We start from the raw sequence: 57671 nt of genomic DNA, 5'->3' as shown, positions 1-57671 counted from the left end.
AAATTGTTGGTTTTGGCATTTAAAATGTCATCGTTAAGGGCCACGCCAGGTGTGACCAATTCGGTAACCCCACGTTTTACAATGCTCTTGGTAAGTTTAGGGTCTTCCAGTTGGTCGCATATGGCCACCCGTTGACCGGCCTTTACCAATTTTGGAAGGTAGGTGTTCAAAGAATGGTGCGGAAAACCGGCAAGTTCGGTGCGGTCCCCTCCATTATTACGATGGGTGAGGATAATTCCCAAAATCTTTGAGGCCTTTACGGCATCTTCACCAAAGGTTTCATAAAAGTCACCCACGCGAAAGAGAAGTAAAGCATCAGGATATTTGGTCTTGATGGTGTTGTACTGCTGCATTAAAGGGGTGACCTTCTTTGTTTTCTTCTTGTCTGCCAAAAGTGGATTTATTAGTTATTTTTGTACCCGAACTATCAAAAGCGAAATGTACGGTTTTTGATAGGGTTTAAAAATGATTGTTGATATTTTCGGAAAAGTTTACAGGCCTTTTGCGTTTGTAATGAATAAGATCAAAGAACTATGCGCAAGTTAAGGAATGAGGAATTGAACCGATTGGATGTTGAGGCTTTTAAGGAAGCGAAGAAAACCCCTCTGGTTATCATATTGGATAATATACGCAGTTTGAACAATATCGGCTCGGTGTTCAGGACCGCAGATGCCTTTTTGGTCGAGAAAATTTACCTCTGTGGCATCACCGCTACCCCTCCCCATAAAGATATTCGTAAAACCGCCTTGGGTGCCACCGAAAGTGTTTCTTGGGAGTACTGTGAAAGCACTTTGGAATTAGTATCCCGATTAAAGGATGGGGGATATCAGGTGCTTTCGGTTGAACAAGCTGAAAATGCCAAACTACTGAATGGATTTTCTGTGGATGAAAAGGCCAAATATGCACTTGTCTTTGGAAATGAGGTAAAGGGGGTTGATCAGGAAGTGGTTGATATGAGTGATGACGTTCTGGAGATTCCGCAATATGGCACCAAGCATTCCTTGAATATATCGGTCAGTGCGGGAATCGTAATTTGGGATTTTTGGTCAAAAATCAATAAATAAAAAACCCTGATGGTTACATCAGGGTTTTTCGGATATATAGTTTGAGTTAGTCAGCTGCTCGTTAAGCAGATGCTAATTAATGAAAACCTATGGTTTTACACAAGTAATATGTGAAATATTTCTTAAAATTTTAGGTCCAAGGCAAAATCTTGAATCTTGCTGATTATGGTTTCATAATCCTCCGAACGGGCCACGAAATCCAAATCCCCAACATCTATAATAAGGGTGTTCTGTTCCGGGTAGCTTTTGAAAAAATCAAAATAACCTTTGTTTATCTTATTTAGATAAGTAGCTTCAATGCTTTGTTCATAGGCTCTTCCGCGCTTCTTGATGTTTTCGAGGAGCCTTTCGGTAGATTGGTATAAGTAAACGTAGATTTTCGGTTTTTGTACTTCTTTGTACATAAGGTTGAAGAGTTTTCGGTAAAGTTCAAACTCATCATTCTGTAAAGTGACCTGTGCGAAAATCAGCGATTTATAAATATCATAATCGCTGACCATAAAACTTTTGAATAGGTCGAACTGCGAGGTATCATCGGTAAATTGCTGATAGCGATCCGCCAAAAATGACATTTCCAACGGAAAGGCATAACGCCCTTGGTCTTCATAGAATTTAGGTAAAAAAGGGTTGTCCGCGAAGCGTTCCAAAACCAACTTGCCATTGAAGTCTTCCGCGATCTTATGGGACAGTGTGGTTTTACCTGCACCTATATTACCTTCGATGGCCATAAAACTGAGGTTCGAGAATAACTCCTCTCTGGTTTTATAAAGCCTTTGTGTTGTTTTGTGAACACGACCTTTGTCTTTGCATTCCTGTATCAGGTTCCGTGTGTCCTTCCCAAGGATCGGATGGTAAAATTGGGGGGCGATATCGGCAAGGGGCAAAAGAACGAACTTTCGCTCTTGCAGCTTGGGGTGGGGAATGGTCAAAGTATCGGTCCTTACCCTTTCATTTCCATAGTATATAATGTCGATATCGATGGTCCTGGATGCATATCCTTTTACAGAATTACGCTTTCTGCCTAATTTTTTTTCAATGGAAAGTATTTTTTCCAGCAGTTCTTCAGGGGGTAAATGGGTCTCAACGGTGATACATGCATTTAGGAAATCATCTGCATCGAATCCCCATGATTCACTTTCGAAGACTTTGGAAATAGCAGGTACAGGGCCAATTTCGTTATGTATCTGAAATATGGCGTTTTGCAGGTTTTGAAGGCGGTTGCCAAGGTTACTGCCAATAGAAATGTAGGCCTTTTTACGTTCGTTCATAATATTAGGGCAAAGTAAACAAAACAATTTCACTTTGGTTATCTTTGGCTCCTAATAATAATATGTTTGAAATGAATTTTTTGAGAAATCTTTTAGCGGCCATTCTCGGGTGTCTGATCGCTTTCGGGATTATGTTCGTCATGTTTATCATGTTCGTGAGTCTTATTGGTAGTGCGGATGAAGGTGTTGTGGTCAAATCGAACTCTATTTTGGAGTTGCAATTGCAACAACCGGTAAATGACTATGTGGGGGAAAATGAGGCGGATCCGTTCGCTAGCTTTTTTGGGCAAGCACAGGGCTTGGACGAGGTTCTGCATGCAATTGAAGTTGCCAAGACAGATAATGATATTAAAGGAATAAGTATCAATAATAATTTTCTGATGACCGGCCTGGCTCAGACACAGGAATTGCGCAAAGCCTTGAAAGATTTTAAGGAAAGTGGAAAGTTCATTTACAGTTTTGCGGATTATTATTTGCAGAAGGATTACTATTTGGCTACTGTGGCCGATTCCGTGTTTTTAAATCCGGTTGGAGGGATGGATTTTAAAGGACTTTCTTCCGAAGTACTTTTTTACAAAGATCTTCAAGAAAAAACAGGGGTTAAGATGGAGGTGATTCGTCACGGTAAATATAAAAGTGCCGTAGAACCGTTTTTGGCAAATGAAATGAGTGATGCCAATAGGACCCAGATCAAGGAGCTACTGAGTTCTTTATGGAATACCATGGTCGCCGATATTTCGGAAGGAAGGAATATTAGTGAAGCCGATGTGAACGTCATTGCCGACACCTTAGGGGGAAGATCACCGAAATATGCAAAAGCTTCCGGATTGATAGATGATGTGCTTTTCTATGATCAGTACGTGGCAAAACTTCAATCCGCATTATCCCTAAGTAAGGATGATGAGGTGAATATGGTCTCGGTAGTCGACTATGCCAAACGTGCCAACAAAAAATCAATATATAAGGGGGATGATAAGGTTGCCGTGATTTTTGCCCAAGGGGATATCTTATATGGTGAAGGAGGCCCGGATGTGATTGGACAGGGAATTATTACCGAAGCGTTGAAAAAAGCGGTTGATGACGATAAGGTGAAGGCTATAGTGTTGCGTGTTGATTCGCCCGGTGGGAGTGCTTTGACATCGGATATTATCTGGCGCGAAATCGAGTTGGCCAAAGAAAGTAAGCCCGTAGTGGTATCAATGGGTAATGTTGCCGCTTCTGGCGGATATTACATTGCAGCCGGAGCCAATAAGATATTTGCCGAACCAACAACAATAACAGGTTCTATCGGGGTTTTCGGAACCATTCCGAATATCAACGAATTGGCTGCTGATATAGGAATCAATGCGGAACAAGTGGGAACGAACAAAAATTCGGTCGATTACTCCGTTTTTGAACCTATGACCGATAACTTTAGGAATGTGGTACAACATGGTATCGAAGAGATTTATGAAACCTTCTTGGATCGTGTGGCAAAAGGTCGTAATATAACCGTTGCCCAAGCCGATAGTTTGGCACAAGGGCGTGTATGGAGCGGGACAGATGCCAAGAGATTGGGATTGGTAGATGAATTGGGGAATTTGGATGATGCCATTGCAGCTGCAGCGGAACTTGCTGAGGTCAAGACGTACGGAATTAAGAAATTCCCAAAATATAAATCCGGTTTTGAACGGTTCATGGAAGATATGGGTTCGGCCAAATCCAAAATAGGAGAAAGTATAATAAAAGAGGAAATCGGGGAAGAAACTTATGGTATCCTTAAACAAATGAAATCTGCTATGGAGCAAAAGGGAATACAGACGAGAATGCCCTTTGTTCTGGATATAAAATAATATATGGTCCCAAAGGATAAGAAACTTGCTTTTACCGTTTATCTCTATTTGGGCGCCATGTTCATCACCTCTTTGGTTGTTTCCAATTTGATTTTCCAAAAGTTTTTTTATTGGAAACCGTTTGGGGATGTCAGTGTTTTTGGCGCCAACCTTTTTGAGATTTCAGTCGGTATCTTGCCCTATCCCATAACTTTTCTGATTACCGATCTTATTTCAGAGGTTTATGGGAAGAAAAAGGCGAATCAGATTGTAACAGCTGGTATTTTCGCTTCTTTTTTTTCAATGGGAATCATTCTTTTGGCCAACTATGTGCCAGCCGTAACATATTCTCCTGTAAACAATGAGGTTTTCAGCAGGGTGTTTGCGCTTTCGCCCATTGCTGTTTTAGCATCTATGCTGGCCTATCTGTTTGCCCAATATGTTGATATCGCCATATACCATTTTTGGAAAAGGTTGACCAAGGGTAAACATTTGTGGCTGCGTAATAATTTCTCGACCTTTTTGTCGCAGTTCATTGATACGTTTACGGTGGTTGGTCTTTTATGCCTGTTTAAAGTTTTGCCATGGGACATGTTCTATGGGTTGGTGATCAGCGGTTTTCTGTTCAAAGTGTTAATTGCATTTCTCGACACCCCTTTTCTGTATTTTTTCGTATATCTCTTACGAAAACGCTTTGGGTTGAAAATTGGGGAGGAAATTAATTTAGAAGCATAAAATAATCCCAGTACCCTTGAGTTATATTCCTAAACGAAAAGCTATTGTAATATGAAAAAGATAATCCTGAAAATAGTAGGAGTTGTTGTGTTTCTATTTGTGGGCGTACTTATTGCGGCTCCCATTATTCTAGAAGCAAAAATTGGTGACATACTAAAGAACAATGTCAATAATAATGTCAATGCCACACTGGATTTTTCTGAGGCCAAATTAAGTCTGATCAAGAGTTTTCCCAGTGCCGAGGTGTCGTTAAAAGGGGTTTCCTTTATGAATAAAGCCCCGTTTGAGGGTGATACCCTTTTCGCTGCCAAAGAGGTTGGTTTAAAAATGGGAATTGGCCAACTTTTCAAAAACCAAGGGGAAGCGATTGCCATTAAATCCTTAACGGTTGATGGTGCGTTTTTGAATATAAAGGTCAATGAAGCGGGTGAAGCCTCCTATGACGTAGGTAAATCGGAAGAAGGTGATGCTTCTGAGGGCTCTGCAACCGATGGGTTTACGTTAGACTTACAATCTTATGAAATTACCGATACGAGAATAGTTTATGATGATTTGGCAGCAGGGATGACCTTGGTTTTAAGTAATCTGCAGCACAAAGGTTCTGGGGATTTGTCATTGGCGAAATCTGAATTTGATACAACCACGGAAGCATTGGTTTCGTTCTCTATGGATAGTACAAAATACCTCAATGACAACACAATAAAGCTAGACGCCTTGATTGGGGTAGATCTTGAAGAAAACAAATATAGCTTCTTGAAAAATGAGGCGGTGGTAAATCAATTACCTTTGGTATTTGACGGTTTTGTAAAGATAAACGAAGATAATCAGGAGGTCGATATCAATTTCAATGCGCCTTCTTCAGATTTTAAAAATTTCCTTGCCCTTATTCCTGAGGCCTATTCAAAAGATATCGAGAATGTGACCACTACAGGAGAGTGTTCCGTTTCGGGGGAGTTTAAAGGAATTGTTGATAATGACCATATTCCTACTTTTAAAATTGCCATTGCCTCGGATAATGCATCCTTCAAATACCCGGATTTACCCAAAACAGTGAAGAATATTCAATTGAACATAGCTTTGAACAATGCTACCGGTTTAACTAAGGATACCTATGTGGATATTAAAAAAGCCTCATTTACGATTGATGGGGATAAGTTCAATCTTTCTTCGAAAATCACCGATCTTTTGGGGAATACCAAAGTTAATGCCCATTTAGATGGTATTATGGATCTTGCAAATATTTCCCAAGCTTATCCGCTACCTGATGGCATGGACCTATCAGGTAAATTAAATGCGGATGTAACTACGGCCTTTGACATGGCCTCTATTGAGAATGAACAATATGAGAACACAAAGACCTCTGGGAAAATGCAGCTTACAGGTTTTGAATATAGTTCCCCGGAACTTAAAAACCCGGTTAGGCTAAAGACCACGTCCATGACCTTTAATCCGTCCACCGTAACGTTGAATGAGTTAGACGGGACTACGGGGCAGACAGACTTCAAGGCAAAAGGGACCATAGACAACCTTTTGGGCTTTATGTTCAATGATGAAAAAGTAGAAGGTAAATTCGATCTGTCATCCAATACTTTTGCGGTCAACGATTTCATGAGTAGTGAAGATGTGGTGGCGACGGATGAAAATCCGAATCCCGAAGAGCAGTTGAAAATTCCATCTTTTTTGGATTGTACCATAAATGCATCGGCAGCAACAGTGCTTTATGATAACCTGACTTTAAAAGATGTGAAGGGTAATTTAAGGATCGTTGATGAAAAAGCGGTGCTTAGTAATATGACTTCTTCCCTTTTTAATGGGAAAGTGTCTTTTGACGGGGAGGTTTCCACAAAGAACGAAGCACCCACTTTTGCCATGAAATTGGGAATGGATCAATTGGGAATCGGTGAAAGTTTCAAATCTATGGAATTGTTCAAGGTGCTGGCGCCGATTGCAAGCGCCATTCAAGGTAAATTGAATTCAGATATTTCGTTGTCAGGTAATTTGAACAGTGATTTTACACCGGATTTAACGACGATTACGGGTAATATGTTGGCGGAATTGCTATCTCCAGAGGTCAATACAAGTCAGGCCAAAGTACTTTCGGCCTTGGACAGTAAGTTTAATTTCATTGATATGGATAAGCTGGACCTTAAGGGTTTGAAAACCGCGCTTTCTTTTGAGAACGGAATCGTAAAAGTTAAACCGTTCACTATTGCTTATCAAGATATCGCCATTAATATCGATGGTAGCCATACGTTTGATAAAAAGTTGAACTATACCGCTACTTTGGATGTTCCTGCAAAATATTTGGGTAATGAGGTGAATTCACTCATCGCCAAAATCGATGATAAGGAATTGGATAATCTTACAATCCCGGTTACGGCTTCCATTGGGGGAAATTATACTAGTCCGGAGGTCAATACGGATTTAACCTCTGGGGTTAAAAGTTTAAAGACGAAATTGATCGATATACAAAAACAGAAACTGCTCAACCAAGGAAAGGATAAAGCCAATGAGCTTATCGGCAATATATTGGGAGGAAACACCAAGGAAACAGATTCTACCTCCACTTCCCAAGACAACACCAAAGAGGCTGTTAAAGGGGTTTTGGGTAATATTTTGGGAGGCAGTAAAACATCCCAACAGGATTCCGTTGTGCAAGAGAGTGATACTACAACAACTACTCCGGCCAAAACTACCGTAAAGGAGGCAACCAAGAATATCTTGGGCGGCCTATTGAGTGGTAAAAAGAAAAAGGAAACTGAAGCGGAAAAGGATTCGGTTAACTGATTATTGGTAGTAAGTTTTCTGGGAGCAAGAGGTTTCTAATTTTGCATTTTAACGAATACGGCTTAATATTATCATAGATTAAGTAGGAAAATTGTACTTTATATCCAGAAAATAAGGAATAAGAGTGATGAGTTTTCTTGCTAAACTATTTATCAACGGTCGGGCGATCAACGTATTGGATACGAACATACAATTTTACCAACAGATCGACCCCGATAGTTTTAAACCAGCGACCTTACCAAGGGGCGGGGTTTTCAGTCTTACTATAGAGGCAGATGGAACCACGGATCTTTTGGGACTTGCCCTTTCACCCGATACCATGTGTGAGGGGTATATACGGTTTTACAGACGGGATGGTATGTCAAAACTGGTGGATTATGAGTTTTTTGACACCTATATCGTTAACTATCAGCGGGAATTCACGGCCTTTAACGGTGAGCCTGCCATAGATAGTTTTGTTTTATCCCCAGGAATCCTTCGTATTGGAGATATGGTCTTTGAAAAATGGTGGAAGATGACTGATTTGGACAGGGAAAAAGTCGAGGCTACACCCGTACCCTTAGTGCTAAGGCCAAAATTGTCTTCGATAAAATGGAAAAACAACGATGGGGAAACAATCGATGAGACCACTTATGGTCAAAAAGTGGCCTTGGAGATCGCCGTTGCCAATCCTGACGGCGGCAGCGTGGAAATCACCATTGAAAAGGAGGATGGAACGGAATTCGAGAAAGGACAGAAAACACTTTCTTTTACCGAATACCTTACCGAAGAGGGGACAGCACAACTCAATACCCTTAAAATTAAAAACGAATGGGAAGAATTTAGAGTTGCCGATGTCGACGGACTAGTGGCCAAGGTCAGCCATAAAGGTACTGGTAAAACCAGTAGTGCCTTACAGCTTGTTCCACCACCAAAAGTTATAGTGGATTTTAGGCCAAATAAGGGTTATGATGGCGAATATGGTTTTGACTTTATACGAGATAAAAAAGTTAAAAACGATAAGCTTACTTACAAAGATATTTTAGGAACAAATTATGAATATGATAAAACAAAAAAGAAATGGGTAGAAAAATTTAAAAAATATCCAGATGATAAAAAATACGACAGCCTAAAAGATGACCAGTACAAAACGGTAACCTTTCCGTGGTATAAAGACGGTAATGGAAAGGAAATAGAATATATTCAAAGTTGGCTAACCATTTACCCAAATGATTCTCAAAAATTAAGTTTGCAAATAGAAACTGTAGAAAATCCAAAAAAATTAGACTTAACTTTAGATTATGACAAATCATTTTTTAAGCTGAATACTGATAAAGTGCCTGCTCAAAGCAAAGGCAAAAAACATTTAGATGACCATTTAATTATTGAATGCCTTAAGGAGTTTAGTACAGACCAAACCATTAAGGTAATGTACAAAAAGGAACAACTTGGGCAGCTCAATATCCTTAAAAATGATAAAGCGAGCCGTAAAAAAGTGGAAGTCGTGTTTGTAGAAGTTAAAACTCACTTAAATATTAAAAAAAGTACAAAAGAAGGTAAGTCCACTGGAAAAAAACCATTTTTAAAGAAGTACCTAAAACAAGCTTTAATAAAACCTACTATTGTTGTCACTCCTTTAGATTTAACAACCGACAAAAACTTTAATAAAAAATTTGCAGGAAAGGGAAAAGGATATATTGATGAAAGAACAGGGTTACATGATTATTTAAATAAAAAAATGGACAAAAAATACAAAGACTTCTTAAAAGTTTATTTTATCGGTGATAAGTGTCCAACTTTTAATAAAGCAGGAACCGAAGATGGTAGAATAAATGGCCAGGCAAAAGATATCAATTCGGATGCCGTTGTCTTATTCCAAGGTCATAATACTTCAACCACAGCACATGAAGCATTACACGCCTTAGGTTTATATCATACTTTTTCACCAAGCAAAAGTCATCCTTATAGTTATAAAAAAGGAGAAACGTATAACATTATGGATTATTCACATCAGTCAAAATACGGTAGTAAAAAGCGTATTTTAACATGGTTATGGCAATGGAAGAAATTGTGGAATAACCCACTTATTAAACTAGAATAAAATGAAAAAAATTACAGTTATAGCGTTAACAATACTATTTAGTAGCTGTAATGCACAAAAAATTAGGACAATGGGAAAATTTGATATAGCAGCATTTAATAAAAATAAAAACCATTTAAATAGGTATATCGACACACTCGACAATGGAACTATCATTGAACAAAGAGAATCTGCTAATTTTTATGAAGAAATTGTAAAATTGAAAGACTCTTATTTTGAAAAATATAGAAGATATTATAAAAATGGGAATTTACAATTGGAAGGAGAATACTTAAATAATGATTTTCAAAAAGGCATATGGAAAGAATACAACAAAAAAGGAGAGTTATTAGAAGAAACAGATTACGACAAGGGCTTTGAATATACTTGGGAAGATTTATTAGAATATTTGCAAAAACGCAAAGTAGATATAAAAGACACAGACAATACCACAATACGAAATGAGAATGGTAATTGGCGTTTTTCATACATAGAAGGAATTTACATTTATGATATTATCATTGATGGAAAAACAGGTAAAATAATTCAAGATGCGAAAAATGAGTTCGAGGAAGGCTCATAAAAAAACCGTTTAAAGAAAAAAAAGCTGTTTAGAAGACCGGTAGTCGTTGTGGAACCCTATAATTTTAGAAAATATGATTACTAAAGCATCTTTTTAATGATGCTTTTGTTTTCAGAGAAGTTGATGATGATGGGTGAGATTTGAATTGTTTTAATGTTTAATCAACCTCAATCCTATCATTCTGTTTCTCCAAAATGCAATATAGGACAAAGTGAGGATTTACCTGTTTTTTTGAAAATGATAGGAATTGCAGAACTTATTGGTTTTGAAAAACACTTCAAAGCGTTATCTTATAAAATTCATGATGGAGGGATACTTACAAAAATAAATGAAAACTGTAGGTGATTTTTTTAACAGTAACCATGCTATTGAGCATGCTATGGATATAAGTTTTATGGGTAACATCACAAGTTGAAAATGGAATTTTCGCATGCAGCAGGAAGATGTTAATGCTATCAATGATACTGGCGGCCTTCCTTTTCGAAAGAAATATTACAAAAATGCAAGAAAGAAAGATGCTTTCAACATTGTAAGGCACTATAAAGACATTTATGATAATGGTACAGAATCTCAGAAAGAGGAAGCAAAGGCTTATTTTGAGAAATGGAAGGATGATGATGAAGAAGCAAAAAAAATCGTTAATGAAATAAATGCTGAGGCAGAGCCCGATAACGAATAGATTATATATTTGTTTACATTATGAAGAAACTCATTTTAATAACACTAAGCTTTTTGCTGTTCTCTTGTAATGCTCAAAATCCGTCAAAAATGTCGGAAGAGGTGTTGTTAGTTCAAAAAGACTCAATAGCGCACAATAACGGTTTTGTTTATGTAAATGAGCTTTCATCTAAAACTTCGGACAAATCTCCAAGTGGATTATTAAGTGTTATTCAGGAGCTTTCAGAAAACAAGTTTTTGCGTTCTAAACTTCCTGAGCAACGATTATCCCATAAAAAAACGATGTTGAAAGAATGCCTAGAAGAAAATCTTCAGGACTGCGACTACATTGCCGAAGGGTACGAAATTCGCGGAGGTAAAAACGAGTTGTTAAATATTGCATATTCGTATAATCAATTAGGTAGTGCCGATAGTTTTTTTAAATACGGATGTTATGATATAAATTCTGAAAAACGTTTGATTTTTACAGATTTATTTGAGGAACCTCTTCTGGTTTTAAATGAAATTAATGAAAAGTATACCGATCAACTCTCCAATGAGTTAAGTAACTACGAAGAAGAAGACTACGAATATGACATCATCGCCGAATATATGGAGACCAAAGACCCTTTTCAATTATCCGATTTAAATAATTTCGAACTCATTTTGAAGGATGAAAATTTTACGGCAATCCATTTTCATTATAACGGCTTAGGGGGCAATTACAAATCTGTAATACCCAATGGATATATCGAATATTCTCTAGAAGATTTAAAACCTCGGTTAAAAAAATCTTTTATAAATAAACTCAAATAATGCCTATCCCCACATAATACCCCTCACTGCCACGTACATTGAAAACGGTATTGTCCTCGAAAATAAGGTATTGCCCTTTTATGCCCTTTAATATCCCTTTATAGATAGGGGTCTTGGTAAGGTTTAGGCTTTTTACCTTTTCAGGATATTGTAGCACGGGAAACTCCATGTGGGTTTCTTGGTTATTATCGATAAAATAATCTACTGCTTCTTCAGGAATGTATTCCTTAAGTTTATTACGCCATGTGACCAGATCTTCATCGTCGACATTATTCGTAAGCATCTTGCGCCAATTGGTCTTATCACCAATATGGTCTTTAAGGGCAACTTCGGTAATGCCGGCCAAATATCGGTTGGGTACTTCAACGATTTCAATGGCCTCATGGGCACCTTGGTCAATCCATCTTGTGGGTACTTGTGATTTTCTCGTTACCCCGACCTTTATGTTGCTAGAATTGGCCAAATAAACAATATGTGGCTGCAGTTGGACTTTTTTCTCGTATTCAAGGTCGCGATCCTCCTTGCCGAGATGGGCCGTACTCAATTCGGGCCTCATGATCCAATCGCCGGCCGAGGGAGTTTCAAAAAAGCAAGATTTACAAAAACCTTGTCTAAAAATGGGCAAGTCCTTTCCACAATTTAGACATTGGTATTTTATGAATTCTATTTGAACTTCTTTGTTCAGAAGTTGGTTCACATTTAAAAAATCGTCTTCAAAAAGCATATAATATTGAATGGGGCTACCCATTTCGGTCTGCATTTTTCGTAGTACTCCCTCGTATTGCATATTCGTGATTCTTATTCGGTATTCTATTTGAAAATGATAACTATATAGGTTATTTTTAACTTGTTAAAGATACCCAAAAATGCCCATACCTTTATTTAATTCCATAGCAAGCTGGTTGCTAAAGAAACGCTATCACCAGATAGAACTTTTTTTGAAGTATCCGGCCGAAGTGCAGGAAGAGGTGTTACATCAATTGCTCGAAATTGCCGAGGATACGGAAATAGGTAGAACCTATGATTTTGAGTCCATTACAAACTATCAAAGCTTTCGGGAACGTGTGCCTATCATTTCTTATGAGGAGTTAGAGCCAATGATAGAGCGAACAAGAAAGGGGGAACAAAATGTTTTTTGGCCAACCTCTATCAAATGGTTTGCCAAAAGTAGTGGTACCACAAATGCCAAAAGTAAATTTATCCCGGTAAGTTCCGAGGCGTTGGAAGACTGTCATTATAAATCGGGCAAGGATCTTTTGTGCCTGTATTTGAACAATAATGAGAATTCCCAGTTGTTCACAGGTAAGAGTCTTCGTTTGGGCGGCAGTAAGGAGCTTTATAAGGATAACGATTCTTTCTTTGGGGATCTATCTGCTATCTTGATCGATAATATGCCGCTTTGGGCAGAGTTCAGCAGTACACCGAGTAACAAGGTGTCGCTCATGAGTGAATGGGAGAGTAAACTCAAGGCGATCATTCATGAAAGTACCCAAGAGAATGTTACCAGTTTGGCCGGTGTACCCTCTTGGATGTTGGTGCTGTTAAACAATGTACTTCAAGAATCAGGGAAAGATAATTTATTCCAAGTTTGGGAAAATCTAGAGGTTTATTTCCATGGTGGCGTAAGTTTTGTTCCTTATAAAGAACAATACCAGAATTTATTGCCACGTAAAAGTTTTAAGTATTACGAAATCTATAATGCTTCAGAAGGGTTTTTCGCTATTCAGGACAGAAATAATGCGGATGACCTTTTATTGATGCTCGATTATGGTATTTTTTATGAATTCATTCCGATGGATACCTATAAAACGAATGAACAAAAGGCCATTCCACTTTGGGAGGTGAAAGTGAATACGAATTATGCGATTATCATTACCACCAATTCCGGCTTATGGCGATATAAGATAGGGGATACGGTTCGTTTCACTTCTACTAGTCCGTATAGAATTCGTATTACCGGAAGAACCAAGCATTTTATCAATGTATTTGGGGAAGAATTGATCATTGAGAATGCCGAAGAAGCCCTTAAGCAAATCTGTGCCAAAACGGGGGCTGAGATCAAGGATTATACGGTAGCGCCGATTTTTATGGTCGGTAAGGAAAAAGGAGCCCATGAATGGATAATTGAATTCAGGAAAGCACCTGATGACCTTAATTATTTTACCGAGGTTTTGGACAATGCACTGAAATCCCTCAATTCTGATTACGAAGCGAAAAGGTACAATAACATTACCTTGAAAATGCCTAAAGTGCATGCAGCTAGGGAAAATCTGTTCTATGATTGGCTTAAATCAAAAAACAAGTTGGGCGGGCAACATAAGATACCAAGATTGTCGAACAAAAGGGACTATATCGAGGAATTACTTCAGATAAACAAATAAATGTTGGTTTTCGGAATTAAGGGTTGAAATTAGTAATTCTACTAACCTTTAATCAACATCATGGCAGAACGACTTGTTGTAATATCGGATACATGGGGTGCTAAAAAGGGCATATGGGCCAACTCTTATTTAGTTTACCTTCAGCAGTACTTTAACCTTACCTATTTAGATAGTCAACGTTTGGCGAAATTGGATTTGGATACAGATTCCGAAGAGACGATACATACTGCTTTTTTTAAGGGTGGTATTGATACTGCAGTTGGGGAATTGGTAAAATTGCAAAAGGAGCCTTGCCATTATTTGGCCTTTGGTATCGGCGCGACCATAGCGTGGAAGGCTGGTTTAAAAGGTTTGCCGATGAAATCGTTATATGCCATATCCCCTAAAGGGATACATCAGTTCAATAATGCCCCGAAAATACCTACAAGGTTGTTGTTCGGCGATTTAGATGCGGAATTACCTACAAATGATTGGTTTTCCGAAATGCACGGCATAAAGGAAGAAATCATCGAAAGTTATGGTCATAGGCTTTATGTCAATGATGCTGTCATAAAGAAGGTGTCGAAAGACCTTTTGTCACTGGTAACCCACAAAATCGAAAGTAAACCAAAAGTAAATGTAACCCGTATTAAGAAACCGCTTTTAGTTTCTTAATGGTCTCATAGGATAATTTATTTTCGGCATAAGGTTTGGAAACCTTGAATTCGGTTTCCCCGTTGCTGGGCATTTCGAACATGGCATCTGTAAAGATCGCTTCACATAAAGAACGAAGTCCCCTGGCACCCAATTTATATTCAACTGCTTTTTTAACGATGTAATCCAAAGCTTGATCGGTTATTGTGAATGTGATGTCATCCATGGCAAATAACTTCTCATATTGCTTTATGATTGCATTTTTAGGCTCAGTTAATATGGCCCGCAATGCTTTTTCATCTAATGGGTTCATAAAAGTCAATACCGGTAATCTTCCTATGATCTCGGGAATAAGTCCAAACTCTTTTAAATCCTTTGGAATAATATATTGAAGAATATTGTCCTCATCTATGTGCTCATCGGCTTTGGAGGCACTATAGCCTACTGCTTGCATGTTCAAACGTTTGGTTATCGCCCTTTCTATCCCGTCAAAGGCACCACCTGCAATGAAAAGTATATTTTCGGTGTTTACCTCGATGAACTTTTGGTCTGGGTGCTTTCTACCTCCTTTAGGTGGCACATTCACAACTGTTCCTTCCAATAATTTAAGAAGGCCTTGTTGCACACCTTCGCCGGAAACATCCCTGGTTATAGATGGATTATCGCTCTTTCTGGCGATTTTATCTATTTCATCGATAAATACGATTCCACGTTCAGCTTTCTCAAGATTATAATCTGCGGCCTGTAATAAACGGGTTAAGATGCTTTCCACGTCCTCACCTACATAACCTGCCTCGGTAAGTACGGTAGCATCGACAATGGCCAAAGGTACATTGAGCATTTTTGCAATGGTTTTTGCCATAAGGGTCTTTCCTGTACCGGTTTGGCCCACCATGATAATGTTACTCTTTTGTATCTCAATATCGTCTTCTTTGCTACTAGGCTGTAGTAATCTTTTGTAGTGGTTGTACACAGCAACCGACATTACTTTCTTAGTCTGTTCTTGCCCTATGATGAAAGTATCCAAAAAATTCTTGATCTCCATTGGTTTTTTCAATACCAATTCTGAAGATAGGTCATTGTTTTTGGCTTGATTTGACTCCTCGGCAACAATGCCGTGGGCTTGTTCGATACAGCGATCACATATATGTGCATCCAGACCGGCGATCAAAAGATTGGTCTCCGGTTTTTTCCTTCCACAAAAAGAACATTCTAAATTTTCTTTAGCCATAGTATAAGTTTTCTATCTAAAATAACGATAGAATTTTGATTTTGGTTTATCACCTATGGAACAGAGGTGATATTTGTTGAATTTGTCGGTATTACTCCTTGTCCCTTACTAGGATCTCATCGATCATGCCATATTTCATGGCCTCTTCTGCTTTCATCCAGTAATCCCTGTCACTATCTTCTTGTACTTTTTCCAAAGTTTGACCGGAATGCTTCGAGATAATCTCATAAAGTTCATCCTTTAATTTAAGGATTTCCCTTGCAGTTATTTCGATATCACTTGCCTGTCCTTGTGCACCGCCCATAGGTTGGTGGATCATAACACGTGAGTGGGTAAGGCCACTACGTTTTCCCTTTTCGCCGGCGCATAATAAAACCGCGCCCATCGAAGCGGCCATTCCTGTGCAGATCGTAGCTACATCGGGTTTAATGAATTGCATGGTGTCGTAGATGCCTAAACCGGCATAAACACTTCCTCCAGGGGAGTTAATATATATCTGAATGTCTTTGGAGGCATCTGCACTTTCCAAAAACAACAATTGGGCCTGTACGATGTTCGCAACTTGGTCGTTGATGCCCGTTCCTAGGAAAATTATCCTATCCATCATCAATCTTGAGAACACGTCCATGGCAATGGCGTTCAATTGCCTTTCCTCAATAATGTTTGGGGTCATGTTCATAGGGTACATGCTGCTCATGATCTTATCATAATACATGCTACTGATTCCCTGATGGTTTATCGCGTAATTTTTGAACTCTTTTCCGTAATCCATGTGGTTCTTCTTCAATATTTTAGATAAAAAAGGTGCCGAAAACAACGCTTCGGCACCGTAAAGATACTTATTTTAATGAGACATTTAAAGCAAAGGAATTTGCTTTTTGGCCCAAATATTATCCGTAAACTTCTTTAACAAAGTTTTCGTAAGTAACTTCTTTAGTCTTTAAATTTACTTTTTCCTTATAAAGGGTAAGCAATTTTTGGCTCATCAATTGTTCAGAAAGTCTTTTGACCTCGTCTTGGTTACCCAAAACCCGGGCGGCTATATTATCCAATTCCTCTTCTTGAGGGTCCAATTGGCCAAATTGTGCCATTTGCGTTTTTATGAATCCTTTGGCGAACTCCTTAAGTTCGTCAAATTGGATTTGGATATCGTTGTCCTTAATGATTTTCCCTTCGATCAATTGGTAGCGCAATCCTTTTTCTGATTTCTCATATTCCTCACTTGCTTGGTCATCGGAAAGCGGTTGCTCCCCTGTTGTTTTGATCCACTTGGTCAAGAATTCAGATGGAAGGTCGAATTTTATGTTCTCGATGAAATATTCGGTAACATCATTCAATAATTTTTGGTCGGACTGTTGTTCAAACTGTTTTTCGGAATCTTCCTTGATACGGGCTTTCAGTTCTTCTTCCGATTTAATGGCGTCCTTACCGAAAAGTTTGTCAAATAATTCTTGGTCAAGTGCGGCAGCTTCCCTTTCATTGATTTCCTCAATGGTGAAAGCTACTTCAATATCCAAGTCTTTTGCTTTTTCCTGGGAAACACCCAAAACGCTTGAAAGTAGGTAATCTTCCTTGAAAAGTCCTTTAGTGGCAAGAACGACCTCATCACCTATTTTTTTACCGATCAAGGCTTTCAAAGCTGTTTTGCTTTTGACCTTGTCCAACTCTAAAGTGGTCTTGTTTTCGATTTCCTCTTCTTCGTTCTTAAATGTGCCGATTACCTCGTAGTCCTTGGCTATTTCGTTTTGGCTCACCAATTTACCGTATTGTTTTTGAATACGCTCAACTTGTTCGTTGATCATTTTATCGTCAGCGACGATTTTATATTGCGTCAAGGCTTTTTTGGTCTTCAAGGGAACTTCGAAAGATGGGGCAAGGCCTAATTCAAATTCAAAATCCAATTGGTCATTGTCCCAATCAAAATTATCCTGTTGTTTAGGTAGTGGATTTCCCAATACGTCCAATTTTTCCTCGGTAAGGTATTTGTTGAGGTTGTCTTGAAGAAGTTTGTTGACCTCATCGACCAAAACCGCTTTGCCATATTGTTTTTTGATCATGCCCATAGGAACATGGCCTTTTCTGAAACCAGGGATGTTCGCCTGTTTTCTATAATCATTAAGGATGCTTTCTACCTTGTCTTGATAGTCTTCCTTGGTAATGGCAACTTTTACAACTGCGTTTAAATCGTCAATTTGCTCTTTCGTGATGTTCATTTGCGTATCTTAATTTTGCATACATCCTTCTTCATGTTCGCTTGGGCAAACCGGAAGAAAGGGGTTATTTTTTCATGTTCTCCCATATATTGAATAACGAGAGGCCTTCCTTGCATTTCAGTCCATTTTATTTAAATGGCATGCAAAAGTAGTACATTTTGTATACCCGAGCAAGTTTTTAAGTTGCTGTATTCCAAACTATAAATGGTTTTATTCAGTCTTCTTTCAATAATGAAAATAGTATCGATTGTAAAAAAGAAAGTAGAAGGCTGAATAAAAGGGCCCACCAAATACTGTCCACGGAAAACCCGGTAATCAGATTATCAGCCAATAATATAATGATCGCATTGATGATCAATAAGAAAAGTCCTAAGGTCAGGATGGTCACGGGAAGGGTCAATATCACTAGAATCGGTTTAACGATAAAGTTCAATAAACTCAGGACTATGGCAACGATGATGGCAGTTGTGTAGTTGTCTACCCCGACACCTGGCAATATTTTGGAGAGTACGACCACTGCCAAGGCACTAAGAAGAATACGTAAGATAAGTTTCATAGATGAAATGTTTATAAATTGAAAAAGGTATCGGGGTTTCCCGATACCTTTAAAAGTAAAAAAATATTTTCTATTAATTAATATAAAGTCCTTTATAATCCAAAGGATTTACGCCGGGTAAATCGGAACCGTACTTTGTGTTGATCGCATCTATGAATAGAAGTGCCAATAGGGAATAGCCTCTTGGTGACGGGTGTACACCATCAAGGGAGAATCCACCCCCTGTTGCATAGGTAGCGGTTAATGTACTACCGTCCGGTAATTGGATTCCTTCATTTGCAACGGTAGTTAAAAAGGATGCAACATCAACAAAGGCGAGGTCATATTGGTTGGCCAGGTTTTCGATGGTTTGGTTATAAGCTGCATGTGCGGTAGCTACGGGCTCTTGCTCTGCTGGGGTAAGTACCCATTTGTCTTCTAAAGGATACGTGATTCCGTTAACGGCCAACTGTCCTGCATTGGCAGCTGGTAAGCCTAAATTTTGTAGCGTGGCAAAGGCTTCCTCGTTCAATTGAGCGATAACCGCTTGGCTAGGGAACACGATAAGATCATCTTCATTGGCCATACGCGCTTGCCCATAAAGGTAACCGTATATTCCGGCAGTACCGGCGTCAAGGCCACCACCGACCAAAACCTGTGTTATTTGGGCAGATAGATCCATTAAGGAATCATCTTTTATAACTAGTGAGCTAGCGCTTGTCGTTGAGAATTCGATTGCCCTCTCGGGAACACCTAAATATTCAAATACCCCGTTCAATTGTGCGAAGGTTGCGTTTAGCGTAGGAATTTGTGGTCCAAAATCAGGATTCGTAGGGTCTAAAGGGTTGTGTGGAACTGTTGTGAAATAAGGTATGGTGGTAATATCCGGAATGTTAGCAACCACCCCGTCAGCACCATTTGCTGTTAATGCCTGTAAAAGTCCGTCATAGACACTCGCGAAAACGTTAGGGTCGGTTATATCTGAGCTTCCGTAAGTAGATGGATCTAAATTATCTTTTTGGTCAACGCCCACGCCACCGCCCGTAGCGTAACTTAATATGTCATTGTTTCCTATCCATAGGGAAAAGAACGTAGGGTTTTGTGCAACGGCGTCACCGATTACCGTGGCGGTGGCGCTTGATGCGAATCTTGCAAAATACGGATTGGCCAACCCATCGGCCACCCCGGCGACATTACCATAACCAGGAGCGCCTAAATGATAGCTTTTCGCCCCGGGAACCCCCATGTTGTTAAAGGTTCCTGAAAGTGTATTCGTTATTTCCGTTGAACCTGAACCTTCTACAGGTGTAGGGGTCGGTGAGCCTGAAGCAAAGGATAATACCAATCTGTTTCCTAAAATCGGTGCACCACCCAAAGAGGCGCCACCAAGGTTGTCTGACATGAATGGAATGTTGAAATCGCCACCACCTACCAAAGCAAAATTCGATGCTAACATGGCAGGAAGGGAGTTGGTTTGACCGTCTACAAAAAGTGCGGCATCGGAATAGCCGGCAGTAAGTGAATTACCAACGGCAACATAATTTGAAAAATCGGCAGAACCACTGGTGTAAGTTATGGGGGTGCTATCTGTTGGCGTGGTCTCTACTGTAGGGTCATCATCACTACAGGAGACAAATAATAAGGCACAGATCGCCAGTGTTGAAAGGAACTTTTTCATTGCGTTGTTTGAGTTAATTAGTTAAACTGGATAAATCCAAATTTAATTAAAATTATCACATTCGCAATAAATGGAGTAAAAAAATTATGCACGCATAATAAAAGATGGTATTTATTATGATTTTATGAAGTCAATCGTTTTATTGAAAAACTGAACGGGATTTTCTGCATGTAACCAGTGTCCTGCTTTGTCGATGGTCCCAATTCTGGCGTTAGGAAAATGCCTTAGGATAACCTCGTTGTCCGAAGGGCTTATATACTCTGATTTTTCTCCGCGCAAAAAGAGGGTAGGGCCTGTATTTTGGTCTGTGGCACTAAGATTTTCGCCAATTTCCTCCATTTTATTGCTTAAAACCTTCAGGTTGAACCGAAATGCGAGTTTTCCTTTCTCGATCCAATAAAGATTTTTAAGTAAAAATTGGCGTATGCCTATTTCTGGTATGTATTTGCTCAATTCTGAATCGGCCTGTCCCCTTGATTTTATCTGATCGAAATCCAATTGGTTCAGCCCGTCGATGATGAACTGGTGGTGAGGGGGGTAATATTTTGGGGCGATATCGGCCACTATCAATTTACTGAGTAAATTCGGGTAGCTAATTGCAAACTGCATCGCTGTCTTTCCTCCCATGGAATGTCCTAATATAATGACATCCTCCAAATCGTGGGCTTCGATATAGGTTTTTAGGTCTTCGGCAAGAATGTCATAGTTGAATTCTTCTGAATGGAAGCTTCTGCCATGGTTACGCTGGTCTATCAAATGAACTTGAAGTCCCTCTTTAGCGTATTGGGAGCCAAGGGTTTTCCAGTTATCCGACATTCCCAAAAAACCATGCAGGATCAAAAGGGGTTGCCCTGTTCCTAAAATATTGGAATGTAATATCGGATTCATCGTAGTTTGTTCAAATACATGTTCACAACATTTTCCAATCCTAGGTAGAGCGATTCGCAGATCAATGCATGCCCTATGGATACTTCCAACAAATTTGGTATGTTTTCTTTAAAATGTTTTATGTTCTCTAAACTCAGGTCATGGCCGGCATTTATACCCAAATCCGATTTGGTGGCCGCCTCTGCAGCCTTGATAAACGGTAAAATGCCATTTGTTTGCCCTTTGGAAAAAGCTTCCGCGTAGCTTTCCGTGTAAAGTTCAATGCGGTCTGTTCCTGTTTCCGCGGCCCCTTCTACCATTTTGATGTCGGCATCAACAAAAATCGATGTTCGTATCCCGTTTTGTTTAAAGGTCGCGATCACCTCCTTTAAAAAAGTTTTGTGGGTAATGGTATCCCATCCTGCATTGGAGGTAATGGCGTCAATGGAGTCGGGTACCAAAGTTACTTGTGTTGGTTGTACCTCTAGAACAAGATCAATGAATTTTTGTATCGGGTTACCTTCAATATTGAACTCAGTCGTGACCACACTTTTTAAATCCCGTGCATCCTGATAACGAATGTGTCTTTCGTCAGGTCTAGGGTGTATGGTTATTCCTTGGGCACCAAAAGATTCAATATCCTTGGCGACTTTTAGTACATCGGGTACATTGCCTCCCCTGGAATTTCTCAAGGTGGCTATTTTGTTGATATTTACACTAAGCTTCGTCATGGGAAAATATAACATATGTTAAAAGGCAAAAATACAAAATAGGCATGCCTTTTGATATATTTAATTAGTATTTTGCGTTTTATTTAAAGCTATGCAGATTCAAACACACATTATAACATCAATACCTGTTTTTGAGGTCGATGAACCTTTAGAGGGTTTGGTCCAGTTCTTTGTTGAAAACACCTATTCCCATGTTGCCATTGTGCATGAGAAAAGGTTTATAGGGGTGTTCAATGAAAATGATTTGGAAAGTTTTGATGTGGGCCGTAAAATTGAGGATTTCAAATACAGCCTGGAGTCGTTTTTTGTTCGAAAGGATACCAGTTGGTTCGATGTGCTAGAGACCTTTGCCCGAAATGAGGCTAATTTGGTTCCTGTCTTGGGTGCCGAAGATGAGATCCTAGGGTACTATGATATTACGGATATTGTAAGTGTATTCATTGAAATGCCATTTTTTACAGAACCGGGCGGTATATTGGTCGTAAGTAAAGAACTGAAAGATTATTCCTTTAGTGAGATCGTGCAGATCGTTGAAAGTAACAATAGTAAGTTCATAGGTGGTTTTATATCCGAAATGAACAATGAAGAGGTTCAGATTACGATTAAGATAAGCGGTGAATCAATGAACGAGGTTCTACAGACGTTCAGGCGTTATAATTATAGTGTGTTGTTCGGGAATGTAGATGATCAGTTTATAGATGATCTGAAGCAAAGGTCGGACTATTTGAATAAGTATTTGAATGTGTAAAAGACAATCTGTTAATTTGGTTGTTTGTGAAATCGCTAATCCATGAGGGTTTAATGAAAAGAATATATCAGGTAAGATGGATTTCGTTTTTCTCATTAGTAGTATTGGCTATTGAAAATCCATTAAACGAAAATACATGAAAGTTGCCATATACGGACAGGTGTACCAGGACAATGCCCTGGAATATGTAGAAGAACTTTTGGATGAGCTCAAGAAGCAATCGGCAACAGTGGTCATTGAAAAGCAATTTAAACATCATTTGTCCAAAAGATTGAATGTGGAAGCCTACGGGGTTTTTTCTGAAACCGCAGGGTTGGACAGTTCTTTTGACATGTTCGTCAGTTTTGGTGGCGATGGTACCATTCTTAGGGCAACAACCTTTGTGCGTGATTTAGGAATACCTATAGTAGGTGTGAATACGGGAAGGCTGGGATTTCTTTCCACATTCAAAAAGGAAGATGTGCGCAAAGTGGTACAAGCATTTTTGCAAGGGGAATATTCGATTGTTGAAAGAAGTTTGATCGAAGTCAATGAAGGGGTGCAATATGATGAAATCGGTGATCTTAACTTTGCTTTGAACGAGATTGCCGTAAGTAGAAAGGATACCACCTCCATGATAACGATAGAAACCCATCTCAATGGGGAGTATTTAACATCATACTGGGCAGATGGTTTAATTGTTTCCACTCCCACTGGTTCTACGGGCTATTCACTGAGTTGTGGCGGTCCGGTAATCGTTCCTACGGCAAAATCTTTGGTATTGACACCAATAGCACCGCACAATTTAAATGCCAGACCTTTGGTGATTTCAGATGACACCGTGATTCGTTTGAAGGTTTCCGGTAGGGAAGATCAGCATCTGGTTTCTTTGGATTCTCGAATCGCAACAGTGGCCAATGGAACTGATATAGAAATAAGAAAGTCGGACTTCACCATAAACATGATAGAATATACTTCCGAGAGTTTTTTGAAAACACTTCGTAATAAATTATTGTGGGGGGAGGATAAGCGCAATTAGGGCCTTGAAAACAATATTTGTCCTCAAATGTTGTTTATCATGTGAGAACATGGATGTATTAATTAAAAGGTATATATCCATAATTGAAGGTTAATTTGCAAACGTTGTAGAATTTATGAAGAATTATTTTTTTTCGATTCTTTTTTTACTTGGTGCTTCGCTGAGTGCACAGACTTATGAAATTGGGGCTTTTCTCGGTGGGGCCAATAATATTGGTGATGTGGGTAGGACCAACTTCATTTCACCTTCCGACATAGCCGTGGGTGGTTTGTTCAAATGGAATAAAAGTAGGCGATATGCTTGGCGTGCTAGTTTAATTTATGGTAAATTTACGGCCGATGATTCAAAGTCGAACCTGACCGATAGGCAGCAGAGGGGTTATGTGGTAAACAATTCCATTTTTGAGGCTTCGGCAGGTTTGGAGTTCAATTTTGTGGAGTACAACCTTCACAAGTTAGGGCCGGCATTTACGCCATACCTGTATACGGGATTCACCTATTTCAGGTATGACTATGATTACATAGATGCAGGTCAGCAATTGAGCCTTGATCAAAAAGATGGCTCTTTGGCCATTCCTATGATCGTAGGTCTTAAAATGAGGTTGAATCAGTTCTTGGTTATTGGGGCAGAAGTAGGGGCCAGATATACCTTTACGGATAACCTGGATGCCAATAACCCTGAAAAGTCGAATGTGAATCAACAATTGGATGTTGATTTTGGTAATATTTTTAGTGACGATTGGTACGTTTTTTCCGGGGTAACCTTAACATATACCTTTGGTAGAAAGCCATGTTCCGATTGTTTTGAGTAAAACTGACATGAATACAATCGAAGAAATCGACGATCGGAAAAAACCTAGGCATATAGCTATTATAATGGATGGTAATGGTCGTTGGGCCAAAGAAAAAGGCCGGCTTAGGGTTTTTGGTCATGAGAATGGCGTTACTACAGTCAGGAGAACCGTCGAAAGTTGTGTTAAGTTCGGGATCGATTATCTTACCCTTTATACCTTTTCAACCGAAAATTGGAATCGACCTAAATACGAAATTGATACCTTGATGAGGCTTTTGGTTTCTTCCCTTAAAAAGGAGCTTAAGACTTTTAATAAAAACAACGTGCGTTTCAATACCATAGGGGATATTAAGGCATTGCCCAAAAATGCCTACGAAGAACTTTTGGAGGTAATGGAAAAAACCAAGGAAAATACAGGTATGACCCTGACCTTGGCACTAAGTTATGGGGCTCGGGACGAAATGTTGAACGCTGTTAAACAGATTGCTGTCAAAGTTAAAAATAATATAATTTCTCCTGAAAATATTGACGAAACCATTATTAATAACCATCTTTACACGCACAATTTACCTGACGTGGACTTGCTAATCCGAACCAGTGGAGAACACCGGATAAGCAATTTTTTATTATGGCAAATTGCATATGCAGAATTATATTTCATTGATGTCTATTGGCCCGATTTTAAAGAGCAACATTTAATCGAAGCTATTATTGACTACCAGAACAGAGAACGAAGATTTGGAAAAACTAGCGAACAACTCAACTAGCGATATGAAAAGGTTCATGTCCCTTGAACCATTAATTACTTTCTTATTACTTTTTATCGTAACAATTACCTCGGCGCAAGATGTTTCTTACGAAGATGGTAAAAAATATATTTTGGGAGGTCTGGAGGTTACCGGACTCCAAAGTTATAATGAACAGACGGTCAAGACTTATACCGGTTTACGGGTAGGTCAACCCATTACGCTTCCAGGGGAGCAGATCAGTGCTATTATCAACAAACTATGGGGGTTGGAACTTTTTACCGATATCGATTTTTATGTGACCGATGTGCAAGGGGACAATGTTTTCCTTGAACTTAATATCATTGAGCGTCCTACTTTGTCAAAGGTGAAAATGAACGGTGTGAAAGAAAGAAAGGTCGATGAGATCTTAAAGGATACCGATCTTAAGAAAGGAAAGAAGATTACCGAAAGTCTTATTGCCAATAGTAAGAATTATATTCAAAATCAATTCAAGAAGAAGGGGTATTTGAATGCTAAGGTCAATATTATAACCGCGGTAGATACTTCGGCTACCAATGCACGTAGCATGGTCGTCAATGTTGATAAAGGGGATAAGGTAAAAGTAAAGGATATCATTTTTGAGGGCAATGATAAAATCCCTGCCAAAAAATTGCGCAAGGCCTTGAAAAATACCAAGAAAAAGAAACTGGGTCGTTTTTGGAAAAAATCGAAATTCATAAAAGACGATTATGAGACCGATTTAACATTGCTTGTAGATAAATATGCCGAAAACGGTTATAGGGATGCCCGTATCCTTTCCGATACCGTAGAAAACGTTGATGAGAACAACATCAATATAAAAATCAAGGTTGAGGAAGGTAATAAGTACTATTTCGGGGATATCGACTTCGTTGGTAATAGTGTTTATACCGATCAGATGTTAAGCAGGGTTTTGGGTATCAAAAAAGGTTCTACATATAATGGTGTACTTTTAAGGGAACGTATCGCTGATGATACCAAGCCTGATGCCAATGATGTTACCAGTCTGTACCAAAACAATGGGTATCTTTTTTCAAGTATCAATCCAGTAGAGGTTTCAGCGGAGAATGATACCATTAATTTTGAAATTAGGATAGTAGAAGGTAAGGAAACCTTCTTGGATCACGTTACCATAAACGGTAATGATAAAACCAATGACCATGTTATCTTCAGGGAGCTTAGAACGCGTCCAGGTCAAAAATATAACAAGTCCGATATTATAAGGAGTATTCGTGAGTTGGGGCAACTTGGTTTCTTCGATGCCGAGCAGATCAAACCGGATATTATAAATCCTAAACCTAATGAAGGTACCGTGGATTTGGATTATGGTCTTGTTGAATCGGGATCTAGCCAGATAGAACTACAAGGAGGTTATGGTGGCGGTGGTTTCATCGGTACTTTGGGACTTTCGTTCAGTAATTTTTCTTTGCGTAATATTTTCAATGGGGAGGCATATAAGCCGGTACCCATGGGTGATGGCCAGAGTTTTGCCGTGCGTTTGCAGGCAAGTAGAACGTATCGTGTATATAGTTTGAATTTTTCCGAGCCTTGGTTGGGAGGTAAAAAACCGGTTCGTTTCAATTTGTCATTGTCCCAGACGAAACAGTTCAGTTCAAGTTATTCCAGTTCTGGATCCATAGAAGTTGATAAAGATCGGGGCTTCTCGATTACGGGAGTCTCTGCCGGATTGGCCAAAAAGGTGCAATGGCCCGATGATTTCTTCGTAATTTCGCATTCTTTGGGATATCAACGTTATGAATTCAACGATTATAACTTGGGGTTGTTCAACTTCGGTAACGGTAGTTCCAATGCTTTTTCATATACTTTGGGAATTTCCAGAAATGCCACTGCAGGTGGCAGGATCTTTCCGAGAGGAGGTTCCAATTTTGAGATAACCGGGAAGTTCACACCTCCTTATTCCTTATTCAGTAGTAAGGATTTCAGGGAATTAAAAGACGAGAGTGAAGAGCTGACCGATAAAAGATATTCAGAAGGTCTTACTACGGAAGAGTCGGATCGTCTGGAAGAAGTTGACCAAGAACGTTTCAGATGGTTGGAATATTATAAAGTAAAATTCAAAGGGGATTGGTATACTACCCTTGTTGGTGATCTGGTACTTAGGACCAATGCTGAATTAGGTTTCTTGGGCAGCTACAACAGTGCAGTGGGCGATGTGCCTTTTGAGCGTTTCTATGTAGGTGGAGATGGTATGGGTAACTTTACCTTGGATGGTAGGGATGTGGTTCAATTGAGAGGTTATGATAACCAAGCATTGACACCTTTGAATCCTGATACGGGTTCGTCTGATGGGGCTTTATTGTATAATAAGTTCTCTATGGAGCTAAGATATCCACTTACTTTAAAACCTTCGGCCTCTATCTATGGATTGGCATTTTTAGAAGGTGGTAATGGTTTCAACAATTTTCAGGACTTTAATCCGTTTGAAATAAAACGGTCGGCCGGAGTGGGGCTTAGGATTTTTATGCCGGCATTCGGATTATTGGGAATAGACTTTGGGTATGGTTTCGATGAAGATTATCAATCCAGTTCTACAGGGCCCAGTGGATGGCAAACACACTTCATTATCGGTCAACAGTTTTAATTTAAGAATCGTGGCATAGTCTAAACTATTCATTTTAAAAGTTTTAGTATTTTTGGCACGATATTTTCTATGTATTAAAACGGAATCAAAAATGAAACCAAAAACAAAAGTTCTTTTACTAGTCGCCATAGTGCTTTCAGCATACCAGACTTTCGCCCAACGTGGAGTTAGGATAGCCTATGTAGACATGGAATACATCTTGGAGAATGTCGAGGAATATCGCGAGGCCACGGATCAATTGGAAAATAAGGTTGAAAAGTGGAAGGTAGAGATAGAGCAAAAGCAAAGTGTCGTTGAGCAAATGAAAAAGGATTTGATGGCCGAAAAGGTGCTTTTGACCAATGAATTGATCGAAGAGCGAGAGGAAGAAATACTCATACTTGAAAAAGAAATGATCGAGTATCAGCAGGATCGTTTTGGCCCTCAGGGAGACCTTGTGTTACAGAAAAGGAGATTGATCCAGCCCATACAGGATCAGGTCTTTAATGAAGTACAGAAAATAGGGGCCAATAAAAAGTATGATTTTATTTTTGATAAATCTGCGGATGTTGTAATGTTGTATTCCGAAAAAAGACACGACATCAGTGATTTGGTGTTGCGGGGTATAGCAAGGACAAGAAAAATAAGTAAACCTAAAAAATCGGACACCAAAAATCGTTTGTCTGATTTTGAAGGGGACGATGCCCCAGCGGAAGAGGAAATGAGCGATGCTCTTAAAGAGCGGATAGAATTGGCCAAACAAGCCGAGGAAGCTCGAGCAAAGACAGCAGAGGAGAAAAGGGCCGAACAATTAAAGATAAGGGAGGAACGTAAAAAGGCTTACGACGAACGTAGAAAGAAACTCTTGGAAGAGAGAGAGGCCAAGAAGAAAGCGAAAGAAGAGGAGAGAAATAAGGAATCCGATCAAGAAGAGACGGAAGAGACCAAATAAATAGTAAGAATCATTAACTTAAATTAACACTCAAATATTTTAATTAGAAATCATGAAAGAAGTAAAGAAAATAGTAGTTGCCTTGGTTTTGTTCGTAGCAGCGACAAGTTTTGTTCAAGCTCAAAGTAAAGTGGCACATATAGACGTAACCCAGCTTTTATCGCAAATGCCCGAGATGAAATCCGCTGAGGCCGAATTAAAGAAACTACAGGAAACCTACAGGGCCGATATAGAAAGTTCAATGACCGAGTTGAAGAATAAATATACCCAGTATTCCAATGAGTCAGCCTCTAAATCCGAGGAGGAAAACCAAAAAAGGGCCCAGGAGTTACAGGTGTTCGAAAAGAACATTGGTGAGGCACAACAGAATGCCCAACAGGAGCTTCAGAAAAAGCAAGCCGAATTGTTCGCCCCAATCTCTGAAAAAGCCAAAGCCGCTATTGAAAAAGTAGCTGCGGCCCAAGGGTTCGATTATGTGATCGATGCCCAAGCCGGTGGTGGATTGATAGTCGCTAAAGGAAAAGACCTTCTTCCTGAAGTTAAAAAGGAATTAGGCTTCTAGGAATAGAACTTAAAATTTTGAAAAGCCATCCTGACGATAACGTTAGGGTGGTTTTTTTGTTTACCCGATAATCTTTTTCCGGATCCCCTTCCATCTTAAACTACGGATGAATTTTCCTTCTTCCGGTGATACCATTTTTTGATGCTGCGTCTTCTTCGCCTTAAAATAGCCCTTCATATTATGATAAAGGGTTTTCAGGTTTTTCTGTTTCAACGCCATTTTGAAAGAAGCTATTAAAGTTAGCCAAAATCCATAATCCATCGCGTACATGGCTTCACCTTGCATGAGTTTCGCTTTGGCATTGTAGGCTTTTCCTGTTGGGCGAAGATGCTTTACTTTCAATTCATCCAAGGTAGCTATTTCAAAACCATGGTATTGGGTCAATAATTCATCAACGGTATCCCAACCCATTGCGTTTTTGAGTCCGCCGATACTTTTGAAACATGTCTTTGTATAGGCTTTAAATGCCCCTCTGACGTGTTTTTTGTTCATGGGGTGGTTCAGTACCCATTCGTTGTTCGAATCGAGCTCGTAAACGAACCCACCGGCCAAACCGATATTTTTGTTTTCGTTGAAAACCGAGGCAATGGATTCAAAATAATTTTTGGGAAGGATTAAGTCGGCATCGAGTTTTACGATAAAGTCATAATCGTCATCCAAAAGCGCCAACCCTTTTCTGAAAGCATTGATGACCTTACTTCCGGGAAGGTGTTCCTTAGAGGAGCTTGTGTTCAATTTTTGATAAAAACCGTATCCCTCGCAGTAGGTATCGATTATAGCTTCGGTATTGTCGGTAGAATTATCATTGACAATGATTACTTTTTTGGGAAGAAGGGTCTGTTCGGATAATGAGCTTAAGGTTTTTTCTAAAAAAGCCTCTTCATTATGCGCGGGTATAACAATGTAGTACTTCAAGTCAGTGTTTTTTACTTTGCCTATCTTATCCTTTCGGCATAAATGATATAATATCTTGGGGTAAAGCTTCGTAAGAGGGGTCTAAAACCGATTTTTTTAACGGGGTTCGTCCATTTATCCCTGTCCATTATTTTCCATCCGGCCTTTTCCAATAGCCAGTCAAATTGCCAATCCTCAAATTCGTGATAGTGTCTGTCCCAAGGGTCGGTCTTGCTTTGATAGGCAGGTGAAAACCACAAGCGTAACGGAATACTTGCAACGAGTTTGTTCGCCTTTATTTCTCGTAGCACATTGAAAGGGGCGATAAGGTGTTCAAAGATCTCAAAGGCCGTGACAACATCGGTATTGCTGTTGGATATGGTGTCGAAGTTCAAGTCTAAATCCTCTCCTTTGGTGTTACTGACCGTATATCCATGCTCTTTCATGATTTTTGAAAAAGGATTTTCGACCCCTAAATCCAAAATCGTTTCTTGGGTAGTGATATGTCTTTCTAGGAAAGAAAGGGTTTTTTCGAATCGTTTATTGGGAAAAGTTTTTTCGTACATCTAAAATGGACAGTAAGTTGAAATAACCAAAATTAGGTTGTGCAATGTATTGTTGGTACGAAGTTAAAAAAATATGCAGAGGCATAACCAAATACCTCTGCAATTCTTTATTTAAGCCGTTTTTGAACTATTTATACTTCGTATACCATGGCATTGATGTTCATACCGGCACCTACGCTGGCAAATAGGACCACATCACCTTTTTCTATGCTATGGCCTTCTATGTTCCCTTTTCTTACTTTATCGTAAAGGGTGGGTATCGTGGCAACGGAACTGTTTCCCAATCTACCAATGGTCATAGGCATAATACCTGTAGGGGGTTTAAGTTTATATTGTCTATAGAACCGTTTTACAATGGCCTCGTCCATTTTTTCATTGGCCTGGTGAATGAATATTTTTTTGACTTCCGAAATATCCCTTCCTGTTTTATCCAAGCATTCTTTCATGGCCTGTGGCACATGGGAAATGGCGAACTCATAGATTTTTCGACCATACATTTTAATGTAACGTCTATCTTCCTTAATATCCTTGTTATATGATTCACCGAAGAACAAATAAAAGGCTTCGTCGTTGGCATAAGTTGCGGTTTCATGGTTAAGAAATTGTCCCTTACCCTCAGTTTCCTCTATGATTGCCGCACCCGCACCGTCAGAGTATAGCATGGTGTCACGGTCATATTCATCTACGACCCTTGATAGGGTATCGGCGCCTATGACCAAACATCTTTTTGCCATTCCCGCTTTTATGAAAGCGTTGGCCTGTATAACGCCTTCGATCCAACCAGGGCAACCGAAAAGCATGTCATAAGCTATGCATTTAGGGTTTTTGATGTCCAATTTATGTTTTACGCGGGTCGCAAGGCTAGGGAGGGTGTCACCTTGTATTTTGCCAGGTGAAACATCACCGAAATTATGGGCGAATATGATATAATCCAATGTTTCTTTGTCAATCCCAGCATTTTCAATAGCTTTCGCTGCTGCCAAGTGTCCAAGGTCAGAAGTGTTCAGCTCATTTTTTGCGTAGCGTCTTTGTTCGATGCCAGTAATTGATTTGAATTTTTCTATGATGACTTCATTCGGCCCTTCGATGATCGAACCGTCAGTATTCAAGAATGTATTTTTTTCGAAATTTGAGTTTTCAATGATGATGGAAGGTCTAAAGGACCCTGTTCCGGTAATCGCTATGCTCATTATTGATAAAATTTTACGCAAATTACCCAATCCCTAAATTTCGTGGGATTTAAAACGGGGTAACAATACGATGTTCAAGATTATTTGATATAAATAAATTAGTAAACAAATGTATTAAAGATTAACAAAAAGGCACTTGTTTACGGGGGTTTATAATTTTATTCAGATTCAATATAGGCTTCAATGGGTGTGCAACTGCAAATAAGATTACGATCTCCATAGGCATCATCGACCCTCCTTACCGTTGGCCAAAACTTATTGTCGGATACATAGGGCAAAGGAAAAGCCGCTTCTTGTCTGCTATACGGAAACTCCCAATCATCACTCGTTAGCATCGACATGGTATGCGGGGCGTTTTTCAAGGGGTTGTTTTGGGGATTGTCCGCAGCTGATTCGATCTCATTCCGAATGGCGATCAAAGCATCACAAAAACGGTCTAATTCGGCCTTGCTTTCACTTTCTGTGGGTTCGATCATTATCGTTCCGGCAACAGGGAAAGAAACCGTAGGGGCATGAAATCCATAGTCCATAAGACGCTTGGCTATGTCGGTTACTTCGATGCCATTTTGTTTAAACGGTCGGCAATCGATGATCATCTCGTGTGCTGCGCGTCCATTTTCGCCGGTATAGAGTACTTCATACTTTCCGCTTAAGCGTTCTTTTATATAATTGGCGTTCAGTATGGCTATTTTGGTGCTGTTCGTCAATCCTTTTTCCCCTAACATTTTAATATATGCATAAGAGATAAGGCATACAAGTGAACTGCCCCAAGGAGCTCCCGAAATAGCGGTTATGGCATTACTTCCTCCTGTTTTTACCAGAGGATTGCCGGGAAGGAACGGTTTTAACTGTTCGGCAACGCAAATGGGTCCTACACCCGGACCGCCGCCACCATGTGGAATGGCAAACGTTTTATGCAGGTTCAAATGGCAAACATCGGCGCCGATAGTGGCCGGATTGGTGAGTCCCACTTGGGCGTTCATGTTGGCACCATCCATATACACTTGGCCACCATGCTCGTGTATGATTTTGGTAATATATTTTATAGAGGATTCAAATACGCCGTGTGTTGAAGGATATGTAACCATTAACGCGGCAAGGTTTTCGGAATGTAGTTTTGCTTTCTCTTCCAAATCAACAATATCGATATTGCCTTTATCATCGGTTTTGGTAACGACAACCTTCATACCGGCCATCACTGCAGAGGCAGGATTGGTTCCGTGGGCCGAAGCCGGGATTATACAAATGTTTCGATGTTCTTCTTTTCGTGATTTGTGGTAAGCCCTAATGAGCATTAGTCCTGCGTATTCGCCTTGTGCCCCGGAATTTGGTTGTAATGAAGTGCCGGCGAAGCCAGTAATGGTAGTCAGGTCTTTCTCCAGTTCTCGAAGAACTTCTTGGTACCCTTCTGCTTGTTCAATAGGTACGAATGGGTGAATATTGCCCCATTCGGCCCAACTCAGTGGTAGCATCTCACTGGCGGCGTTCAATTTCATGGTACATGACCCTAATGAAATCATGGAGTGGTTCAACGAAAGATCCTTACGTTCCAGTTTTTTGATGTAACGCATTAATTCGGTTTCCGAATGATAGGTATTGAAAACCTCATTTTCAAGAAATGGGGATTTTCGCATTAACAGGGCAGGAATGATCTCACCTGAAACTTCTATTGATGAATTTCCTTGGTTCGGAAGGTTCAATTCGGAAAAACAAGAAAGAATTGATTCTATGTCCTTGTCGTCGGTTGCTTCATTTATGGAAATGGATACTGTTTGCTTATCTATGTAATTAAAATTAATGCCTTTGCTTTCTGCAATGGCTTTAAGTGAAGCCGTATCCGAAACGTTGATTTTCAGGGTGTCGAAAAAAGTCTCGTTCACCTGTTCAAATCCTTGCTGGGCAAGTTCCTGATTCAGCTTTTTAGCTTTACTGTGTACTTGCTCGGCAATATATTGTAATCCTTTTGGGCCATGATAAACCGCATACATTCCGGCCATCACGGCTAAAAGCACTTGTGCGGTACAGATATTGGAAGTTGCCTTATCCCGTTTTATATGTTGTTCCCGGGTCTGTAATGCCATTCGTAAGGCAGGTTGCCCATCGGCATCTTTTGTTATTCCAATGATCCTGCCCGGTATATTTCTTTTGTATGTTTCCTTGGTTGCGAAAAAAGCGGCGTGTGGCCCTCCGTATCCTAACGGAATTCCAAAACGCTGGGTGGTGCCTACAACAACATCCGCACCGAATTCTCCGGGAGGTGTAAGTAATACCAAACTTAAAATATCGGCAGCAACAGCGACTTTTATTTCCCTTTCTTTGGCTTTTTCAACGAACGAGGCGTAATCATAAACCTTTCCGTACTTGCCGGGATATTGTAGCAATGCCCCAAAAAAGTCAGTCCCGAACTCAAATTCTTCGTGATCGCCAATAACCAATTCTATGCCGAGAGGGGTAGATCGTGTTTGTAATAAGGATAAGGTTTGTGGTAAAACTTCCTCAGACACAAAGAATTTAATGACCCCATCTTTCTTTTGGGGGCGGGAGCGGACATCGAACAGCATGGACATGGCTTCTGCTGCGGCCGTACTTTCATCCAATAACGAAGCATTGGCAAGTTCCATTCCGGTAAGATCGGCTATTACCGTTTGAAAATTCAGGAGAGCCTCCAAACGGCCTTGTGCGATTTCGGCTTGGTATGGGGTATAGGCCGTATACCAACCTGGATTCTCTAAAATGTTCCTTTGAATGACCGAGGGAACAATCGATTCGTGATACCCTAAACCTATGTATGACTTAAAAAGTTTGTTTTTGGAGGATAATGCCTTGATGTGCGAAAGAAAATCGTGTTCACTCATCGCCTCGGATAAAGGGAGCGGTTGTGCCAATCGTATGTCCGAAGGAATGGTTTCGGCAATGACTTGGTCCAGACTTTCAGCCCTTACGGTCTCGAGCATTTGCCCAAGGTCTCCTTCGTTGATTCCAATGTGGCGTAAAGCAAACAAATCGGTTCTCATATCTGCGAATTTTTGATGCGCAAAATTAGGGATTTAATCTGTTTTAATTAAGTCGTGCACGTATGTATTGGACTAAAGTTTTTAACGATATAGAGCTGTTATAAACAGTTTGGTTAAATTTACTCGATGAACTACATGGGGCGATTGTTCAATTTTTATTTAGATGCTAGTATACATGTGGCTTTTGCCGTCGTTTCCTTGTGTATGGCTACCTCATTTCTTTTTGAAGTTCAATTGGAATCCCACCTTTTTTATTTTGTCTTTTTTGGAACGATCATCAATTATAATTTCATTAAATATGGTATAGAGGCCAAAAAGTATATTTTGGTGGGTAATAGATACCATAAGAACATTCAGTTTTTTAGTTTTATTTGCTTCATTATGGCATGTTATCACGGTTGGTTTTTAAGTGCCGATACATGGCTGATACTATTTATTTTGGCCATTTTCACAGGTTTATATGCCTTGCCGGTTTTGCCTAGGGCTAGGAACTTGAGGAGTCTTGGTGGGCTTAAGATTTTTATTGTGGCCTTGGTGTGGTCCGGAATTACCGTTGTTTTGCCCTTGGTTGAAATTAAAATGGTTTTGGGTTGGGATGTTTGGGTAGAAGTGGTACAGCGAATATTACTGGTATTGGTGTTGTTGATTCCCTTTGAGATTAGGGATTTGGCTTATGATCAACCGGAATTAAGGACTATCCCCCAACGCATGGGTGTAACACGTACTAAGGTATTCGGCGCTTTTTTGGTGGTTGTGTTTTTTGGTCTTACCTATTTTAAGGATGTGATAACGGAAATTGAATTGATCGCGAAAGGTGTTCTTTTTCTGGTCTTAGGTGGATTGATGTTCGTGACCAAACGTAATCAATCCAAATATTTTTCCTCCTTTTGGGTAGAGGCCGTTCCTCTTATTTGGTGCGGATTTATTTGGATCCTGGTTTACCTCCTTTAGATTTTTCCCTCAATTTCTTTTTTCATTTTAACCTTGTCTTTTTCAGGTAATGCGTGCAAGTGTGCCTTTTTACAAAGTGATGTGAGTTCGGAGTTTTTTTTAGAGAATTTGGAGCAGGTTTTACAGAAAAAAAGGTGTACGATCAATTTGAACTTTTCGGTAAAAGTCGCCTCCTTGTATTGTTCTTTATTGCAGATAATAGCTGCTTCTTCACACGTCATAATTAAAACCAATTTTTGTTCAGGCAATCCATTAAGGCCGTTCTGGCCCTGTGGATCATTACCCAGAGATTAGACGGGTTTATTCCTAGTTCTTTACAAATATCCTCGGTGTCCATTCCTTGAATTGTTTTCATTGAAAATACCAAGGATTGTTTTTGTGGAAGTTTGGAGATGCATTCTTGAATCGCAAGGCCTAATTCTTCATTTTCTATATCGTCGTTTTCAAGTATGCTCAAAGGGTCGGCAACCTGTTCTTCAAGCCAATCGCCATCGGCATCCATTTGGCTGCTATAGCCCATACGTACTTCGGCCTTGCCTTTATTGGAATTTATCTTACGGTAATAATCAATTACCTTTCTTTTCAAAATGGCGATAAGCCATGTGCGTTCGGCTGCCGTGCCTTTATAATTTGCTGCGGATTTTAGTCCTGCGAAGAAGGTTTCCTGTACAAGATCTTTTGCGACTTCGGCATCACTGATCCTGCCCACCGCATAATTAAAAAGATAGTCTGCATATTTGTCGACCCAGGTTTCAGGATGTAATTGATGTTCTGCCATGAATTTGTTGCTGACATCAAAAATAAATTAAATTTAATGATTATACCTATTTTTGAAAAAAAGAGCATATTATATGAGATTAGTTATTTTGATGGGTATGGTGTTGTTTGTGGGTTTGGGTTGTTCACAGATCAAGGAAAAAAACATAACGGAAGTTACCCGGACGGAATTGGATACCATTTTATTGGTAGATGTAAGAACGCCTAAGGAGTATATTGATGGGCATTTGGATAATGCAGTGAATATCGATTGGATGGATGAAAGTTTTGTGAGTGGCTTTGAAAAAATAGATAAGGACAAAACGATTTACCTCTATTGCCGCAGTGGTAGGCGAAGTGCCAGTGCCGCTAAATACTTGGATTCATTGGGATATAGCGAGGTTTATAATCTAAAGGGAGGTTATATGGCCTATGAAAATGCACGGAAATAGTTATTTCAGGACAATTTGAAAATTGAAGAAAGCCATTAATATGAATATTTTCATATTAATGGCTTTCATTACTATGGACTGTTTTTAGTGTGTTTTTCCCTTTAAAAAAAAATAACAAAATCAGGTATTTAATTACAATAACCCTGCTCTTTCCAATAGGGCCTCAACCTTAGGTTCCGCACCCCTGAAACGTTTGTACAAGACCATAGGTTTTTCCGTACCTCCTTTTGAAAGAACGTTCTCTTTGAATTTGGTCGCAATCTCTTTATTGAATATTCCTTTCTCCTTAAAATAAGCAAATGCATCCGCATCCAATACTTCTGCCCATTTGTAGCTATAGTAGCCCGAGGAATAGCCTCCCTGGAAAATATGGGAAAACGCTGTACTCATACAGGTCTCTGGAGTGTCGGGATATAATTGTGTTCCTTTGAAGGCTTCAGTTTCATGGCTCTTTACATCTTTGATGTTCGAAGGGTCGGCACCGTGCCAGGACATATCCAATAATCCAAAACTCAATTGGCGTAAGGTGGTCATGCCTTCATGAAAGGTGGCCGATTCCTTTATTTTGGTAATCAGTTCCATAGGAATGGTTTCCCCGGTTTCGTAATGCTTGGCGAAAAGTTCCAATGCTTCTTTTTCATAACACCAATTCTCCATTACCTGACTGGGCAATTCTACAAAATCCCAATACACCGAAGTGCCCGATAGGCTAGGGTAGGTGGTGTTGGCCAGCATACCATGAAGGCCATGCCCAAATTCATGGAATAATGTGGTGACTTCATTGAAGGTCAGTAAAGAAGGTTTGCTAGGGGTGGAACGGGTGAAATTACAAACATTGGAGATATGTGGACGAACATTTTCGCCGTCTTTTACATATTGGGGCTTAAAGGATGTCATCCAAGCTCCGCCACGTTTTCCAGGTCTCGGGTGAAAATCGGCATAGAACAACGAGATAAAGTTTCCTTTTTCGTCGGTTATGCAGAACGTTTTCACCTCTTCATGGTAGGTGTCGATATCATAGACCTCGGTAAACTTTAGTCCGAACAATTTCTCTGCAACTTTAAAGACCCCGGCAATTACGTTTTCCAGCTTAAAATAGGGTTTCAACTTTTCGTCATCCAAATCAAAAAGTTTCTGTTTTAACTTCTCTGCATAATAAGAACCGTCCCATTTTTGTAAATGGTCTATACCGTCTAATTCTTTTGCGAATTCTTCCAGTTGGTTGAATTCCCTTTCGGCAGCGGGTTTGGCCTTGATCAAAAGCTCGTTCAAGAATTCATATACTTTTTCCGGGGTTTCTGCCATGCGTTCTTCCAATACAAAATGTGCATGGGATGGGTAACCTAACAGAATGGCCCGTTCATGTCGAAGATTGGCGATTTTAAGTACGTTTTCCTGATTATCGTATGCATTGCCGTGAAAACCTTTACTGCCAAAAGCCAGGGATAGCTTTTTACGTAACTCCCTGTTTTTTGCATATTTCATGAATGGAATGTAACTGGGGTAATCTAAGGTTACCAGCCAGCCCTCCTTATCTTTAGCTTTGGCCATTTGGGCCGCAGCCTCTTTTTCCCCCTCGGGCATACCGTCCAGGTCTTTCTCGTTGGTAATATGCAATTCGTATGCATTGGTCTCGGCCAAAACGTTTTCCCCGAATTTTAATTTAAGTTTGGAAAGTTCGGTATCTATCTCTCGGAGCCGTTTCTTTTTATCATCCGGTAAATTGGCGCCATTTCGGCTAAAACTTTTGTATTTCTTGTCGAGTAGTGTGTCTTGCTCAATGTTAAGATCAAGCTCGTTTTTTTGTTCATAAATGGCTTTGATTCTCTTGAAAAGAGCTTCGTTCAGCGTTATGTCATTACTGAATTCAGAAAGCAAAGGAGAAACCTCCTGTGCGATTTTCTGGATTTCCTCATTGGTCTCGGCCGAATTCAGGTTGAAGAAAACACTGGAAACCCTATCCAATTGCTGACCTGAAAATTCCAAGGCCTCAATGGTGTTTTCAAAGGTTGGGGCATCGGTGTTTTTGGTTATTGCATCTATTTCAGTACGTGCATCTTCGATAGCTTGCAAAAAGGCAGGCTTAAAATGTTCGTTTTTTATTTTTGAAAAAGGTGCTGTATCGAAAGATTGAAGAAGTGGGTTGCTCATAAAAATTAATGTGTTGAGGTATTTTCTTTATTTAATCTCCTTTACTTTTTCCGCACCATCGATCACCTTTTGTTTTAAGCCTTCTTTGTAAAGGATTATTTTGTCGAGAACGCATTTATCGGAACTACCGATAATCTGTGCCGCAAGGATCCCCGCATTTTTTGCTCCGTTCAGGGCTACCGTGGCTACAGGTACGCCACCGGGCATTTGAAGAATGGAAAGTACGGAATCCCATCCATCTATCGAATTGCTGCTTTTTACAGGAACCCCGATAACCGGTAATGGGGACATTGAGGCGACCATACCGGGAAGGTGGGCCGCACCTCCAGCTCCAGCTATAATAACCGAAATTCCGTTTTTATGTGCGTTTTTACTAAAGTCGAATAATTTTTCAGGCGTACGGTGGGCCGAAACGATATCAACTTCGATTTCGATATCAAAACCCTTTAGGATGTCAATGGCATCTTGCATTACCGGTAGGTCGCTAGTGCTTCCCATAACTATGGCTACTTTGCTCATAATATTCAAATTTTAAAACCAGGTTACGTTAGTTAATTAGGCTTTGGTATTTGTTCAATGCGCATTTCGCGCTATTACTTTAATCGTTTCTTTTACTTGTTGGGCAATTTTTCGGGCTTCCTTAAGGTCTTCGTTTACAATGGTAACGTGTCCCATTTTTCTAAATGGCCTTGTTTGTCTTTTACCATAAATATGTGGTGTAACACCATCCAGCTTTAATATTTCTTCAATATTTTGGTATACAACATCACCTGTATGTCCTTCGGCACCGACCAAGTTCACCATGATTCCTGCAACCTTACTATCCGTATTGCCCAATGGTAGGTCCAAAATACTGCGAATATGCTGCTCAAATTGGTTGGTGTAACTGGCTTCTATACTATAGTGTCCACTATTGTGGGGCCTTGGAGCCACTTCATTGACCAAGATTTCATCCTCTTTGGTCTGGAACATTTCAACGGCCAAAAGTCCTACATGCTGTATTTTGTGTGATACTTTCAAGGCGATTTCACGGGCTTTTTCGGCCACTTTCCCATCAATACGGGCAGGGCATATGACATACTCCACCTGGTTGGCTTCCGGGTGAAACTCCATCTCAACAACAGGATATGTAATAACATCCCCTTTTACGTTACGGGCTACGATGACCGCAAGTTCGTTTTTGAACGGAATCATTTCCTCGGTTATGCATTCCCCCGGAGGCAACCCTTCCAGATCCTCCATATTTCGTATGATCTTTACCCCTTGGCCGTCATAGCCGAATTGGGCACTTTTCCAAACAAAAGGGAATTCCAGGCTTTCATGTTCCACACTGTCTTTCATCTCACTGGCATATGCGAAACGGGAGAAAGGTGCGGTAGGTATATCATTATCGATATAGAACAACTTTTGTTTGGCCTTGTTCTGTATTATTTTAAGTGCTTTTGTGGGTGGGTATACTTTTATCCCTTCGTGTTCCAATTTCTCAAGGGCGGCAATATTCACATTTTCGATTTCAATGGTAAGTACATCTACCTTTTTGCCAAAGTCATAAACCGCTTCGAAATCGAGGAGGTCGCCGATGACAAACTCATTACAGGCCAATCTGGAAGGAGCGTCTTTGGAAGCATCCATCACTTTGGTATGGATGTCGAATTTACGGGTTTCGTAGAGCATCATTTTGCCCAATTGTCCACCACCTAAAATTCCCAATTTAAAGTCAGAAGAAAAATAATCCATGTGTTGTATCGTGTCTTTGGGTTTATGTTTAGACGGAAAACTGTAACAAAAATACATCGAATTCTTAAAACTCAAGGGTTGTCATTCAAAAAGAGAAATCAAAATGGTATCTTTGCCGTCTTATAAAAAACCAGACCATTGATAAAACTACACGATAAATATTTTAAACCCTTTCTAAGTGAGGAGCAGATTCTTGAGGCCGTAAAATCTATCGCCCAAAAAGTTGCTGATGATTATAAGGATGAAATCCCTGTTTTTGTAGGTGTCCTAAATGGGTCGTTTATGTTCGTGGCCGATTTCTTGAAGGAGTATAAGTACAACTGCGAGGTGTCTTTCATAAAATTAAGTTCTTATCAAGGCTTGACCTCGACGGGAATCGTAGAAACTTTGTTGGACGTACCTGATAATTTAGAGGGTAAGAGTGTGATAATATTGGAAGATATTATAGATTCTGGCCGTACGCTGAAAGAATTGGTACACCTTTTCAACAAGACCAATGTAAAGGAATACAAGATTGCAAGCTTGTTTTACAAGTCTGAAGTATATAATGGGGAATATGCGATTGATTATGTGGGTATAGACATCCCTGATAAATTCATAGTGGGATATGGCCTGGATTATGATGAGTTGGGTCGAAACCTAAGAGAAGTTTACCAATTAAAACAAAAACATATGATCAATCTAGTGCTATTCGGCAAGCCCGGGGCAGGAAAAGGTACCCAAGCCGAATTTCTAAAAGAGCAATACAATTTAAAACATATCTCAACTGGGGATGTTTTTCGTTATAACATCAAAAATAGTACGGAGTTGGGAACTTTGGCCAAGTCATATATGGACAAAGGCGATTTGGTTCCTGATGAGGTAACCATTAAAATGTTGCAAGACGAAGTTGAAAAACATTCGGATGCAAGCGGGTTTATCTTTGATGGTTTTCCACGCACTGTGGCCCAGGCCCAGGCATTGGACGAGTTTTTAGAGAGTAAGGATATGAAAATCGATGCCACTCTTGCACTCGATGCGGACGATGAAATTTTGATTCAACGTTTATTGGAACGTGGTAAGGTAAGTGGTAGAACCGATGATCAGGACGAATCCAAAATAAGGAATCGATTCGAGGAATACAATCAAAAAACAGCTCCTTTACAGGCGTTTTATGAAAAGCAAGGTAAATATCATAGTGTAAACGGTATCGGGGCTATAGAGGATATTACCCGTCGCTTGGGCAAGGTGATAGAAGAATTATAGTAAACCTTTGAAAGTTTCCATTTTTAAGGATAAGGAACTTTTCAAGTTATGGGAACTGTATGTTTTGACATGTAAGAATATCTTCAATACATGTTACAATAAAGACAAATTATAATTAAAAATGACCGAAGGCAATTTTGTTGATTACGTAAAGATCCATGCCAGCTCTGGGAATGGAGGTAAGGGTTCTGTGCATTTGCATCGGGAAAAATATATCACTAAAGGAGGCCCTGATGGAGGTGATGGAGGTCGTGGCGGACATGTGATCGTTCGTGGCAATAAGAACTTATGGACCTTGGTGGGCTTTAAGTTCCAGCGTCATTTTAAGGCAGGTCATGGTGGGCACGGAAGTAAGAATAGGAGTTCCGGAGCCGATGGTGAGGATGTGTATATGGAAGTTCCTTTGGGGACCGTGTTCAGAAATAGCGAAACCAATGAGATCCTATTCGAGATTACGGAAGAAGGAGAGGAAAGAATACTGGTAGAAGGTGGTATGGGTGGTCGAGGTAATTGGCATTTTAAAACCTCTACGAACCAAACACCGCGTTATGCCCAATCTGGGGTAAAAGGCCAAGAGGTCGATATTATCCTGGAATTGAAAGTTTTGGCCGATGTTGGTTTGGTCGGTTTTCCCAATGCCGGAAAATCTACTCTTTTGGCGGCCATAACATCCGCTAAGCCCAAAATAGCGAATTATGAGTTTACGACCTTAAAACCGAACTTGGGTATAGTTCAGCATCGCGATTTCCAAAGCTTTGTCATGGCCGATATTCCTGGAATTATCGAAGGGGCAGCCGAGGGCAAAGGTCTAGGTCATTATTTTCTAAGGCATATAGAACGAAATGCAATGCTGTTGTTCTTGATACCGGCAGATAGTAATGATATTAGTAAGGAATATGAAATTCTGTTGGATGAGCTTCGCAGATACAATCCCGAACTTTTGGATAAGGAAAGATTGGTCGCTATCTCAAAAAGTGATATGCTCGATGCGGAGTTGATGGATGAAATGAGGATTGAGCTCGATAAGGATTTCAAGGATATCCCCTATATGTTCATTTCTTCAGTATCCCAATTTGGGATTCAAGAGCTAAAGGATAGGCTTTGGAAGATGCTCAACAGTTAATCGAAAATTTCATCGGTTAGGGACAAAAAGCTTAATTTTTCTTTACTTTTAGGAAAAGCATAGGCGATGAAAATCTTACACTACCTATTATTGGCCCTCTTGTTTACTTCTTGTCAGGCGGTTCGTGTGCAAACCGATTATCAAAATGAAACCGATTTCACCAATTATGCGACCTACAACTATTATGATGATATGAAGACCGGTTTGGGCGATTTGGAAGAGAAACGATTGATAAAGGTGCTCGATGCTGCCATGCGGAATAAAGGGTTACTTCTTTCCGAAGAGCCCGATTTTTTAATCAACATTCAAAGTAAAATGTACCAAGCGGCCAATGGAAACTCTGTTGGGCTCGGCGTAGGAGGTGGTGGTAGAAATGTTGGTGGTGGACTTTCTGTAGGAATTCCCATTACATCTTCGAAAGTGCAACGTGAAATCATTTTCGATTTTGTAGATAGCCAAAAAGGAGAACTGTTTTGGCAGGCAATAAGTGTCAGTAGTTTCAATGAGAACCTTTCCCCAACAGAACGCGAGGACAAACTTGTGGAAATAGTAGATCGGGTGTTGTCTAAATATCCGCCTAAGACCAAATAATCAATATTCCCTTTAAGTTATTCCTTGTATTTTTCCAAACACAATACTTTTTATTGTTCCTTACCAAAAGCCAAAAGCCAAAAGCCAAAAGCCAACAGTTCATCGACAACTGTTAACTGAATACTTCCCAACCATTCAAATACTGATTTTTACCGTTCGCCATAGACTTAAAAAAAGGGGTGACCATTTGGGCTGTAAAATTTACCGCTGGTCATAAACTCGTTTCAGTTCTTTGGTTTGCGATATACTTTTACCTCAGAAATTAATAATAAATCAATAACAAATTTAAATTTATTAGTATGAGAAAATCAGTAATCGCATTCGGAATCCTTTTTAGTGTAATGATCAACACAGTAAGTGCAAACAACAAACCAACAGACAATTCTATACGGTCATTCAATATGACCACTAAAAATGTTGCGCCAATAAGCATTGCTGTGGTCCAGAACGATTATAAGACCGTTGAAAAATTCTTGGAACTTGGTTCTAACGTTGAGGCCAAGAGTAAAACCATGGGTATGACCCCAATAATGTACGCTGCACGATATAATAATGTTGAAATGTTACAATTATTGGTTGCCAATGGTGCAGACTTCAATGTAAAATCAAAAATGGGCCTTAAGGCTATTCAGTATGCCGAACTTTCCAACGCAACTGAAGCAGTGGCATTTTTAGATTCGCTTTAATCAAAACCATTCCTTTAGAATATGGGAGTCTTTTACAGGCTCCTTTTCACCCATTAAATCTTGAATAACCAGTTATCAAATTTTAAAACAACCATTATGAAATATGCAGAATATAAAATAGGCGAACAAAATGTCGTTTTTTCTAACTCGATTTTGGGAATAGAGTCGGTAATAGTAAATGGCAAGAAAGTATCAGAAGGATTTTCATGGTTCGGAAAGGACCATTGCTTCAAGATCGGTGAAGATCAATATCGATTAAGACCATCTATAAGCTTTGATAATTTTAGTTTGATTTCCATTTCAGTCTATAAAAATGGTGATCCAGTTAAATTTGATAACATGATAACTAAATCTGAAAAAGTAAAGTTAGGGTTTAAATTTGTCGTGAGTATACTACTAGCCGTAGTTGTCGGAATAGGCTTTGGAATGGGATTGACCAAAGTGATGGACGGGATCATAGGTCTGTTTTAAGCAATGAAAGTCTTAAATACCTATGCCGTTTACCATAGGAATTTTGCCGCTGCCCATAATATTATTCCAAACCCTTTCATTGTAAAGTACATTTGAAAATAGTAACTGATTAAACACTAACCATTAAACTTTTATCATGACAAATTCAGTAAAAAACCAAGAAAAACATAGGACTACCACCGAGAATATCCTTGCTACGCTTCTCATTCTTTTTTTAGTCGTTTTTGCAGCCATGACCTTTGTTGCATATTTGCATGGAGACGGAACACCATACGCAACTGGCTATGAGTTAGGGAAAATGATAGGGATTTTAACGGGGAAAATAACTTTCAATAACGGAATCGGAATAGGTAGTGTCATTGCGATGTTGGCTTCATGGGAAAGAAACAAATCAATTCGTTGGGTTATTCTACATGCCGTTTTAGGATGGCTTTATGTGTTCTACTTCATAAGAACAAGAAACGGACAAAACAACACTTTAAAATAAACCAAATGGTAACTTTGGCAAAATTTATAATAGAATGGGTAGTGCTTTTGATTCTTGGGTAATTGGAAGATAAGGGCGAAACAACATATTAAGGCTCGTGAAAAAACGAACGGACTTTACTTAGGTTAAAATAAATCAAAAAATGGAGAATAAAGAATATAGTTATATCGGTTGGGTGCGGGTATTGGCCCTGATAATACCCTATTTGGTAGTAGTAACGATTTTTCAATTGATCGGTTACTGGGTTTCAGGAGTTGATTTGAATAACCTGGAATTAGCGAAGTCTACCGGACAACAAGCTGTGGTGTCATTTTTCGGATTATTGGGAACGCTTCTGATAATTTGGTTTTTTACAAGAATTTGGGACAAGGAAAAGTTTGTTGATTTGGGGTTTCAGACGACCAACCGTTTACAGGAATTTTTGATAGGGTTAGGTCTTGGCCTATTGGTGATGGGATCCGCTTATGCTCTTTTTTTATCACTGGGTCAGATTCGTTTTTTGAACTTGGATTTTGATGTCAAGAACATTATACTTTCGGTTGTTGTTTTTTTATTGGTATCAATAACTGAAGAGGTGCTGGTGAGGGGATATATATTGAAGAATTTAATGGTTTCGTTCAATAAGTACATTGCCCTGTTTATTTCCTCGGTTATATTTTCATTGATGCATGCGATCAACCCCAATGTTGATTGGTTAAGTTTGGTGAATCTTTTCTTGGCGGGTATCCTTTTGGGGCTTTCGTATATACATACACGTAATCTATGGTTTCCCATTGCACTTCATTTAAGTTGGAATTTATTTCAGTCCCTTTTCGGATTCAATGTAAGCGGACAGGATTTCTATTCAATGGTAAATTTTGAAATCGTTGAGAACAGTCCCCTTAATGGTGGTGCATTTGGGTTTGAAGGCTCTGTTTTTTGTGTAATGGCACAATTGGTAATGATTGGGGGCATTATGTTTTATTATGAAAAGGGAAAACTGAAAACAGATGGTCTTGTACGACAAGGAATCGATCAAGAAACCCCGAATTACTAAAGGGCTACAATTGCCATATTGGCCCCAAATAAATTATAGCGTTATAGGTTATCAGCGATATGTAATCGGTTATATTTGGAAACGGATTATTCAATAGAATAGAATCAACAGCAATGAGTACTTCACAAAAAGAAAAAGATTTACGCAACTACCGAAATTTTGGTTTGGCTCTATTGGGGATTATCGGAATAATGGTATTGATTCTTATCATTGGTTCTGTTGCCCATCTAGGTTTTTTAGAAGAAGTCGGGGATAATACAGCTTTGGGTCCTGCATATAAATGGGGTTATTATTTAGGATACTCTATTGGGATGCTACTTGTGTTCTATATTAAAAGCGGACTGTTTTTTGGTACTATCTTTGCCCTAATTGCTTCTTTGGAGAAAAAAAATCCATTTAAATGGGTGCTTGTCCATGGTTTATTGGGTTGGGGCTATGTTATTTATTATGCTTTAACACGAAAAAGAATCATAACGGTTTAAGTTCAAACAGAAAACAAGATTATGGAAGAACAATGGTAAGATTTTTTGTCAAACATATATTTTGGGTCATACAGTTTTTCGCTTGGGGGCTTATAGGGCTGATTGTTTTATCCCAAGGGGATAATCATGACCACCCATTGGATAAATTGTTTATGGTTCTTACCGTGTTTTTATCTGGGCTTTTAGCAACCTCATTACATCGTTGGTTTCTTAGAAAATGGATCGGGTTTGGGTCTTTTGATTTAAAAAAGGTCTTTATTACAATCGGGCTGGTGCTTCTATCTAGTTTAATTTATACCGGTTTGTTTATGGGTTTTGCCGCGCTCTCCGGTTATTTGCTTACCGCTTTTGAGGTACCAAAAGCGATAAGTAAGGAAAAACCCAATGAATTCGCAAAGGCTATTTTCTTTGTTATACCCTTTATAATATTATTGGGTTGGACCGTCTTGTATTTTGGAATCAAAACTTTTGTGAATTACAATAACGCTAGAATACATAGGTTAAAACTTAGGGAAGAGGTGAAAAAAGCACAATTAAACACCTTAAAAGGGCATGTTAATGCCAAATTTATGGCCCGCACATTAAATTGTATCAAAGAGTTGATGTTGGTCGATGTAAAGAAATCTAGACTAATGCTTACCGAATTATCGGAACTGCTCCGTTATTCCTTAACTAAAAATACTGTCGATACAGTAGAATTGAATGAGGAACTTGAGATGGTTCGGATTTTTATCGATTTGACTAATCTGGATAAACCCTTTAATTTATTTGTTGACCCCAACAAGGATGAATCTATACTTCATCTGGGGATACCACCAATGCTATTGTTGAACTTTGTGGAGTTATGCAGCAAAGAACTATGGTTGGGGGATAAACCAAGTGAAATGCATATTACCTTGGAAAACGGAATGCTTTTTTTTGAAGTTGAGGGGGGAAATCAAAATATATCTGAAAAAGAAGGTAATTTAATTCGGAAAAGTATTGAACAACGATTATGGTTGTTGTATGGCCATAATGCACTTTTGAAAAATGGCTTGCGCAATGGGCGGCATGTATGGGCAATGATGATTCCTTCAATAATTCAAAATGAAATAACTACAGTTGTATGATAACGGATAATTCGAAAAAAGAGATTTTGTTTTGGTCCTTACAGTTTGTAGGTTGGTATGCCGTTAGTAGTTTTGTTTTGATTATTTCTGAATTCAGTACGACCCTTAAAGTATACAGTTTGATTGTTGGCGGAATAATAGGGGTCGTTGTTACCTCTATTTATCGTGTCTACTTAAAGCATAATATAGATACGGAAGTTTTTGGTCGTAAAAGTATCATCCGTTTATTGATTGCCTTTCTCGGCTGTAGTTTGTTATTCTATACATTGGACTCGATATCGACTGAAATTTATGATTTATATTGGACAAGGACCGAATCAGAGTTAGAATGGATTGCTGAAAATACAGGGTTCTTTTATAATATTTTCGATATTATGGTTACTATTTTCGGATGGACCATGATTTACTTTGTCGTAAAATTCGTTTTAGAGGCGAATAAGAATAATCTACGAAATTTAGAATTGAACGCTACACTGCGAGAAGCCCAACTAAATACTTTAAAAGGACAGGTAAACCCCCATTTCATGTTCAATAGCCTGAATAATATCAGGGGTTTAATGTTGGAAGATGTTGAGAGATCAAGGGATGTGATCGGTAAGCTTTCAGAGATGTTGGAATTTGCACAGGAAAAGAATACGATAGACGCCATACCCTTGAACGAAGAGTTGGAAATGGTGGAAAACTATATTGCCCTTTCGAAAATACAGATGGAGGATCGATTACAGTATGTTGAGGATATAGATCCGGACACACGTAATCTGCTGATACCACCAATGATTGTGCAGTTGTTGGTAGAAAATGCCGCTAAACATGGTATCGCAAATTTAAAAGGAGGTGGTACAATATCATTAAAGATAAAGAAAGAGGGCCAGGATCTTTTTATAAACGTAGCCAATACGGGCAAATTGAGAATTGCTCAAGATTCCACCCAATTAGGACTTAAAAATATTAAACAGCGCCTTCGCCTTTTACATGGTCATAAAGCTTCTTTTTCCTTAGAGGAGGTTGAAGGTGAGGTCGTAGCCAACATAAAAATTCCATTGTCATGAAACGCATAAAAACCGTAATCGTTGAAGATTCAAGATTAGCACGTAATGAATTAAAAGAACTTATAAAAAACCATCCGGAAATTGATATGGTCGGTGAAGCTGAGAACGTTGATGATGGTGTAGAATTAATCGAGGAAGTAAAACCCGACCTTTTGTTATTGGATATTAATATGCCCGAAAAAGATGGTTTTGAACTCTTGGAAATGCTTGATGAAGTGCCTATTACGGTATTTACTACGGCTTATGACGAGTATGCGATAAAATCTTTTGAATATAATGCACTCGATTACCTTTTGAAACCTATCAATGAAAAGCGTTTTGAATTGGCCATTGATAAAGTGAAGGTTAAATTAGAAGCATCGAATAGCGAGACGGTGGTTAACGAAGAGCGATTGACGGGAAGTAGTCAGATATTCATAAAGGATGGAGAAAAGTGTTGGTTGATAAAAATCGGCGATATTTCCCATTTGGAAATTGTGGGTAATTACACCCGTGTATTCTTTCAAGATCAAAGGCCCATGTTGTACAAATCTTTAAATCAAATAGAGGGAAAACTTCCCGAAAAACACTTCTTTAGAGCAAATCGCCAGCAGATTATAAATACCAATTTTATCCAAGAATTGGTGCCTTGGTTCAACGGTAAATTAAAATTGACCATGCATAACGGTGAAGAAGTGGAAGTATCACGAAGGCAATCTTATCTTTTCAAAGATCGAATGAGTTTATAGGTCCAAATTCAAGTTCTGTTTATAAATTTTTTTAAACGGTTCACTGCCAAAAACCATTACCCAAAAGCTAATGGCCAACAGCCAATAGCTAGCAGCCAATAGCTAATTGTCCACCTCAATACGAATCCCTTCCGAATGGCTACTGAACTCAGGGGCATACATGCTTTGGATGGTCGTAATCCCATTACTGAAGTTACCGGCATTGTTCACCCTAAGATCATATTCGAATACATAAACACCTTTTGGTAAATAGTCGAAAAAGAAATTGGTACTTGCATCTTTCGTGCTTTCATAATAGCCGAGTCCATCTTGCCATTTATATCGGGAAAGTACATTTGTAGGTTCCAGACCGGCTGCTCGCATATCTTTCATATGAACGAATTCCATATTCCGGTCAGAGCGCAGCTCTATACGTACCCGTACAAGATCCCCTACCTTTAAAGCTGTTTTAGGGGTTATTTCTGAAATTTCCTCACCGGTATCGGTATGGTTCCTTAAAAACAATTTCTTTTTTAGTTGTAAAGGGGTTTTGGCCGATGTTATTTTATCCAAGTCCTCAAAATACTGCCAGTAAAGTGCGCCCCAAGCAATACCCTTCCCTTTTTTGGTAAGTTGTACGCTTCCTAAATCTGAGGTGATTTCATTGTTGGCCCAGGATGTTTTGTAATAACCTGTACCGGCTTCAACACGTACATTTTCCATTTTTGAAGGTTCTATTTTTTTACCACCGACCAAAACATCCACGGCATCTGTGACCGGGAGCCAATCACTACCTTGGAGTAATAGGGAGTAAACTGCATCGGTCGTTGCTTTGGTGGTTTTCCATTGATTGGTCTGTTTGTTCTTCAATAACCATATTTTAAGATTGTCGATGGTGGTAATGTCATTTTCGATTTCCGAAAATGCTTCAATCAGTAATGCCTGGGTCTCAATTGGGGCTTGGTGCCAATACCAAGATCCAGTATTTTCTTTCCAGTACATACCCATTTCCTCTGAATTTATACTGTTTTCCTTCAGGGAACGTAGAATTTTGGCAGCAGTTGATCGTTCATTGTTCCTGTGTAACACCAAAGCCAATATCCCTTTGGCATATAGACTTCTTTTGGTCCAATACTTTTTGGCCTGACCATTGTAATATTCCATGATATTCGCAACCTTTTTGGAGGTTTTGATATCATCGAAGAAACTTCGCATGTACAGATAATGCAATTGTGTATAGCTCAAGTGATCATCATTGATATCGGTCGCATATTTTTTCATTTGTTCATATTCCTCAAGGAACTCATTATCTAAATAGCGAACGGCCTTAATAACCATTTCGTGCTGCTTTTTGTCTTCATTGGTTACTACCGAAAGCCTTTTTAAATGACCAAGACCTGTAATGATATGTTGTGTTATAAAACGGTTTTCCCTTCCACCTTTAAACCATGCCCATGCCCCATTGGACATTTGGTTTTGTCGGAGTTTGTTCAAGGCATTGGCTTGTTCTTCTTTCATCTTGTTCATATTGAACAATAGGGCAATGCGTTTTTTCTGTTCGGTTTCCGATTGGGCATCCCGTAGCCAGGGAGTTTCCTGAATCAAGAGTGCCTTCAATTCTTGGTTCTTTTCCAAATTACCCAATAACGCATCTGAATTGGCCCATTGGTCAAAAACCTCACGAATACGTGGTGAACTATTTGCGATATGACTGGCCAATGAGTTCGCGTAATATCTTGAAAAAACCTGTTCGTTGCAATCATAAGGGTACTCCATAAGGTAGGGGAGTGCCTGAACGGCATACCATGCAGGGTTAGAGGTTATTTCTAAGGTAAGTTTATGGTTTTTGAGCGTAGTTGAGGTATTGTCTTTCAATTTATCCAAAGTAAAAGTCTTGGTTTGGTTGCTTCGAACCCACATGGGTAAGGTTTCGGTTACGAGCATACGGTTGGTCAAAACCGGGAGCATATTTTGTTCTCCATCACTGAAATCACCGGCTTTTGCAATGATTTTAAATTGTAGGGCCTGCAGGTCTGCAGGAATCTTAAGCTGCCAAGAAACTTGGGTGTTCCCCAGTGAATCCACCGAAAAAGAAACCTGTTTTGTTCCTGTTTTTGAGTCGGAAAGTAAAAGTTCTGTAGAAATTTCTTTTCCGGAAATGGCATCGATCAGTTCTATAAATGCCTGTCCCTCCAATTTGCTCTCAGTAAGATTGGCGATTTTGGTACTTATGGTAATCTTGTCCCCTTCACGAAGAAAACGGGGCACATTGGGTGTAACCATTAATTCCTTTTGAGTAACGGTCTTCAAGGTGCTCATCGCACTTTGTAAGGACTTGGTATGGGCCAAGAGTTGTAATTTCCATTGGGTCAAAGCTTCGGGTGTGGTAAAGCTGAATGATACATTGCCCTCCTCGTCGGTTTGCAATTGGGGAAAGAAAAATGCCGTTTCCTGCAGGTTTGTTCGTACTTGGACATCTTCCTTTTCTTTTTCCTTGCTTTTTGCTTCAGGTGCGTTTATTTCTTCAATACCTGCAGCATAACCGGCTAGATCGGATTCAGCCACAATTTCCTCATTCAAAGCTTCCCCTTCGGCCATGTCCATTGCCATCATGGGAGCGGCACTTCTCATAACCTTTTTTCGAAGGTACATACCATAGTTATACCCAAAATGCAGACCAAACCAATTAAAGGAGTCATAGTGTTGGGGGGTATACCAATTTTCATGGGATTGGTCGTTGTGGACCAAAAATGAGGCATTCCCAAAACTTTGGTATGCATTACTGTTATAGTTAGAATAATAGTAGGGCTTATGTATGGGATAAAAACTCCAGTAGTGGCTTCTAAAAGTATCCAAAGAGGCATCGTACATACTGGCCAGAACTTCGGCAGATACCTTTTCTCCTTCGGGTCCTTTTATTTTAAAACTCCATGTTTCATCGGTTCCTGGTTTTATCTTGTTCCTAAAGGTCAAGGTTTCTATTTCCAAATCGGTTTTGGGATAAGGAACCGTAATGGGCAGGGTGTTCGAAATAAAGGAGTTGTAGGCTGAAAAACCATAGTTAATTGAAAATCCGCCTAAATCGCCATGCTCAACTGGGATTTTAATGGTTTTTGAATTGTTGTTGAGGCGAATTATTCGGGTGTCGATAATCTTTCGGTCTTTCTCTATTGCCAATGTTACCGCCAAATTTTCCGCACTTGATGATAGCGTTATGGTAGCTGTTTCCCCGATTACGTATTGATCCTTATTGGTATTGATCCTGAAAAGTTGATGGTCTGCCAGTGTTTTGTCCTTTTCACTGAAAAGGGTCGTATGGGTAAGGTCTTTTACCGTTTGTCCAAATTTATCCTTGGTTTCAAGGGTTATTCGGTATTTCCCCGAAATCCATTTTTTAATGCTGCCAAGGTTTATTTCATTGGAAGAACCTGTATCGAAAGATTTTCCCATTACCAATTGCCCGTTTTTCCATTGGGTCTGGTCATTTTCGTTTGTATAAGCATCATGCGGATAAAGCCTTCTAAATTCCTCTTCGGTGAAACCGGCATAATCCGGGGCTTCCCAAGGCCTATTTCGCAATACGTGGGCAGGGGATTTTAGCTTGTATATTTTCAGGGTCCCCTTTGCAGGTACGGATTGACCGTTAAGGTTATGGGTGTATACGGTAATTGTATGGTCTTTTTTATCCTTATCCATGGTTTCGCCAACCACGATGTTAGCGGTTAACGTATGGTACCCTACGCGGACAGTGGTCGTAGCACTATGTGTTTCCCCGTTAATATCGGTAACGTCTGCGCTTATTTCATAATTGAAAACGGGCATACTTTCCCTATCGGCCGATTTGTCGGGAATGGCCATAAATTTAACTTCATAGTTCCCGGAAGCATCAGTAGTCGTTTCTCCATGGGTTATTTCTTGGGGAGAGCTATTGAAATAAGGTCGGAACCAATAATACCATCTCGGGAAATTCACGATACGTTTTACCCTATAGGTTACTTTGGCGTCGGTTATAGCGCTTCCGGCATAGGCCATGGCCTTCCCTGAAACCACTACGCTATCATTGACTTTTACCGATGTGGTTATTGGGTTAAAAGACGTTTCGAATTTTGGGCGTTTGTACTCTTCCACAGAGAAATTCACAGCTCCATTTATATTAATGGCCTTTGAACGTACTTGCAGAGAATAATTACCAGTGAGTCCGTTATTGGGTAGGATGAATTCCCCCGTAAATGAACCAAATTCATTGGTCGTTGATTCTTGTAAGCTTATCTCTTGGTAATTGGCGTCACGCAATGCAACCGTTATTGTTGTATTCGGTTGTATTTTGGATTCACCATTTTGTCCGGAAATGGCAATAGCCTTATAAAATAAGGGTTGCCCCGGTCTATAGATGCTTCTATCGGTAAATAAAAAGGCATTGTAATTTATATTCGACTTGTTGCTTGTATTTCTTTTTTGATTGATAAAATACTCCCCAAAATACGCTGTATCATCCCCTGAGGTTATCGTGGTATGAATGCGGGTCCATTGTTTATTGGGTAACGCAATTTTCACTTGGCCCTGATCATCGGTGACGAAGGATTTTGTCAAGGTTTTTCCGTCGTAATTTTCTCGATAAGAAAACTTTACTTTTACCTGTTTTTTGGGTTGGCCATTGTTCCTGTCGATAACTTGAAAACGATGTTCGGATGTGGAGCGGGTCTCGACCAAGGCCAAATCGGTAACCTGAATATCGGAATAGGCAAATGAAGTACTTTCATCTTTTGGTGTTGCCAGGACAACGTAAATGCCGTTGTTCAGCTCAGGGATAAGAACCTCAGTACTATGGTTTTGATAATCGCCCTCGTTTTTTAAATCAGTATCCCATGATTTCACCAATTTCAATTTTTTGATGAAGTCAAGTTTCTTGGGTTCTGGGTACAATGAATTCAGTTTTTCCAGATCTGAGCCGGTAATCGTATAGGCAGAAAGTTTTAACCCTTTAATGTTTTTGTAATTGACCAATATCCGGGCTGGTCGGTTAATGGGGATAAAACGTTCCGCCGTTAGTTGTAGGTTGGTTTCAAGAATGTTGGACTTAAGGTCCTTGGCTTTATCGGCTGCTTTGCCTTTTGGGGATTCCTTTATGATGTCATCGCATATGGCAACGGCCTCTTTCAATTTCCATTGATGTTCATTGTTGGTTTTGGCTTGGTACGTTCTTCCCCATTGTTGGTACAAATAAGCGACTTCATATTGGTAAAGATTTGCAACCTTAACGTTGGCGATTCCGGAGGAAGAATTCTGTAAAACTTCCAGATAGTGTAATTCTTTATCTGGGAAAATCGCATTTTGATGTACATATTTAAGGCGTTCAATATCTACATCGACCATTGCCATTAGATTGTTATTGCTGAGGTGAAAACCAATTAATTTCTGGTATACTTCAAGCGCTTTTGCCTGTAGGGAGGTTTTGTCCTCTGTGTTTACCTTTACTTTTATAAATTCATGGGCCTCACATAAAAGGGAAGGATCACTGATTTCAAATTTGTACGCAGGTCGGGTGATGTTCGTTTCTTGTGTCTTATAAAATTCCAACGCCGTATGGGCCAGAATATCAAATAGTGTAGGGCGATAGGTTTCCGAACCTTTTTGGTCGTTTATGATCTCTTTAAAACTTTCGACTCCAATCTCTTGTAAGGCCTTGGGATTAGTCAGGGAATTACCGAAGTGATGTTTTATCTCTTGAAAAAGAGTCGTAACATCCCACGTTCTATAATCCACCGAATCTATTTTGGTTTCAGTCTTGGTCCTATTGTAAAATTGATACCTGTTTTGTTGAAAATATTGCCAATATAGATTGGCCAAATAGCTTTCCAAAACATTTTTGGTGGGGGATTCCGCCTTCGATATTTCCTGTTTGAAATCATTGATAATTGTCAATTGGGCATCTTCCTCGAGTGTAAGTGCGTATTTGGAGGTATATAAGAGTGACTTTATGATTTGACCGGAATTGTTTTCTTTTTTCGCCTTTTTCGATATTTTCCGTACGACTTCCAAGGCAGATTTGGTTAAATCTTCCTTTTCGAATTGGGCAACATCCCCCCATAACACATCGTACGATTCATTATTTTTTTGGGAGTGCGTCATTTGTGAAAACAAGATTACCGTTAATACTACAATGAGATTTTTCATAAGTATAAAATTACAGAACAAAACTGAGCAAAATCAATGCCAATCAAAATGATAAATGAGGGAATGATACTATTACGTTAGGGAATAGGAATCACCTACCATAGTTTGGCCAATGTCTATAGACTTTTCAATAGTCCCCCATCAATCGGGATTTGGGTACCTGTTATATATGCGGCTTGATCTGAAGCTAAGAAGGTGGCAAGGAATCCATATTCCTTTGGGTCCCCGATTCTCCTGACCGGTACTCTGGCTTCCATTTCAGCAAGGACTTCATTCTCGGGAATACCTAGCTGTTCCGCTTTTTTAGCGTTTAATTGGGCTATGCGTTCGGTATCAAAATAACCCGTAAGAACGCTGTTCACGGTAATTTGATATGGGCCTACATCCGAAGCCAAGGTTTTGGCCCATGTAACCAATGCCGCCCTAATGGAATTTGATAGGGCCAAATAACTTAGGGGTTCCTTAACCGAAACCGAAGCTACATTGATGATACGGCCCCATCGGTTCTTGATCATATGCTCCAAGGCCAATTCCGTTGTAAAAACGACACTTTTGAAAAGCAGGTCGAACGCTGTTTGGTAATCATCTATATGCACGTCCATTGCCCCACCGGCTTTGGGTCCTTGTGTATTATTGACCAAAATATCAATGGTATTGTTTTGAAAATAACGTGTAATAGTGGTTTTATATGCTTCAAGATCATTGAAGTCTACCACTAGATAATCATGGTGTTGGCCGTTATGGGTGGGCAATGAAGCAATGATATCCTTCAATTTTTCCTCGGTCCTTGCCATTAGTGTTACACGGGCACCGCTATTGGCCAATTGTTCTGCAATGGCCTTTCCTATTCCTCGGCTACTGCCGCCGACCAATGCGTTTTTACCTATTAGTGAAATGTTCATATAAGCAATTAATTTATTGAATATAAGTATAAGTTAGATTGAATATTTTTAAAAGCTCTACTGCAGGAGTATTGGATATTTAAAATTTATAATTCATTGTTGAAAAAGAGCATTGCCGAAAAAGTTTCTAGTGGAATATAGTGCCCTTCGTCCTCGTAAACATCCAAGAGATAGGTACGTTTTGGATCGGGGTAGTAATTCTGCAACAATGCAATATACTTGGCCGTATCGTACAGAGGAATTTGTTCGTCCAATGCTCCTGACATCATCAACGTACTTGGGTAAACTGTGTTCTTTTTAAAATTAATTACAGGGTCAAGCGCCATGAGTGATTTGAATCCCTCAATGGTTTTCATGTCACCGAAATCATAATCGTGGTCACTGGCATCATAGTTTTTTTGATACGCCAATCTCAAGGGGTTTAAAGTG

The 57671-nt window shown here is 39.5% G+C and carries 52 protein-coding genes (2 of these 52 running past the window's edge); 30 read left to right on the top strand and 22 right to left on the bottom strand.

What is annotated here, in order from left to right:
• Window positions 1-353, bottom strand: the start of a protein-coding gene (mutS, locus tag GJ691_RS03980) for a DNA mismatch repair protein MutS (RefSeq protein WP_154364729.1). The gene continues 2230 nt to the left of window position 1, outside the view; the window shows 353 of its 2583 coding nt (coding positions 1-353); its start codon is at window positions 351-353; its stop codon lies beyond the left edge, outside the window.
• A 180-nt stretch (window positions 354-533) separates the two neighbouring features.
• Here mutS and GJ691_RS03975 point away from each other — a divergent pair, with 180 nt between their 5' ends.
• Window positions 534-1064 (top strand): RNA methyltransferase, encoded by a 531-nt coding sequence (locus GJ691_RS03975; protein ID WP_154364010.1) that lies wholly within the window; start codon window positions 534-536, stop codon window positions 1062-1064.
• A 122-nt stretch (window positions 1065-1186) separates the two neighbouring features.
• On the opposite strand, the gene folK is transcribed toward GJ691_RS03975, so the two are convergent.
• On the bottom strand, window positions 1187-2332 hold the full coding sequence (folK, locus tag GJ691_RS03970; protein WP_154364009.1) for a 2-amino-4-hydroxy-6-hydroxymethyldihydropteridine diphosphokinase: 1146 nt from the start codon (window positions 2330-2332) through the stop codon (window positions 1187-1189).
• A gap of 71 nt (window positions 2333-2403) precedes the next feature.
• On the opposite strand from folK, the gene sppA reads away from it, so the two are divergent.
• The 7 genes from sppA to GJ691_RS03935 all read left to right on the top strand — a co-directional run bounded on the left by sppA (window position 2404) and on the right by GJ691_RS03935 (window position 11780).
• A complete protein-coding gene (gene sppA, locus GJ691_RS03965) occupies window positions 2404-4164 on the top strand; it encodes a signal peptide peptidase SppA (protein ID WP_154364007.1) in 1761 nt (586 codons plus the stop codon).
• 3 nt (window positions 4165-4167) lie between these two features.
• Entirely contained in the window at window positions 4168-4878 is a 711-nt protein-coding gene (locus tag GJ691_RS03960; protein ID WP_154364005.1) for a queuosine precursor transporter, read from the top strand.
• Between the two features lie 51 nt (window positions 4879-4929).
• Complete coding sequence (locus GJ691_RS03955; protein WP_154364003.1) at window positions 4930-7665, top strand: AsmA-like C-terminal region-containing protein; 2736 nt, start codon at window positions 4930-4932, stop codon at window positions 7663-7665.
• A gap of 127 nt (window positions 7666-7792) precedes the next feature.
• Entirely contained in the window at window positions 7793-9745 is a 1953-nt protein-coding gene (tssD, locus tag GJ691_RS03950) for a type VI secretion system tube protein TssD (protein WP_154364001.1), read from the top strand.
• A gap of 1 nt (window position 9746) precedes the next feature.
• On the top strand, window positions 9747-10307 hold the full coding sequence (locus tag GJ691_RS03945) for a toxin-antitoxin system YwqK family antitoxin (protein ID WP_154363999.1): 561 nt from the start codon (window positions 9747-9749) through the stop codon (window positions 10305-10307).
• Between the two features lie 430 nt (window positions 10308-10737).
• Window positions 10738-10986, top strand: a complete 249-nt coding sequence (locus GJ691_RS03940) for a hypothetical protein (protein WP_154363997.1) — start codon at window positions 10738-10740, stop codon at window positions 10984-10986.
• Between the two features lie 20 nt (window positions 10987-11006).
• Entirely contained in the window at window positions 11007-11780 is a 774-nt protein-coding gene (locus GJ691_RS03935) for a hypothetical protein (protein ID WP_154363996.1), read from the top strand.
• Here GJ691_RS03935 and GJ691_RS03930 read toward each other — a convergent pair.
• Window positions 11773-12567, bottom strand: a complete 795-nt coding sequence (locus GJ691_RS03930) for a DUF2797 domain-containing protein (protein WP_154363994.1) — start codon at window positions 12565-12567, stop codon at window positions 11773-11775. The two genes, GJ691_RS03935 and GJ691_RS03930, sit on opposite strands and share 8 nt — an antisense overlap.
• 79 nt (window positions 12568-12646) lie before the next feature.
• Between GJ691_RS03930 and GJ691_RS03925 the strand changes: the two genes are divergently transcribed.
• Window positions 12647-14161, top strand: a complete 1515-nt coding sequence (locus tag GJ691_RS03925) for a GH3 auxin-responsive promoter family protein (RefSeq protein ID WP_154363992.1) — start codon at window positions 12647-12649, stop codon at window positions 14159-14161.
• Window positions 14162-14221: 60 nt separating this feature from the next.
• Window positions 14222-14815 carry a hypothetical protein gene (locus GJ691_RS03920; RefSeq protein WP_154363990.1) on the top strand — a complete coding sequence of 198 codons (594 nt, stop codon included), beginning with the start codon at window positions 14222-14224 and terminating at the stop codon, window positions 14813-14815.
• On the opposite strand, the gene clpX is transcribed toward GJ691_RS03920, so the two are convergent.
• The 7 genes from clpX to GJ691_RS03885 all read right to left on the bottom strand — a co-directional run bounded on the left by clpX (window position 14790) and on the right by GJ691_RS03885 (window position 22049).
• The gene (clpX, locus tag GJ691_RS03915; protein WP_154363988.1) at window positions 14790-16025 is read right to left on the bottom strand and encodes an ATP-dependent Clp protease ATP-binding subunit ClpX; all 1236 of its coding nucleotides are present in this window, start codon (window positions 16023-16025) and stop codon (window positions 14790-14792) included. The two genes, GJ691_RS03920 and clpX, sit on opposite strands and share 26 nt — an antisense overlap.
• A 91-nt stretch (window positions 16026-16116) precedes the next feature.
• The gene (gene clpP / locus GJ691_RS03910; RefSeq protein ID WP_154364727.1) at window positions 16117-16797 is read right to left on the bottom strand and encodes an ATP-dependent Clp endopeptidase proteolytic subunit ClpP; all 681 of its coding nucleotides are present in this window, start codon (window positions 16795-16797) and stop codon (window positions 16117-16119) included.
• Window positions 16798-16915: 118 nt separating this feature from the next.
• Window positions 16916-18238: a trigger factor gene (tig, locus tag GJ691_RS03905; RefSeq protein ID WP_154363986.1), complete on the bottom strand. Its 1323-nt coding sequence runs from the start codon at window positions 18236-18238 to the stop codon at window positions 16916-16918.
• Between the two features lie 214 nt (window positions 18239-18452).
• A complete protein-coding gene (locus GJ691_RS03900; RefSeq protein WP_154363978.1) occupies window positions 18453-18794 on the bottom strand; it encodes a phage holin family protein in 342 nt (113 codons plus the stop codon).
• A 73-nt stretch (window positions 18795-18867) separates the two neighbouring features.
• Window positions 18868-20451 (bottom strand): SGNH/GDSL hydrolase family protein, encoded by a 1584-nt coding sequence (locus GJ691_RS03895; RefSeq protein ID WP_154363976.1) that lies wholly within the window; start codon window positions 20449-20451, stop codon window positions 18868-18870.
• Between the two features lie 114 nt (window positions 20452-20565).
• Window positions 20566-21339 carry an alpha/beta fold hydrolase gene (locus GJ691_RS03890; RefSeq protein WP_154363974.1) on the bottom strand — a complete coding sequence of 258 codons (774 nt, stop codon included), beginning with the start codon at window positions 21337-21339 and terminating at the stop codon, window positions 20566-20568.
• Window positions 21336-22049, bottom strand: a complete 714-nt coding sequence (locus GJ691_RS03885; RefSeq protein WP_154363972.1) for a pyridoxine 5'-phosphate synthase — start codon at window positions 22047-22049, stop codon at window positions 21336-21338. The genes GJ691_RS03890 and GJ691_RS03885 overlap by 4 nt, the downstream gene beginning before the upstream one ends.
• 91 nt (window positions 22050-22140) lie before the next feature.
• On the opposite strand from GJ691_RS03885, the gene GJ691_RS03880 reads away from it, so the two are divergent.
• From GJ691_RS03880 to GJ691_RS03850, 7 genes are all read left to right on the top strand, one after another.
• Entirely contained in the window at window positions 22141-22797 is a 657-nt protein-coding gene (locus GJ691_RS03880; RefSeq protein ID WP_154363970.1) for a CBS domain-containing protein, read from the top strand.
• A 136-nt stretch (window positions 22798-22933) separates the two neighbouring features.
• A complete protein-coding gene (locus tag GJ691_RS03875) occupies window positions 22934-23815 on the top strand; it encodes an NAD kinase (RefSeq protein WP_154363968.1) in 882 nt (293 codons plus the stop codon).
• A gap of 115 nt (window positions 23816-23930) precedes the next feature.
• A complete protein-coding gene (porG, locus tag GJ691_RS03870; protein WP_154363966.1) occupies window positions 23931-24626 on the top strand; it encodes a type IX secretion system protein PorG in 696 nt (231 codons plus the stop codon).
• 7 nt (window positions 24627-24633) lie between these two features.
• Window positions 24634-25374: an undecaprenyl pyrophosphate synthase gene (gene uppS / locus GJ691_RS03865; protein ID WP_154363964.1), complete on the top strand. Its 741-nt coding sequence runs from the start codon at window positions 24634-24636 to the stop codon at window positions 25372-25374.
• A gap of 4 nt (window positions 25375-25378) precedes the next feature.
• The gene (locus tag GJ691_RS03860; RefSeq protein ID WP_154364725.1) at window positions 25379-27976 is read left to right on the top strand and encodes a BamA/OMP85 family outer membrane protein; all 2598 of its coding nucleotides are present in this window, start codon (window positions 25379-25381) and stop codon (window positions 27974-27976) included.
• 91 nt (window positions 27977-28067) lie between these two features.
• Entirely contained in the window at window positions 28068-28907 is an 840-nt protein-coding gene (locus GJ691_RS03855; protein WP_154363962.1) for an OmpH/Skp family outer membrane protein, read from the top strand.
• A 52-nt stretch (window positions 28908-28959) separates the two neighbouring features.
• Window positions 28960-29469, top strand: coding sequence for an OmpH/Skp family outer membrane protein (locus tag GJ691_RS03850; protein WP_109649605.1), 510 nt, complete (start codon window positions 28960-28962; stop codon window positions 29467-29469).
• 60 nt (window positions 29470-29529) lie between these two features.
• On the opposite strand, the gene GJ691_RS03845 is transcribed toward GJ691_RS03850, so the two are convergent.
• The 4 genes from GJ691_RS03845 to gcvP all read right to left on the bottom strand — a co-directional run bounded on the left by GJ691_RS03845 (window position 29530) and on the right by gcvP (window position 35133).
• Window positions 29530-30384, bottom strand: coding sequence for a glycosyltransferase family 2 protein (locus GJ691_RS03845; protein ID WP_154363960.1), 855 nt, complete (start codon window positions 30382-30384; stop codon window positions 29530-29532).
• 20 nt (window positions 30385-30404) lie between these two features.
• Window positions 30405-30929 carry a class I SAM-dependent methyltransferase gene (locus GJ691_RS03840; protein WP_154363958.1) on the bottom strand — a complete coding sequence of 175 codons (525 nt, stop codon included), beginning with the start codon at window positions 30927-30929 and terminating at the stop codon, window positions 30405-30407.
• Window positions 30930-31060: 131 nt separating this feature from the next.
• The gene (locus tag GJ691_RS03835; protein WP_154363955.1) at window positions 31061-32119 is read right to left on the bottom strand and encodes a 3-oxoacyl-ACP synthase III family protein; all 1059 of its coding nucleotides are present in this window, start codon (window positions 32117-32119) and stop codon (window positions 31061-31063) included.
• Window positions 32120-32277: 158 nt separating this feature from the next.
• Entirely contained in the window at window positions 32278-35133 is a 2856-nt protein-coding gene (gcvP, locus tag GJ691_RS03830; protein WP_154363953.1) for an aminomethyl-transferring glycine dehydrogenase, read from the bottom strand.
• 126 nt (window positions 35134-35259) lie between these two features.
• On the opposite strand from gcvP, the gene GJ691_RS03825 reads away from it, so the two are divergent.
• Window positions 35260-36084, top strand: coding sequence for a hypothetical protein (locus GJ691_RS03825; protein ID WP_154363951.1), 825 nt, complete (start codon window positions 35260-35262; stop codon window positions 36082-36084).
• Here GJ691_RS03825 and GJ691_RS03820 read toward each other — a convergent pair.
• Both GJ691_RS03820 and GJ691_RS03815 read right to left on the bottom strand, forming a co-directional pair.
• Entirely contained in the window at window positions 36081-36305 is a 225-nt protein-coding gene (locus GJ691_RS03820) for a hypothetical protein (RefSeq protein WP_154363949.1), read from the bottom strand. The two genes, GJ691_RS03825 and GJ691_RS03820, sit on opposite strands and share 4 nt — an antisense overlap.
• 2 nt (window positions 36306-36307) lie before the next feature.
• Entirely contained in the window at window positions 36308-36862 is a 555-nt protein-coding gene (locus tag GJ691_RS03815) for a sigma-70 family RNA polymerase sigma factor (RefSeq protein WP_154363947.1), read from the bottom strand.
• Window positions 36863-36935: 73 nt separating this feature from the next.
• Between GJ691_RS03815 and GJ691_RS03810 the strand changes: the two genes are divergently transcribed.
• Window positions 36936-37292 carry a rhodanese-like domain-containing protein gene (locus tag GJ691_RS03810; RefSeq protein ID WP_154363945.1) on the top strand — a complete coding sequence of 119 codons (357 nt, stop codon included), beginning with the start codon at window positions 36936-36938 and terminating at the stop codon, window positions 37290-37292.
• Window positions 37293-37424: 132 nt separating this feature from the next.
• Here the strand turns inward: GJ691_RS03810 and GJ691_RS03805 are convergent, their stop codons facing one another.
• The 3 genes from GJ691_RS03805 to GJ691_RS03795 are packed head-to-tail and all read right to left on the bottom strand — an operon-like array spanning window position 37425 to window position 41180.
• Window positions 37425-39443 (bottom strand): M3 family metallopeptidase, encoded by a 2019-nt coding sequence (locus GJ691_RS03805; protein ID WP_154363943.1) that lies wholly within the window; start codon window positions 39441-39443, stop codon window positions 37425-37427.
• A 27-nt stretch (window positions 39444-39470) separates the two neighbouring features.
• Window positions 39471-39962, bottom strand: coding sequence for a 5-(carboxyamino)imidazole ribonucleotide mutase (gene purE, locus GJ691_RS03800; RefSeq protein WP_154363941.1), 492 nt, complete (start codon window positions 39960-39962; stop codon window positions 39471-39473).
• 54 nt (window positions 39963-40016) lie between these two features.
• On the bottom strand, window positions 40017-41180 hold the full coding sequence (locus GJ691_RS03795) for a 5-(carboxyamino)imidazole ribonucleotide synthase (protein ID WP_154363939.1): 1164 nt from the start codon (window positions 41178-41180) through the stop codon (window positions 40017-40019).
• Window positions 41181-41318: 138 nt separating this feature from the next.
• On the opposite strand from GJ691_RS03795, the gene GJ691_RS03790 reads away from it, so the two are divergent.
• From GJ691_RS03790 to GJ691_RS03740, 11 genes are all read left to right on the top strand, one after another.
• Entirely contained in the window at window positions 41319-42425 is a 1107-nt protein-coding gene (locus GJ691_RS03790) for an adenylate kinase (RefSeq protein WP_154363938.1), read from the top strand.
• Between the two features lie 121 nt (window positions 42426-42546).
• On the top strand, window positions 42547-43548 hold the full coding sequence (gene obgE, locus GJ691_RS03785; protein ID WP_154363936.1) for a GTPase ObgE: 1002 nt from the start codon (window positions 42547-42549) through the stop codon (window positions 43546-43548).
• 66 nt (window positions 43549-43614) lie between these two features.
• Entirely contained in the window at window positions 43615-44139 is a 525-nt protein-coding gene (locus GJ691_RS03780) for a DUF4136 domain-containing protein (protein ID WP_154363934.1), read from the top strand.
• Window positions 44140-44438: 299 nt separating this feature from the next.
• Entirely contained in the window at window positions 44439-44825 is a 387-nt protein-coding gene (locus GJ691_RS03775; protein ID WP_154363932.1) for an ankyrin repeat domain-containing protein, read from the top strand.
• Between the two features lie 96 nt (window positions 44826-44921).
• On the top strand, window positions 44922-45296 hold the full coding sequence (locus tag GJ691_RS03770; protein ID WP_154363930.1) for a hypothetical protein: 375 nt from the start codon (window positions 44922-44924) through the stop codon (window positions 45294-45296).
• 136 nt (window positions 45297-45432) lie between these two features.
• Window positions 45433-45783, top strand: coding sequence for a hypothetical protein (locus GJ691_RS19665; RefSeq protein WP_246200111.1), 351 nt, complete (start codon window positions 45433-45435; stop codon window positions 45781-45783).
• A gap of 142 nt (window positions 45784-45925) precedes the next feature.
• Window positions 45926-46819: a CPBP family intramembrane glutamic endopeptidase gene (locus GJ691_RS03760; RefSeq protein WP_154363928.1), complete on the top strand. Its 894-nt coding sequence runs from the start codon at window positions 45926-45928 to the stop codon at window positions 46817-46819.
• A gap of 113 nt (window positions 46820-46932) precedes the next feature.
• Window positions 46933-47301: a hypothetical protein gene (locus GJ691_RS03755; protein WP_154363927.1), complete on the top strand. Its 369-nt coding sequence runs from the start codon at window positions 46933-46935 to the stop codon at window positions 47299-47301.
• Window positions 47302-47609: 308 nt separating this feature from the next.
• Window positions 47610-48410, top strand: a complete 801-nt coding sequence (locus GJ691_RS03750) for a histidine kinase (protein WP_179955021.1) — start codon at window positions 47610-47612, stop codon at window positions 48408-48410.
• Complete coding sequence (locus GJ691_RS03745; RefSeq protein WP_154363918.1) at window positions 48407-49459, top strand: sensor histidine kinase; 1053 nt, start codon at window positions 48407-48409, stop codon at window positions 49457-49459. Before GJ691_RS03750 ends, GJ691_RS03745 begins: the two co-directional genes overlap by 4 nt.
• Window positions 49456-50187 (top strand): LytR/AlgR family response regulator transcription factor, encoded by a 732-nt coding sequence (locus GJ691_RS03740; protein ID WP_154363916.1) that lies wholly within the window; start codon window positions 49456-49458, stop codon window positions 50185-50187. The genes GJ691_RS03745 and GJ691_RS03740 overlap by 4 nt, the downstream gene beginning before the upstream one ends.
• Window positions 50188-50289: 102 nt before the next feature.
• Here GJ691_RS03740 and GJ691_RS03735 read toward each other — a convergent pair whose 3' ends face one another.
• The 3 genes from GJ691_RS03735 to GJ691_RS03725 all read right to left on the bottom strand — a co-directional run.
• On the bottom strand, window positions 50290-56340 hold the full coding sequence (locus GJ691_RS03735; protein WP_179955020.1) for an alpha-2-macroglobulin family protein: 6051 nt from the start codon (window positions 56338-56340) through the stop codon (window positions 50290-50292).
• Between the two features lie 116 nt (window positions 56341-56456).
• The gene (locus GJ691_RS03730) at window positions 56457-57242 is read right to left on the bottom strand and encodes an SDR family oxidoreductase (RefSeq protein ID WP_154363914.1); all 786 of its coding nucleotides are present in this window, start codon (window positions 57240-57242) and stop codon (window positions 56457-56459) included.
• A gap of 86 nt (window positions 57243-57328) precedes the next feature.
• Window positions 57329-57671 carry the end of a prolyl oligopeptidase family serine peptidase gene (locus tag GJ691_RS03725; RefSeq protein WP_154363912.1) on the bottom strand. 1736 nt of this gene lie beyond the right edge of the window, so 343 of the gene's 2079 nt are visible here — the last part of the coding sequence; the start codon falls outside the window, past its right edge — the gene reads right to left on this strand; it ends in the stop codon at window positions 57329-57331.

The sequence above is a fragment of the Maribacter luteus genome (assembly GCF_009674825.1).
Lineage (GTDB): Bacteria > Bacteroidota > Bacteroidia > Flavobacteriales > Flavobacteriaceae > Maribacter_A > Maribacter_A luteus.
The sequence above is the reverse complement of the archived record's forward strand: the minus strand, read 5'-3'. Positions and strand labels throughout refer to the sequence as shown.

What these genes read in the sequence shown, in the direction of transcription:
- GJ691_RS03935 (WP_154363996.1), top strand. Translation starts at nt 11,007, where the DNA reads ATGAAGAAACTCATTTTAATAACACTAAGCTTTTTGCTGTTCTCTTGT.
- GJ691_RS03925 (WP_154363992.1), top strand. Translation starts at nt 12,647, where the DNA reads ATGCCCATACCTTTATTTAATTCCATAGCAAGCTGGTTGCTAAAGAAA.
- GJ691_RS03820 (WP_154363949.1), bottom strand. Translation starts at nt 36,305, where the DNA reads ATGACGTGTGAAGAAGCAGCTATTATCTGCAATAAAGAACAATACAAG.
- GJ691_RS03770 (WP_154363930.1), top strand. Translation starts at nt 44,922, where the DNA reads ATGAAATATGCAGAATATAAAATAGGCGAACAAAATGTCGTTTTTTCT.
- GJ691_RS03780 (WP_154363934.1), top strand. Translation starts at nt 43,615, where the DNA reads ATGAAAATCTTACACTACCTATTATTGGCCCTCTTGTTTACTTCTTGT.
- sppA (WP_154364007.1), top strand. Translation starts at nt 2,404, where the DNA reads ATGAATTTTTTGAGAAATCTTTTAGCGGCCATTCTCGGGTGTCTGATC.
- GJ691_RS03955 (WP_154364003.1), top strand. Translation starts at nt 4,930, where the DNA reads ATGAAAAAGATAATCCTGAAAATAGTAGGAGTTGTTGTGTTTCTATTT.
- GJ691_RS03745 (WP_154363918.1), top strand. Translation starts at nt 48,407, where the DNA reads ATGATAACGGATAATTCGAAAAAAGAGATTTTGTTTTGGTCCTTACAG.
- GJ691_RS03740 (WP_154363916.1), top strand. Translation starts at nt 49,456, where the DNA reads ATGAAACGCATAAAAACCGTAATCGTTGAAGATTCAAGATTAGCACGT.
- obgE (WP_154363936.1), top strand. Translation starts at nt 42,547, where the DNA reads ATGACCGAAGGCAATTTTGTTGATTACGTAAAGATCCATGCCAGCTCT.
- GJ691_RS03755 (WP_154363927.1), top strand. Translation starts at nt 46,933, where the DNA reads ATGAGTACTTCACAAAAAGAAAAAGATTTACGCAACTACCGAAATTTT.
- GJ691_RS03880 (WP_154363970.1), top strand. Translation starts at nt 22,141, where the DNA reads ATGCAGATTCAAACACACATTATAACATCAATACCTGTTTTTGAGGTC.
- GJ691_RS03920 (WP_154363990.1), top strand. Translation starts at nt 14,222, where the DNA reads ATGGCAGAACGACTTGTTGTAATATCGGATACATGGGGTGCTAAAAAG.
- GJ691_RS03815 (WP_154363947.1), bottom strand. Translation starts at nt 36,862, where the DNA reads ATGGCAGAACATCAATTACATCCTGAAACCTGGGTCGACAAATATGCA.
- gcvP (WP_154363953.1), bottom strand. Translation starts at nt 35,133, where the DNA reads ATGAGAACCGATTTGTTTGCTTTACGCCACATTGGAATCAACGAAGGA.
- GJ691_RS03930 (WP_154363994.1), bottom strand. Translation starts at nt 12,567, where the DNA reads ATGCAATACGAGGGAGTACTACGAAAAATGCAGACCGAAATGGGTAGC.
- folK (WP_154364009.1), bottom strand. Translation starts at nt 2,332, where the DNA reads ATGAACGAACGTAAAAAGGCCTACATTTCTATTGGCAGTAACCTTGGC.
- GJ691_RS03860 (WP_154364725.1), top strand. Translation starts at nt 25,379, where the DNA reads ATGAAAAGGTTCATGTCCCTTGAACCATTAATTACTTTCTTATTACTT.
- tig (WP_154363986.1), bottom strand. Translation starts at nt 18,238, where the DNA reads ATGAACATCACGAAAGAGCAAATTGACGATTTAAACGCAGTTGTAAAA.
- GJ691_RS03960 (WP_154364005.1), top strand. Translation starts at nt 4,168, where the DNA reads ATGGTCCCAAAGGATAAGAAACTTGCTTTTACCGTTTATCTCTATTTG.
- GJ691_RS03750 (WP_179955021.1), top strand. Translation starts at nt 47,610, where the DNA reads ATGGGTTTTGCCGCGCTCTCCGGTTATTTGCTTACCGCTTTTGAGGTA.
- GJ691_RS03885 (WP_154363972.1), bottom strand. Translation starts at nt 22,049, where the DNA reads ATGACGAAGCTTAGTGTAAATATCAACAAAATAGCCACCTTGAGAAAT.
- GJ691_RS03735 (WP_179955020.1), bottom strand. Translation starts at nt 56,340, where the DNA reads ATGAAAAATCTCATTGTAGTATTAACGGTAATCTTGTTTTCACAAATG.
- purE (WP_154363941.1), bottom strand. Translation starts at nt 39,962, where the DNA reads ATGAGCAAAGTAGCCATAGTTATGGGAAGCACTAGCGACCTACCGGTA.
- GJ691_RS03835 (WP_154363955.1), bottom strand. Translation starts at nt 32,119, where the DNA reads ATGAGCATAGCGATTACCGGAACAGGGTCCTTTAGACCTTCCATCATC.
- GJ691_RS03900 (WP_154363978.1), bottom strand. Translation starts at nt 18,794, where the DNA reads ATGAAACTTATCTTACGTATTCTTCTTAGTGCCTTGGCAGTGGTCGTA.
- GJ691_RS03890 (WP_154363974.1), bottom strand. Translation starts at nt 21,339, where the DNA reads ATGAATCCGATATTACATTCCAATATTTTAGGAACAGGGCAACCCCTT.
- GJ691_RS03850 (WP_109649605.1), top strand. Translation starts at nt 28,960, where the DNA reads ATGAAAGAAGTAAAGAAAATAGTAGTTGCCTTGGTTTTGTTCGTAGCA.
- GJ691_RS03775 (WP_154363932.1), top strand. Translation starts at nt 44,439, where the DNA reads ATGAGAAAATCAGTAATCGCATTCGGAATCCTTTTTAGTGTAATGATC.
- GJ691_RS03795 (WP_154363939.1), bottom strand. Translation starts at nt 41,180, where the DNA reads ATGGATTATTTTTCTTCTGACTTTAAATTGGGAATTTTAGGTGGTGGA.
- GJ691_RS03945 (WP_154363999.1), top strand. Translation starts at nt 9,747, where the DNA reads ATGAAAAAAATTACAGTTATAGCGTTAACAATACTATTTAGTAGCTGT.
- porG (WP_154363966.1), top strand. Translation starts at nt 23,931, where the DNA reads ATGAAGAATTATTTTTTTTCGATTCTTTTTTTACTTGGTGCTTCGCTG.
- GJ691_RS03940 (WP_154363997.1), top strand. Translation starts at nt 10,738, where the DNA reads ATGCAGCAGGAAGATGTTAATGCTATCAATGATACTGGCGGCCTTCCT.
- GJ691_RS03855 (WP_154363962.1), top strand. Translation starts at nt 28,068, where the DNA reads ATGAAACCAAAAACAAAAGTTCTTTTACTAGTCGCCATAGTGCTTTCA.
- GJ691_RS19665 (WP_246200111.1), top strand. Translation starts at nt 45,433, where the DNA reads ATGACAAATTCAGTAAAAAACCAAGAAAAACATAGGACTACCACCGAG.
- GJ691_RS03805 (WP_154363943.1), bottom strand. Translation starts at nt 39,443, where the DNA reads ATGAGCAACCCACTTCTTCAATCTTTCGATACAGCACCTTTTTCAAAA.
- clpP (WP_154364727.1), bottom strand. Translation starts at nt 16,797, where the DNA reads ATGGATTACGGAAAAGAGTTCAAAAATTACGCGATAAACCATCAGGGA.
- uppS (WP_154363964.1), top strand. Translation starts at nt 24,634, where the DNA reads ATGAATACAATCGAAGAAATCGACGATCGGAAAAAACCTAGGCATATA.
- GJ691_RS03875 (WP_154363968.1), top strand. Translation starts at nt 22,934, where the DNA reads ATGAAAGTTGCCATATACGGACAGGTGTACCAGGACAATGCCCTGGAA.
- GJ691_RS03895 (WP_154363976.1), bottom strand. Translation starts at nt 20,451, where the DNA reads ATGAAAAAGTTCCTTTCAACACTGGCGATCTGTGCCTTATTATTTGTC.
- GJ691_RS03760 (WP_154363928.1), top strand. Translation starts at nt 45,926, where the DNA reads ATGGAGAATAAAGAATATAGTTATATCGGTTGGGTGCGGGTATTGGCC.
- GJ691_RS03810 (WP_154363945.1), top strand. Translation starts at nt 36,936, where the DNA reads ATGAGATTAGTTATTTTGATGGGTATGGTGTTGTTTGTGGGTTTGGGT.
- tssD (WP_154364001.1), top strand. Translation starts at nt 7,793, where the DNA reads ATGAGTTTTCTTGCTAAACTATTTATCAACGGTCGGGCGATCAACGTA.
- clpX (WP_154363988.1), bottom strand. Translation starts at nt 16,025, where the DNA reads ATGGCTAAAGAAAATTTAGAATGTTCTTTTTGTGGAAGGAAAAAACCG.
- GJ691_RS03975 (WP_154364010.1), top strand. Translation starts at nt 534, where the DNA reads ATGCGCAAGTTAAGGAATGAGGAATTGAACCGATTGGATGTTGAGGCT.
- GJ691_RS03840 (WP_154363958.1), bottom strand. Translation starts at nt 30,929, where the DNA reads ATGTACGAAAAAACTTTTCCCAATAAACGATTCGAAAAAACCCTTTCT.
- GJ691_RS03825 (WP_154363951.1), top strand. Translation starts at nt 35,260, where the DNA reads ATGAACTACATGGGGCGATTGTTCAATTTTTATTTAGATGCTAGTATA.
- GJ691_RS03730 (WP_154363914.1), bottom strand. Translation starts at nt 57,242, where the DNA reads ATGAACATTTCACTAATAGGTAAAAACGCATTGGTCGGCGGCAGTAGC.